General features: G+C 43.5%; 46 protein-coding genes and 5 tRNA genes (2 of these 51 only partly in view). 24 read left to right on the top strand and 27 right to left on the bottom strand.

Features of this window, described 5'->3' with window-relative positions; all coding sequences use genetic code 11:
* A protein-coding gene (locus CDG62_RS17760; protein WP_087527064.1) for an IclR family transcriptional regulator crosses the window boundary here: on the bottom strand, window positions 1-197 show its 5' portion. The gene continues 574 nt to the left of window position 1, outside the view; only the first 197 of its 771 coding nucleotides appear in the window; it begins with the start codon at window positions 195-197; its stop codon lies off the left edge, out of view.
* 445 nt (window positions 198-642) lie between these two features.
* Between CDG62_RS17760 and CDG62_RS17755 the strand changes: the two genes are divergently transcribed.
* Genes CDG62_RS17755 through CDG62_RS17745 form a run of 3 tightly spaced genes read left to right on the top strand, consistent with a single transcriptional unit; the run spans window position 643 to window position 3,978 of the window.
* Window positions 643-2,724, top strand: coding sequence for an FUSC family protein (locus CDG62_RS17755; RefSeq protein ID WP_087527063.1), 2,082 nt, complete (start codon window positions 643-645; stop codon window positions 2,722-2,724).
* Between the two features lie 2 nt (window positions 2,725-2,726).
* Entirely contained in the window at window positions 2,727-2,933 is a 207-nt protein-coding gene (locus tag CDG62_RS17750) for a DUF1656 domain-containing protein (protein WP_086209705.1), read from the top strand.
* Between the two features lie 37 nt (window positions 2,934-2,970).
* Window positions 2,971-3,978 (top strand): HlyD family secretion protein, encoded by a 1,008-nt coding sequence (locus CDG62_RS17745; protein ID WP_087527073.1) that lies wholly within the window; start codon window positions 2,971-2,973, stop codon window positions 3,976-3,978.
* Between the two features lie 83 nt (window positions 3,979-4,061).
* Here CDG62_RS17745 and ruvX read toward each other — a convergent pair whose 3' ends face one another.
* From ruvX to recN, 3 genes are all read right to left on the bottom strand, one after another.
* Window positions 4,062-4,505, bottom strand: coding sequence for a Holliday junction resolvase RuvX (gene ruvX / locus CDG62_RS17740; protein WP_087527062.1), 444 nt, complete (start codon window positions 4,503-4,505; stop codon window positions 4,062-4,064).
* Complete coding sequence (locus tag CDG62_RS17735; RefSeq protein ID WP_087527061.1) at window positions 4,498-5,052, bottom strand: YqgE/AlgH family protein; 555 nt, start codon at window positions 5,050-5,052, stop codon at window positions 4,498-4,500. Before CDG62_RS17735 ends, ruvX begins: the two co-directional genes overlap by 8 nt.
* Window positions 5,053-5,164: 112 nt before the next feature.
* On the bottom strand, window positions 5,165-6,826 hold the full coding sequence (recN, locus tag CDG62_RS17730; protein ID WP_087527060.1) for a DNA repair protein RecN: 1,662 nt from the start codon (window positions 6,824-6,826) through the stop codon (window positions 5,165-5,167).
* A gap of 390 nt (window positions 6,827-7,216) precedes the next feature.
* On the opposite strand from recN, the gene CDG62_RS17725 reads away from it, so the two are divergent.
* The 3 genes from CDG62_RS17725 to CDG62_RS17715 all read left to right on the top strand — a co-directional run bounded on the left by CDG62_RS17725 (window position 7,217) and on the right by CDG62_RS17715 (window position 9,382).
* A complete protein-coding gene (locus tag CDG62_RS17725) occupies window positions 7,217-7,540 on the top strand; it encodes a pyrimidine/purine nucleoside phosphorylase (protein WP_087527059.1) in 324 nt (107 codons plus the stop codon).
* Between the two features lie 142 nt (window positions 7,541-7,682).
* A complete protein-coding gene (gene rlmB, locus CDG62_RS17720) occupies window positions 7,683-8,432 on the top strand; it encodes a 23S rRNA (guanosine(2251)-2'-O)-methyltransferase RlmB (RefSeq protein ID WP_087527058.1) in 750 nt (249 codons plus the stop codon).
* Between the two features lie 32 nt (window positions 8,433-8,464).
* Window positions 8,465-9,382 (top strand): DMT family transporter, encoded by a 918-nt coding sequence (locus CDG62_RS17715; protein ID WP_162904047.1) that lies wholly within the window; start codon window positions 8,465-8,467, stop codon window positions 9,380-9,382.
* A gap of 13 nt (window positions 9,383-9,395) precedes the next feature.
* Here CDG62_RS17715 and coaE read toward each other — a convergent pair whose 3' ends face one another.
* The 4 genes from coaE to pilB are packed head-to-tail and all read right to left on the bottom strand — an operon-like array spanning window position 9,396 to window position 13,831.
* On the bottom strand, window positions 9,396-9,995 hold the full coding sequence (gene coaE / locus CDG62_RS17710; RefSeq protein WP_087527057.1) for a dephospho-CoA kinase: 600 nt from the start codon (window positions 9,993-9,995) through the stop codon (window positions 9,396-9,398).
* 6 nt (window positions 9,996-10,001) lie between these two features.
* Window positions 10,002-10,862 (bottom strand): prepilin peptidase, encoded by an 861-nt coding sequence (locus CDG62_RS17705; protein ID WP_087527056.1) that lies wholly within the window; start codon window positions 10,860-10,862, stop codon window positions 10,002-10,004.
* Complete coding sequence (locus tag CDG62_RS17700; protein WP_087527055.1) at window positions 10,862-12,088, bottom strand: type II secretion system F family protein; 1,227 nt, start codon at window positions 12,086-12,088, stop codon at window positions 10,862-10,864. The genes CDG62_RS17705 and CDG62_RS17700 overlap by 1 nt, the downstream gene beginning before the upstream one ends.
* 30 nt (window positions 12,089-12,118) lie before the next feature.
* Window positions 12,119-13,831, bottom strand: coding sequence for a type IV-A pilus assembly ATPase PilB (pilB, locus tag CDG62_RS17695; protein WP_087527054.1), 1,713 nt, complete (start codon window positions 13,829-13,831; stop codon window positions 12,119-12,121).
* Between the two features lie 279 nt (window positions 13,832-14,110).
* Here pilB and tpiA point away from each other — a divergent pair, with 279 nt between their 5' ends.
* The 11 genes from tpiA to CDG62_RS17640 all read left to right on the top strand — a co-directional run bounded on the left by tpiA (window position 14,111) and on the right by CDG62_RS17640 (window position 21,360).
* Window positions 14,111-14,902 carry a triose-phosphate isomerase gene (gene tpiA / locus CDG62_RS17690; protein ID WP_087527053.1) on the top strand — a complete coding sequence of 264 codons (792 nt, stop codon included), beginning with the start codon at window positions 14,111-14,113 and terminating at the stop codon, window positions 14,900-14,902.
* 13 nt (window positions 14,903-14,915) lie between these two features.
* Window positions 14,916-15,245, top strand: a complete 330-nt coding sequence (gene secG, locus CDG62_RS17685; RefSeq protein ID WP_004692710.1) for a preprotein translocase subunit SecG — start codon at window positions 14,916-14,918, stop codon at window positions 15,243-15,245.
* Window positions 15,246-15,298: 53 nt separating this feature from the next.
* Window positions 15,299-15,383, top strand: a tRNA-Leu gene (locus tag CDG62_RS17680).
* A gap of 49 nt (window positions 15,384-15,432) precedes the next feature.
* Window positions 15,433-15,509, top strand: a tRNA-Met gene (locus CDG62_RS17675).
* 73 nt (window positions 15,510-15,582) lie between these two features.
* Window positions 15,583-15,659: transfer RNA gene (locus tag CDG62_RS17670), tRNA-Met, on the top strand.
* Window positions 15,660-15,727: 68 nt separating this feature from the next.
* Window positions 15,728-15,804 (top strand) — tRNA-Met (locus CDG62_RS17665).
* An 89-nt stretch (window positions 15,805-15,893) separates the two neighbouring features.
* Window positions 15,894-15,970, top strand: a tRNA-Met gene (locus CDG62_RS17660).
* Window positions 15,971-16,198: 228 nt separating this feature from the next.
* Window positions 16,199-16,723, top strand: a complete 525-nt coding sequence (rimP, locus tag CDG62_RS17655) for a ribosome maturation factor RimP (protein ID WP_004692708.1) — start codon at window positions 16,199-16,201, stop codon at window positions 16,721-16,723.
* Between the two features lie 39 nt (window positions 16,724-16,762).
* Entirely contained in the window at window positions 16,763-18,247 is a 1,485-nt protein-coding gene (gene nusA / locus CDG62_RS17650; protein ID WP_087527052.1) for a transcription termination factor NusA, read from the top strand.
* Between the two features lie 9 nt (window positions 18,248-18,256).
* Window positions 18,257-20,956, top strand: a complete 2,700-nt coding sequence (gene infB / locus CDG62_RS17645; protein ID WP_087527051.1) for a translation initiation factor IF-2 — start codon at window positions 18,257-18,259, stop codon at window positions 20,954-20,956.
* Complete coding sequence (locus CDG62_RS17640) at window positions 20,956-21,360, top strand: ribosome-binding factor A (protein WP_087527050.1); 405 nt, start codon at window positions 20,956-20,958, stop codon at window positions 21,358-21,360. Before infB ends, CDG62_RS17640 begins: the two co-directional genes overlap by 1 nt.
* A gap of 375 nt (window positions 21,361-21,735) precedes the next feature.
* Here CDG62_RS17640 and CDG62_RS17635 read toward each other — a convergent pair whose 3' ends face one another.
* The 15 genes from CDG62_RS17635 to CDG62_RS17560 all read right to left on the bottom strand — a co-directional run bounded on the left by CDG62_RS17635 (window position 21,736) and on the right by CDG62_RS17560 (window position 39,140).
* The gene (locus tag CDG62_RS17635) at window positions 21,736-22,134 is read right to left on the bottom strand and encodes a Na+/H+ antiporter subunit G (RefSeq protein WP_004692702.1); all 399 of its coding nucleotides are present in this window, start codon (window positions 22,132-22,134) and stop codon (window positions 21,736-21,738) included.
* An 11-nt stretch (window positions 22,135-22,145) separates the two neighbouring features.
* Window positions 22,146-22,421, bottom strand: a complete 276-nt coding sequence (locus CDG62_RS17630) for a monovalent cation/H+ antiporter subunit F (RefSeq protein ID WP_087527049.1) — start codon at window positions 22,419-22,421, stop codon at window positions 22,146-22,148.
* Window positions 22,418-22,939: a Na+/H+ antiporter subunit E gene (locus tag CDG62_RS17625; RefSeq protein WP_087527048.1), complete on the bottom strand. Its 522-nt coding sequence runs from the start codon at window positions 22,937-22,939 to the stop codon at window positions 22,418-22,420. Before CDG62_RS17625 ends, CDG62_RS17630 begins: the two co-directional genes overlap by 4 nt.
* 2 nt (window positions 22,940-22,941) lie before the next feature.
* Window positions 22,942-24,750, bottom strand: coding sequence for a monovalent cation/H+ antiporter subunit D (locus CDG62_RS17620; protein WP_087527047.1), 1,809 nt, complete (start codon window positions 24,748-24,750; stop codon window positions 22,942-22,944).
* On the bottom strand, window positions 24,750-25,115 hold the full coding sequence (locus tag CDG62_RS17615; RefSeq protein WP_004692695.1) for a Na+/H+ antiporter subunit C: 366 nt from the start codon (window positions 25,113-25,115) through the stop codon (window positions 24,750-24,752). The genes CDG62_RS17620 and CDG62_RS17615 overlap by 1 nt, the downstream gene beginning before the upstream one ends.
* Before the next feature lies 1 nt (window position 25,116).
* Complete coding sequence (locus CDG62_RS17610) at window positions 25,117-27,957, bottom strand: monovalent cation/H+ antiporter subunit A (protein WP_087527046.1); 2,841 nt, start codon at window positions 27,955-27,957, stop codon at window positions 25,117-25,119.
* 361 nt (window positions 27,958-28,318) lie between these two features.
* Window positions 28,319-29,683 carry an ATP-binding protein gene (locus tag CDG62_RS17605; protein WP_087527045.1) on the bottom strand — a complete coding sequence of 455 codons (1,365 nt, stop codon included), beginning with the start codon at window positions 29,681-29,683 and terminating at the stop codon, window positions 28,319-28,321.
* Window positions 29,684-29,721: 38 nt separating this feature from the next.
* Complete coding sequence (locus CDG62_RS17600; protein WP_087527044.1) at window positions 29,722-31,224, bottom strand: AAA family ATPase; 1,503 nt, start codon at window positions 31,222-31,224, stop codon at window positions 29,722-29,724.
* A gap of 11 nt (window positions 31,225-31,235) precedes the next feature.
* Window positions 31,236-32,018, bottom strand: a complete 783-nt coding sequence (hisIE, locus tag CDG62_RS17595) for a bifunctional phosphoribosyl-AMP cyclohydrolase/phosphoribosyl-ATP diphosphatase HisIE (RefSeq protein WP_087527043.1) — start codon at window positions 32,016-32,018, stop codon at window positions 31,236-31,238.
* 189 nt (window positions 32,019-32,207) lie between these two features.
* Window positions 32,208-33,494 carry an FAD-dependent oxidoreductase gene (locus tag CDG62_RS17590; RefSeq protein WP_087527042.1) on the bottom strand — a complete coding sequence of 429 codons (1,287 nt, stop codon included), beginning with the start codon at window positions 33,492-33,494 and terminating at the stop codon, window positions 32,208-32,210.
* A gap of 261 nt (window positions 33,495-33,755) precedes the next feature.
* A complete protein-coding gene (locus CDG62_RS17580; protein ID WP_087527041.1) occupies window positions 33,756-34,832 on the bottom strand; it encodes a patatin-like phospholipase family protein in 1,077 nt (358 codons plus the stop codon).
* A gap of 164 nt (window positions 34,833-34,996) precedes the next feature.
* Entirely contained in the window at window positions 34,997-36,616 is a 1,620-nt protein-coding gene (locus tag CDG62_RS17575; RefSeq protein ID WP_087527040.1) for an ABC1 kinase family protein, read from the bottom strand.
* Window positions 36,617-36,628: 12 nt separating this feature from the next.
* Window positions 36,629-37,300 (bottom strand): ubiquinone biosynthesis accessory factor UbiJ, encoded by a 672-nt coding sequence (locus tag CDG62_RS17570; protein WP_087527039.1) that lies wholly within the window; start codon window positions 37,298-37,300, stop codon window positions 36,629-36,631.
* Window positions 37,301-37,323: 23 nt separating this feature from the next.
* Window positions 37,324-38,268 (bottom strand): bifunctional demethylmenaquinone methyltransferase/2-methoxy-6-polyprenyl-1,4-benzoquinol methylase UbiE, encoded by a 945-nt coding sequence (ubiE, locus tag CDG62_RS17565; RefSeq protein WP_058868807.1) that lies wholly within the window; start codon window positions 38,266-38,268, stop codon window positions 37,324-37,326.
* A 167-nt stretch (window positions 38,269-38,435) separates the two neighbouring features.
* Window positions 38,436-39,140: an FFLEELY motif protein gene (locus CDG62_RS17560; protein ID WP_087527038.1), complete on the bottom strand. Its 705-nt coding sequence runs from the start codon at window positions 39,138-39,140 to the stop codon at window positions 38,436-38,438.
* 195 nt (window positions 39,141-39,335) lie between these two features.
* On the opposite strand from CDG62_RS17560, the gene CDG62_RS17555 reads away from it, so the two are divergent.
* Complete coding sequence (locus tag CDG62_RS17555) at window positions 39,336-40,763, top strand: phosphate--AMP phosphotransferase (RefSeq protein WP_087527037.1); 1,428 nt, start codon at window positions 39,336-39,338, stop codon at window positions 40,761-40,763.
* A 55-nt stretch (window positions 40,764-40,818) separates the two neighbouring features.
* Here the strand turns inward: CDG62_RS17555 and CDG62_RS17550 are convergent, their stop codons facing one another.
* Window positions 40,819-41,361 (bottom strand): hypothetical protein, encoded by a 543-nt coding sequence (locus CDG62_RS17550; protein ID WP_087527036.1) that lies wholly within the window; start codon window positions 41,359-41,361, stop codon window positions 40,819-40,821.
* Window positions 41,362-41,539: 178 nt separating this feature from the next.
* On the opposite strand from CDG62_RS17550, the gene CDG62_RS17545 reads away from it, so the two are divergent.
* The 3 genes from CDG62_RS17545 to recD are packed head-to-tail and all read left to right on the top strand — an operon-like array spanning window position 41,540 to window position 50,800.
* The gene (locus CDG62_RS17545; RefSeq protein ID WP_087527035.1) at window positions 41,540-45,220 is read left to right on the top strand and encodes an exodeoxyribonuclease V subunit gamma; all 3,681 of its coding nucleotides are present in this window, start codon (window positions 41,540-41,542) and stop codon (window positions 45,218-45,220) included.
* A 3-nt stretch (window positions 45,221-45,223) separates the two neighbouring features.
* Window positions 45,224-48,976 carry a UvrD-helicase domain-containing protein gene (locus CDG62_RS17540; protein ID WP_087527034.1) on the top strand — a complete coding sequence of 1,251 codons (3,753 nt, stop codon included), beginning with the start codon at window positions 45,224-45,226 and terminating at the stop codon, window positions 48,974-48,976.
* A 39-nt stretch (window positions 48,977-49,015) separates the two neighbouring features.
* Window positions 49,016-50,800: an exodeoxyribonuclease V subunit alpha gene (gene recD / locus CDG62_RS17535; protein ID WP_087527033.1), complete on the top strand. Its 1,785-nt coding sequence runs from the start codon at window positions 49,016-49,018 to the stop codon at window positions 50,798-50,800.
* A gap of 701 nt (window positions 50,801-51,501) precedes the next feature.
* Here recD and CDG62_RS17530 read toward each other — a convergent pair.
* Complete coding sequence (locus CDG62_RS17530; RefSeq protein ID WP_087527032.1) at window positions 51,502-52,800, bottom strand: serine hydrolase domain-containing protein; 1,299 nt, start codon at window positions 52,798-52,800, stop codon at window positions 51,502-51,504.
* A gap of 251 nt (window positions 52,801-53,051) precedes the next feature.
* Here CDG62_RS17530 and rpsO point away from each other — a divergent pair, with 251 nt between their 5' ends.
* From rpsO to CDG62_RS17515, 3 genes are all read left to right on the top strand, one after another.
* Window positions 53,052-53,321: a 30S ribosomal protein S15 gene (gene rpsO / locus CDG62_RS17525; RefSeq protein WP_004692669.1), complete on the top strand. Its 270-nt coding sequence runs from the start codon at window positions 53,052-53,054 to the stop codon at window positions 53,319-53,321.
* Window positions 53,322-53,594: 273 nt separating this feature from the next.
* Window positions 53,595-55,682: a polyribonucleotide nucleotidyltransferase gene (gene pnp, locus CDG62_RS17520; RefSeq protein WP_171405763.1), complete on the top strand. Its 2,088-nt coding sequence runs from the start codon at window positions 53,595-53,597 to the stop codon at window positions 55,680-55,682.
* 140 nt (window positions 55,683-55,822) lie between these two features.
* Window positions 55,823-57,058 carry a magnesium transporter CorA family protein gene (locus tag CDG62_RS17515; protein ID WP_087527030.1) on the top strand — a complete coding sequence of 412 codons (1,236 nt, stop codon included), beginning with the start codon at window positions 55,823-55,825 and terminating at the stop codon, window positions 57,056-57,058.
* Window positions 57,059-57,177: 119 nt separating this feature from the next.
* On the opposite strand, the gene CDG62_RS17510 is transcribed toward CDG62_RS17515, so the two are convergent.
* Both CDG62_RS17510 and CDG62_RS17505 read right to left on the bottom strand, forming a co-directional pair.
* Window positions 57,178-57,438 carry a YdcH family protein gene (locus tag CDG62_RS17510; RefSeq protein ID WP_004692664.1) on the bottom strand — a complete coding sequence of 87 codons (261 nt, stop codon included), beginning with the start codon at window positions 57,436-57,438 and terminating at the stop codon, window positions 57,178-57,180.
* A 73-nt stretch (window positions 57,439-57,511) separates the two neighbouring features.
* Window positions 57,512-57,671, bottom strand: partial view of a chaperone modulator CbpM gene (locus CDG62_RS17505; RefSeq protein WP_004978810.1) — the 3' end only. Its footprint extends 197 nt past the window's final position; 160 of the gene's 357 nt are visible here — the last part of the coding sequence; the start codon falls outside the window, past its right edge; its stop codon occupies window positions 57,512-57,514.

Here is a 57,671-nt window from a genome sequence, read left to right as displayed (position 1 = left end):
GAACCCAAAGTATAGTCGCCGCTAGTTCCACTTAAGCGCTGTAAAAGTCCTGCGGACACCAATTCTTTTAAGTAGCGATAACTTGTAGGTTGTGAAAGCCCCAGTTCGGCACTGATAGTATCGACATTGATAATCGGGCGTGACACAGAAAAGAGGCCTAAGACAGTGAGAATTTTACCAAAACTTGAAAGTGCCATAACAACCTACTGAGTCAAAAATTATCTATCTGAGCAATAGTGACTATATAACAAAAAACACATAACTTTGACATGGTTTTCTGTTTACGCAGAAGGCTTGAGAAACTTTTAATATGCAGAATTGATCTGAAAAACAAGCGATAAAACACAGATAAAAAAATATTGTATTATCACATAGAGATATTTTGATTGACAAAAATAATTAATTTTGGAAAAATGTATATAGAAATGTCTTTTAATGAATAATGTTTCATTATTTTTTTGAGCGTTTTCTTTCCTGTCACATGGTGCTGTCTTTGCCCATGTCTGTAAAAGACTTCATTTATTGGAATTATTTTTGATTCGTTTTCGCTTCTGGTGAGGATGAAGTGTTGCTGTTTGCTTGAGCAATACTGCGTTGAAGAATCCTGTAGATGTTGTCATTTAGCGCATTTAGAGATGATTTATGTTCCTGACCAAACAGTTAATCGCATTTCGTCCAAATAAATTGGATTGGATTTTTGCGAGCAAAACTTTTTTGGCAGGCATGCTCTCACTGTATGTGGCATTTTCCTTAGATCTGGCTTATCCCATTTGGGCTATAGGCACGGTCTTCGTGATTGCCAATCCTTATACTGGAATGGCCGCTTCAAAGAGCGTATATCGTGTTTTGGGAACGCTGTTGGGCGCTATAGTTTCACTTGCGGTTACCCCAAATCTGATTAATACCCCTGAACTATTCACCTTGTTTTTGGCGACGTGGGTCGGATTTTGCCTATATTTTTCATTATTGGATCGGACGCCGCGTAGCTATATTTTTATGTTGGCGGGCTATACCACAGTCATTATTTGCTACAACATTATTTATAACATTGAAATCACCTCCATGTTTGATATGGCGATTGGGCGCTTTATCGAAATCACGGTGGGAGTACTGTGTAGTGCCGTGGTGAATGCGGTACTGTTTCCGATGCATATCGGTCCCGTAGTCAAAGCCCGTGTTTCACAGACTTTTCAAGACACCCGAGCGGTTTTTGATCAAATCCTGACAGATGATGTTAAGGCCATTAATTACAGCACGACGCTCAGTCATATCACGCGGGATATTGCCGATATTCATGTGATGGCTGTGTACTTGAGCTATGAAAAATCAGCATTACAAGGCATGACCAAACCCTTACAAGAAATGTTGCATCAACTGAGTATGTTGGTGACCAATCTTGTGGCGATGGCAGAGCGGATTCAGCAGCTAGACCACATTGATGTTGCGTACCGTCCTGCTTTAGAAAAAGTGCATGTGCAGATCGTCGAGTTTTTGCAAAGCGATCAAGCCATTTTAGAACAAGAACTAAACCATTTGCCTGAACAATTTGAGTCGAGTTTCCAAGACGTGTTTGACAGTGCCTTGCCACAGCAGCAAGTCATATTGGCCAGTCTAAAAATGGATGTGCGTCATTTTATTCAAAATATACGTGCCATTAAGTTGATTTGGCAACGTATTCAACAAGGCGATGACAGTTTACCTGCGACAGTGATCCCGATGAGTACGACTTATCCTAACTTACATCGCGATCATGGTGTTGCAGTACGTGGTGGCGTTTCTGCTTTTATCGTGGTGATTGTGGCGACTGGATTTTGGATCGTTAGTGGCTGGAAAGCAGGTTTTATGATGGCGGAAATGGCGGCTATTTGTGCTTGCATTCTCACCAGTATGGATAATCCCGTTCCTGCCTTAAAAATTTTTATCCGTGCCAGTTTGTATGCGGCGATTATTGTCTTTATTTATGCTTATGGCATCTTCCCGCAAGTCAGCGCTTTTTGGATGTTAGCGATAGTATTGGCCCCTTTTTGTATGTACTGCCTGATGCTGTTTTTACATCCGCCACTTACAGGTTTGGCGTTGCCTTTATTGATGGGCGTGGTCATGGGCTTAAACCTGCAAAACCGTTATCACCTAGATCAAGTAACGTTTTTTGATGCCTCGATTGGTACAGTCCTTGGTCCGATCATTTCTGTCTATGTGATTCATTTGGTTCGTGCGATGTCGCCGGACATTACAGCCAAACGAATCCTGTCTTTACACTATAAAGCGATACGACAAGCGCTATATTTGCCTTATGGGGTCGAGTTTAGAGTGCATTTGCGTAGTATGTTGGATCGGATAGGTGTGTTGAATACCAAGTTGGTACAGTCCGATGTACTGAAGCAAAAAATCAATTTGGCATTGATTGAGTCCAGTGCAGTGATTGATTTGACCCGAGTACAAGAATTAATGGATCAGTTATCAGGCTATACAACCCTTACTAGACATTTACAAAAATTACAAAGCCAAATAGATGTATTTTTTCAGGCCAAGGAGAGACATACGGCTGACTCAAAGTGTAGGCAAGACATTTTAGATAAAATTCAGGATATTCAAGCCGAATTGGTACAGATTGATGATTTGAGCATTGCACGTCGTTTGCAGGTTTCTCTAAATAATATTCAAAGTAGTTTGTGTCATGCGACATGGGATGAAATGCCCCAAGTCGGTTTGTTGGGAGCATAACGATGGGTGAACTCAATATCTATGGCGTATATGTCCCTGTTTTGGTCGTTCAGGCACTTTTGGCCTACATCGGTTTAAGGCTACTCATGCGGGTGACTGACCCTTGGGTTGATAAAGGTTGGATTTTTTTACCCAGTATTTTTTATTTATGTCTATATATCACGCTGCTAGGCATAGTCCATTGGGGTTTTATCGTGCGCTTTTCTTAAGCACACATTTGATTGAAATGAATGAGGTAAAATGAACATGGCATCCTTTGATTGGCGTAAAGTCAGCCGACCCTTAACTTTAGTTGTCATCGTGGTTGTTGCGATTTTGGTAATCGTTCATCTTTGGCACTACTACAATGCTGAGCCGTGGACACGTGATGGGCGGATTCGAGGTGATGTGATTCAAGTCTCTTCAGATGTTTCAGGTTTAGTCACTGAGGTTTTGGTACGTGACAATCAAACGGTAAGAAAAGGGCAAGTGCTGTTTAAAATTGACGTAGCACGTCAAGCATTGGATGTCGAACAAGCCAAATCAGACTTGGCTAAAGCCAAAGCCAGTTTGGCTGCCGCCGAAGCAGAGCTGTTCCAAAGCAAAGCCAACTGGGTCAAGTCACAGGCCAATAGCCTTTTGGCTGATAAAAATGCAGATCGCTATGCTAATTTAATGGAGGGTGCAATTTCAAAACAAGAACAAGATCAGATGTTTGCTGTAAGAGATCAATCACATGCCGAACAGGAGCAAATGCAAGCTGCAATTCAGCAAGCCAAAGCTAATATTGCCCAGCAGCAGGCACTCATTGACGTTTCGACCACTAATTTACATTTGGCGGAATTAAACTTGAACCGTTCCGAAGTGGTAGCACCTGCCGATGGCACATTGTCTAACTTTGAGATGAAAGCAGGCAACTATGTCAAAGTGGGGCAAGCGGTAGCGGCGTTGTTGGATCGTTCACAACTTTATGTGGTGGGCTATTTTGAAGAAACCAAGTTAAATAAAATTTATCTCGGTGCTCCCGCAACCATTCAGTTGATGGGTGATTCGGGAAGTTTAAAAGGTCATGTGCAGGGCATTGCCTCCGGCATTGAAGATCGTGAACGAACATCCAGTACAGGTCTACTGGCAAATGTAAATCCAACTTTTAGTTGGGTGCGTTTAGCGCAACGCGTTCCTGTAAAAATTGCATTAGATGAAATTCCAAAGAATGAATTGGCATTTGTTGCGGGGCGAACTGTGACCGTACATATTATCGATAAGAGCCACTGAATTGGTCTTTCTTCATCTCTTAAAAAAGCATCCTTATTGGATGCTTTTTTAAGATGATTCGCTATGTTTCGATAGACTTTGAACTAAGGAGTAAGTCCTTTGGGTTCACGATACCAACTTTCAATAAATAATGCAGCGGCAAGGCTATCTGCAGAGAGATTTTTCCCTCTCCCTTGTGTTTGGTAATGACTTAACTCATCACGGGCAGAGCGAGTACTTAAACGCTCATCCACCATCCACGTTTCAATATTGGTCTGATGACGTAAACGACGCGCAAATTTACGCGCGCGGGCCGAGAGTTCTGATTCACTATCATCCATATTCAGCGGCAAACCGACTAAAAATAGATTGGGTTGATATTGCTTGATAATTTTATGTAAATCATCCCAATTGGGAATGCCATCTTTCATGGGAAACAAAGCCAAAGGTGTTGCACTTTCAATCAGTGCTTGACCGACGGCTATACCCATTTTTTGTGTACCGAAGTCAAATGCCATAATCATTTGGGGTGTGTTTAAATCAGGCATGTCCAATCTCAGAAGACAACCAGGTTCGGTCTAGCCCGAGCTTTTTATAGGCAGCATCCCAACGGTCGTCATAAGGAATATTAAAAATCAAATCCATATCAGCATCACAGACTAACCAATCACCACGAGACAATTCATCTTCCAGTTGATTTTTGGTCCAGCTGGCATAACCCAAAGCAATTTGATAGCGGCCTACACCTTCATTATGCGCAATCGCATCTAAAATATCTTTAGACGTGGTGATACAGATATTTTCGCCCACTGCAATCGAAGAGTGCCATGTCGGCTGGCCCGTATGTAAGACAAAGCCAGCTTCTGGACGCAAAGGCCCACCTTGGAGAACATCGTGTGGTCGGACGTGATCGGCTTCAATTTCAAGATCATTGAGCAGTTCTTTGACTGAAAGCCCTGAAGGGCGGTTGATGATGATGCCTTGAGCACCTTCTTCATCGTGTCGGGCCAAATAAATCACGGTATGGGCAAAGACTTCATCTGCCATATCGGGTGGGGCAATGAGACAGCGATGCGTCAGATATTGTTTGCTCACCTAAAGGCTTCTCCTTGAAATTAAAATGCTTCTAGTCAAATGTTGTTATTTACCACGTTACTAGACTAATGCTCTTTCTCCAAATCTTTTTTTGTGATCTAGTCTACATAAATCAGGCAGATTGAAACTTCAACTGACGTAACTGCTTGGCATGTTGGAGCGTGGTGTCATTAATTTCAACGCCGCCTGTCATACGTGCGAGTTCATCAATGCGCTCATCTTCTTCTAAGTTTAAAATGGTGCTACTGGCAGGGTCGGTCTGACGTTTTTTCACCAACAAGTGCTGGTCAGACTGTGCTGCAACTTGAGCTTGGTGGGTAATACACAGAATTTGCACATGCGAACCCAAGTCGGCCAAGAGACGACCAACAATTTCGGCTGTGCCACCACTAATGCCGACGTCAATTTCATCGAAGACTAAAACTTCTGCTTCAGTTTTTTCAGCATTCATCACTTGCATCACCAATGCGATACGTGACAACTCTCCCCCTGAGGCAACTTTGGCCAAAGGTTGCGGTGGAATGCCTTTGTTGGCGGTGAACAGTAATTGGATAAAGCTCAAGCCTTCACTAGAGACCTGCTCCATCGGCTCAAATTTGAACTCAAAGTGTGCTTCAGGTAGGGCCAATTGTTTGACCTGTTCGGTTAAATGTTTCGCCAATGGTGCGGCTGCATCGCGACGAATTTGGTCAAGGTGTTGGGCTTTATTTAACAGGTCTTGATGCGAGACTTCAACTTGCTCAGCAAGGGTTTCTGGATCTTCTAATAAATGGAGTTTTGCTAGTTCAGATTGCCATTGTTCATGTTCTTGTTTTAAGTGTTCTGGTTGCGTACGGTACTTACGGGCAAGACGGTGGAACATCTCAAGCTGGGTGTTCAACTCTTCCATGCGTTCTGGGTCATAGCTTTGACGGTCAATAAACTGACGTAGGTTGGCTGTGGCATCTTCAAGCTCACTTTGTGCATTCAGCAAAGAAGTATGAATCTCGGCCAACTGTTCACTGCGTCCTGCATGTGATTCTAAGCGGCGAATAATACTGGAAATTTCTTGATTAATATTTTGTTCAGCATCATCTAAGGCCGTAACAGCATAACTACAGTCCTGCATGATGTTTTCATGATGGGATAAGCGATCGAACTCTTGTTCAATCTCTTGATAGTCGATTTGCACCACATCTTCGAGTTCCTCTAATTGTAAACTCAAGGTATCCATACGCTGTTTACGCGTGGCTTGAGCATCCAATGCTGCTTGGTGCTGACGAATGTCTTTTTGCCATGTGCTATAGGCTTCACGCACAGCATGCGCTTCTGGGTAGAAGTTATGATAGAGGTCTAACCAGCGTCTTGGATAAGGTGGCTCTAATAGTTGTTGTTGACTGTGTTGACTATACAGCTGTACAAGCAAACGCCCGATTTCTTTCAATTCAGCTAAGCTGCTCGGACGACCATTAATCCATGCTTTACTGCGGCCAGTGGCAAAAATAACCCGTCTTAAATGAATTTCGCCTGACTCATCATCTAATTCATGTGCCTTTAACCAAGTGGCTTCAGGGCTGTGCTCTTGATAGCTGAAAATAGCTGTGACATCAGCTTTGTCTGAACCGAAACGAACATAGTTGGTATCGGTACGTTCACCCAGACAGGCAGACAGTGCATCTAGCAATAATGATTTGCCTGCACCTGTTTCCCCAGTCAGGACATTAAAACCTTGATCGATATCAAGGGCTAAGTGATCGGCTAAAGCAAAATTAATTAAAGTTAAATGTGTCAGCATAAACGCATCCGAGCTGCGAAAAGTTTTAGTTTAAGATAGTGAAGTTTTATTCAGCCGACAAGACGGCAATGCTATTCGTTTTCTGTAAAGTCGGCTTATTTTAACGTGAATCTTAAAGTCGACCTAGCAGATTTTTTAAAACAGCGTGTTATAGCAAACGAGGCACAAACGGATTGATATGCGACATATACAGAAAAAGTACGACCCAGCGAATCGACGTATTGGCAAAAAACACGCCAAAATAGGTTGGAAATTGAGGCAATTGTACGATGGTCTGACTTTAACAAAATATTGATTGAGAGGAATAAAACATCGATTGATTAGTTAATCGCACATCTTTAAACTAGCGAATCAATACGAATATAAATGCGCATTATCTGGAGTGTACGCATGTCAACTCAGTTCGATCATGTCTCTGTCATTAAAAAATCCAATGTTTATTTTGGCGGTTTATGCATCAGCCATACTGTGCAATTTGAAGATGGTACCAAAAAAACGTTAGGGGTCATTCTTCCGACAGAGCAAGCTTTGACGTTTGAAACACATGTAGCAGAGCGTATGGAAATTATTTCAGGCGAATGTCGTGTACAAATTGCAGACAACGAAGAGAGCGAATTGTTCCGCGCAGGTCAGTCTTTTTATGTGCCCGGTAATAGCCGTTTTAAAATTGAAACCGACGACGTATTGGACTACGTGTGCCATTTAGAAGGCTAAACCTTCAACTGATACTCGCCAAGTAATTTCAAGCGAAATCGGTTAAACTATCTGTTGCATAGCAATCCTGTAAAGTCAGCTTTACAGGATTTTTATTTTGGCGCATCGTGTCGATGGTCATTTATTTTTTTAGAGGTCCTACATGGCTAAACCTGAATATTTCTATGGCGTTCATTCGGTGGAGTCATTGTTGGAACTTGAGCCTGAACGCGTACTGACGCTTTTTACCTTAAAAGGGCGTGATGACCAGCGTTTAAAGCGTGTGCTTGAGTTGGCTGAACCGTTTGGTATTAGCGTACAACAAACGGGTCGTGATCGATTAGAAAAAATGGCTGGCTTACCGTTCCACCAAGGCGTTGTGGCTGCGGTCCGTCCTAATCCAGTTTTCAATGAAAAAGATCTAGAAGCTTTACTTAAACAGTCGCCAAATTGTTTATTGCTGGGTTTAGACCAAGTCACCGATCCGCATAACCTCGGCGCATGTATCCGTACTGCTGCTGCAATGGGCGTTGAAGCTGTGATTGTGCCTCGTGATCGTTCTGCAAGTTTGACCCCGACTGCGCGCAAAGTTGCGGCAGGTGGTGCTGAAAAAGTTAAATTTATTCAAGTGACTAATCTAGCTCGGACGTTAGCGCAAATTAAGGAAGAATTTAATGTGCGTGTGGTTGGTACCATGTTGGATGAAAAAGCCTTGCCGTTACAACAGTTCGATTTTACGGGTACTGCTGTATGTGTGGTGATGGGTGCTGAAGATACAGGCCTGCGCCCAATTACCCAGTCTCAATGTGATCAAACAGTATATATCCCGATGGCAGGCAACTTGCAAAGTCTGAATGTCAGTGTAGCAACGGGTATGGCTTTGTATGAAGCATGTCGTCAACGTAATGTCTAAAATTTTTTAATTTCCGATTCAATTTAAATCCAATGATGACCCCTCAAAAACAAGGCTATGTATTTATTGCCATCACCATGTGTATTTGGGGGGGATTTACCTTAACGGCTCGGCTCAGTGCCAATTGGGGTATTGGTGCGTGGGATATTACCGCCTTACGTTTCCTGTTGGCGTTTTGTATCTTAATGCCAATCTTGATCTATAAAAAAGATACAGCCTTTTTGTGGAGGAAAGAGCCTTTCATTTTAGCGATGATTGGTGGGGTGTGTTACTGCATCACCGCTTACAGCGCTTTTCATTATGTGCCTGCGGCACATGCTGCGATCTTTCTGAATGGCTGCATTCCATTTTGTACGGCTGTTGCAGCTTATCTGTTATTTCGACAACCATTTGACCGGCATACTTGGCTCAGCCTTAGTATTATGTTGCTCGCACTGATGGCCATGAGTGGGCTGATGTATCAAGAAACAGGTGTTGCCTTTAGTTTAGGCGATGGCTTATTTTTCCTCAGTGCTGTGCTGTGGGGAACATTTACCGTTTTATTGAGACAATGGAAACTGTCGGCATGGCACTCCATGGCAGGTGTTGCGATTTGGGCTGCGATAGTTTTTGTACCGATTTATGTTTTATTTTTACCCAAAACTATCGCACATGTGCAACCTGTGCAATTGATTGCTCAGGTGGTATTTCATGGTGTGTTTGTGGTCATCGTGGCGACTCTTACTTATGTAGAAGCTATTAAGCGTTTAGGGGCATTTAAAACAGGCAGTATTGTGACTTTGGCACCTTTTATTGCGGCGATTATTGCAGTTCCTTTACTCAATGAACCTTTGAGTGTTGCCATTTTATGTGGTCTTGTGGGAATGGGAGTCGGAGCCTTACAACCGTGGCGTTGGATACGACAGGACAGTCTGAAAGCCCAACTCGCACAACAAAAAAAGCAGTCATAATCGACTGCTTTTTTTAGACTTCTGAATGGGCTAAATATTTTAAATGCAATGGTCTGAGCTGCGCGTACAAGTGCTCCAAGTGCCCATCATTTATCACAATATCATCGGCTAATGCTTGTTTTTGCTCACGAGACATTTGCGTTTCTATGATGGTTTGAATTTGCTCAATGGTTTGATGATCGCGCTGCGAAGCACGGCGAATCTGGATATCAATTGAAGCATCGATCAGGAGTGTATGCTGTGTCAGTTCATGCTGATTGGTTTCAAAAAGTAGCGGTGAAACCAAAATCGCATAAGGGCTAGTTGCAGCTTGTAATTGTTGCATGATGGACTGACGAATTGCAGGGTGGGTGATCTTTTCCAATTGCTTGCGGGCAGACGGGTCTTGAAAGATGTGTTCACGTAAAGCGCGTCGATTCAGTTCGCCATTGTCCAGTAAGACCCAATTGCCGAAGCTGCTTTGAATTTGCTGAAGTGCGGGTTGCCCTACAGCAACAATCTCTCGAGCAACGACATCAGCATCGACTACTTGAATACCTTGCTGTTCAAACCAATGACTTGCCGCAGATTTTCCACTGCCAATCCCGCCTGTCAGACCTAAAATAAATGACATATTATTTTAATTGCCTAAATATATTTTCATAATTTGCTCACCCCACAAGAAGGCAATCCATCCAGCAATGGCAATATATGGGCCAAAAGCAAAAGGCTGATTTTCTTTACGAACTTTGAGCAGGATGATGCCGATAATGGCACCTACGAAAGAGGAAAGTAGCACAATCAGTGGCAGCAACAAAGGGCCCATCCATGCGCCTAAAGCAGCAAGTAACTTAAAGTCGCCATAACCCATACCTTCCTTGCCTGTGATGAGTTTAAACAGGTAGTAGACAATCCATAAGCATAAAAAGCCAATGATGTAACCCCAAATGGCTGCTGTCGGTGTGGTGTAAATCGCATAACTATTGACCCCTAAACCCAGAGCCGCAAGGGTGAGGGTATAGCGATCAGGTAAAAGCTGAGTGTCAAAATCAATAAAGGTTAAGGCGATTAAAATATACGTGAGTACGAGACCGAACAGCATTTGAATCGTTGGGCCAAAGACTGTAACTACGACCAATGCACAAATGGCAGTCAGAAGTTCAATTGCAGGATAGCGAATGCTGATCGGGTTATGGCAAGTGCCACACTTTCCTCGTAGCAGGAACCAACTCACTACAGGGATATTTTGATACCAGTGTATGGCACTTTTGCATTTTGGACAGGTTGAGGCAGGCTTACTCAACGTGAGTTTCGTTTCATCAATAATCGGCTGCTCAGGATGAAGCAGAAGTTGGCAGTCGGTACGCCATTCTTGTTCCATCATTTTTGGCGTGCGATAGATCACCACATTCAGAAAACTACCGATGCACAAACTAAAAACTCCAACGGCGAAATACAGCGCCATTGGAGTATTGATAAGATAGGAAATTATTTCTTGCATTAAACCACAGAACCCATTTGGAAGATTGGTAGATACATGGCAATCACTAGGCCACCCACAAGTACACCCAAGACCGCCATGATGAGAGGCTCCATCATTGCTGTTAAGCCATCCACCGCATTATCGACTTCGTTTTCATAGTGAGTTGCAACTTTATCCAGCATGGCATCTAGTGCACCAGATTCTTCACCAATCGCTACCATTTGTACGGCCATGGAAGGGAATTTATTGGTAGCACGCATTGCGAATTGAAGTTGTTGCCCTGTTGCGACATCTTCACGGATTTTCATCACGGCTTCTTCATAGACTACGTTATTAGTGGCACCTGCTGTAGACTCGAGAGCATCAATTAAGGGTACACCCGCAGCAAAGGTTGTGGACAGCGTACGACTATAGCGCGCGATAATCGCTTTATAGACTAAATCACCGAAAATCGGGGCTTTCAACGCGGCTTTATCTAGCATGTCACGAAACTTTTTACTACGTTTTTTGGTTTCGAGTAAAGCCGTAATCACCACACCGACCAAAATAATTAAAATGAACCAGTATTTCTGCATCCACTCAGACATATTCACCACCATTTGGGTGAATGCAGGTAAGTCTGCACCAAATGAGCTAAATAAATCTTGGAAAACAGGTACAACTTTGACCATCAAAATAATGGTTACGATCACGGCAACTACAACCACGGTTGCTGGATACTTCATAGCTTTCTTAATTTTTTGTTTGAGTAATTCACTTTTTTCTTTATAAACCGCGACACGATCCAGCATGGTCTCAAGTGCACCAGATTGTTCGCCAGATTCAACAAGTGAACAAAATAAGTTGTCGAAATATTGCGGATATTTTCTGAGTGCTCCAGCAAAGGTATTACCACCTTCCACTTCGCCTTTGATGCCGAGGACAACTTCACGCATAGACGGGTTTTCCAAACCTTCAGCCACAATTTCGAAACCTTGTACCAGTGGTACACCCGCTTTCATCATGGTTGCGAGCTGTCGGGTGAAAATTGTGATGTCCAGTGTCGTCACTTTTTTCTTGATAATGCCTTCAAGAATATTCTTTTTCTTTTCTCGAATACTCTTGATGGTAATCCCTTGTTTGCGCAAAGTAACTTTGGCGAGGGCAAGATTACGTGCAGGCAATTCCCCTTTAATTTTTGCCCCTTTACGATCAATCCCTTCATAATTGAAGGTTGGCATCATCTGTGCTTTTTTGACAGCCATGCATTTATCCTTATTCTTTCAATATTTCAACTATTCGCTGGTTACACGATTCACTTCTTGTAAGGAAGTGACCCCCTGCATAACCTTGAGTAAACCTGAACGACGTAAATTGTTAAATCCTAACTTTGCAGATGCTTCAGCAATCTGTAAGGCATTGCCATCTTCCATAATAATTTTTGAAATTTCTGGCGTGACTTTCATGACTTCATAAATACCAACACGTCCTTTATAGCCTTCACGACACTCAGCACATCCCACGGGTTGATAAACTTTGAAGTCTGGATCTTGGATATCTGTTGAAGTAAAGCCCATTTCGAGCAAGCTTTGTTCGGGAATGTCGACAGTGGCTTTACATTGATTACATAAGCGACGTGCTAAACGTTGTGCAATTACCAAATTGACCGATGTCGCAATGTTGAAAGATGGAACCCCCATGTTGCGTAAGCGTGTCAGGGTTTCAGGTGCACTATTGGTGTGGAGTGTCGACATGACCATGTGACCTGTCTGTGCGGCTTTAATCGCGATTTCAGCTGTTTCAAGGTCACGAATCTCACCGACCATCACAATATCAGGATCCTGACGTAAGAAGGACTTTAGTGCAGCAGAGAAGGTGAGGCCGACTTTATTGTTCACATTAACCTGATTAATGCCTTCTAAGTTAATCTCAACGGGGTCTTCTGCAGTTGAGATATTGGTGTCTTCTTTATTTAGAATATTCAGACCTGTATATAGCGATACCGTTTTACCTGAACCTGTCGGACCAGTAATTAACAACATGCCTTGTGGTTTGTCCAAAGCTTGCATAAACAGGTCTTTTTGATCTGGTTCATAACCTAAAGCATCAATCCCCAACATAGCACTAGATGGGTCGAGAATACGCAGAACCAATTTTTCACCAAACAAGGTTGGAAGAGAGTTGACACGAAAGTCGATGGCTTTACTTTTCGACAGCTTTAATTTAATTCGGCCATCTTGTGGAACGCGTTTTTCAGAGATGTCCATTTGTGACATAACTTTCAAGCGAGAGGCAAGACGAGTCGCCAGTTGTAGTGGTGGGCTGGCAATATGACGCAGAACCCCATCTACACGATAACGGACACGGTAAGATTTTTCATAAGGCTCAAAGTGTAAGTCTGATGCGCCCATACGAATCGCATCGATCAGTAATTTATTGATGTATTTGACGATCGGAGCTTCATCGCCTTGAGGTGAGTCATCTTCTTCGTCATTTGAGTTCTGAGGGTCTTGTTCTAAGTCTAAATCAATATCTTCATCAGAAAATTCAAAGCTATCGGCTTGTGCAAAATTTTGTTCGATCAGTTTTTCAAGCTGAGGATGTTCAACAATAATTGCTTCAATATTCATTTTAGAATTGAAGCGAATCGCATCCATCGCATCCATGTTGGTTGGATTGCTGGTGGCGATATAGAGGATATTGCCACGACGGTAAATCGGCAACACCCGATGCTTGGTGATGAGTTTGTCTTCGACCAGATCCCGTAGAATTTGTACAGAATCATAGACACTTAAGTCAAAAACAGGCTCTCCGAACTCCAAAGAAATCGTCTCAGCGATCATTTGTGGAGAGAGTTTGTGGTTTTCAATTAGATAAGGGACGATGTCTTGCTGAGCCTTTTTTGCAGAGAGCATTGCCTGTTGCATATTTTCAGCAGTCATGCGTCCGTCTTCGACTAAGCGTCGAATGAAGCCTGTGAATTTAGGCAAACCATTTGATACTGACATTCCCCAGATCCTTAACTTCTCAATTGTTTATAATTGGTATCGTAAAATTATACTTTTGTTGCACAAAAATACCATATCTGAAAGTGTTGTCACCACCTTAATATCGATTAAAAGCATGAACTGGTCGTGATAGCAGGCTGTTTTTTTACAAAAAGATGTCTTTATTTTCATTCGTATTATTTTGATTGCCGAAGAAATTCTAGAAGAAAACTATCTTTGAAAAATAAATACCGTGTAGAATGAGGCCGTTTTAATGAACTGTTTTGAATAGGGTGCTGTATGTCGGGTTCGACGATTAAGCCATGGGTTGTCGGCAATTGGAAGATGAACCCAATGCAGGCAGATGCCAAGCAATTGCTTCAAGAATTTAAACAGCTCTTGCAAGAGAATGAAATAGCAGAAGAAAAATGTAATATTGGGCTTGCGCCTGTGACGCTGGCTTTGACTTCAATGCAGGCTGAATTGGCGAATGCTGTACGTTCAGTTTTTACTGTGGCGCAAGATGTTTCGCGTTTTGGCAACATGGGTGCATATACGGGTGAGGTGAGCGCAGAGCTGCTCAAAGATAGTCAAATTGAATATGTTTTGATTGGTCACTCAGAACGTCGAGAATATTTTGCTGAAAGCGCAGCAATTTTAAATGCGAAAGCTCAAAATGCCTTAAATGCGGGTTTAAAAGTCATTTACTGTGTCGGTGAAAGCTTAGAACAGCGTGAATCTGGTCAGGCAGAAGTAGTCGTTTTACAACAAATTTGCGACTTGGCCAGTGTGGTAACGGCAGAGCAGTGGCCTCATATTGTGATTGCCTACGAGCCAATTTGGGCCATTGGTACAGGAAAAACTGCTTCACCAGAAGATGCGCAAACCATGCATGCTAAAATCCGTGAAGGCCTCACGCAAATTACCAGTCATGGCGCGAAAATGGCCATTTTATATGGTGGTAGTGTAAAAGCTGAAAATGCAGTAGAGTTAGCGACCTGTCCAGATATCAATGGTGCACTCGTCGGTGGGGCATCTTTAAATGCAACGTCGTTTTATAAAATTGTCGAAGCATTTGCAAATACAAAATAATTAGGAGTTCAGCATGCAAACTTTTGTGCTGGTAGTACATATTATCTTAGCTGTGTTGATGATCGTGCTGATTTTGGTCCAGCATGGTAAAGGTGCAGATGCTGGTGCTTCGTTTGGTGGTGGCGGTGCTGCAACTGTATTTGGTGCATCAGGTTCAGGTAATTTCTTGACCCGATTGACTGCGGTCTTGACGGCCTTGTTTTTTATCACCAGTTTGTCGTTGGCTGTGTTTGCCAAAAAGCAAACCACAGATGCCTATAGCTTAAAGTCAGTGCAAACGACAAGTTCTGCACCTGCACAATCGACTGAAACTTCGCCAGCTGCACCTAAAACAAGCGAATAATTGGAATTAGTCCTTTCTTTTTTGTGGCGATGCTACTAGAATGCGTCACAGCTGCGGTGGTGGTGGAATTGGTAGACACGCTACCTTGAGGTGGTAGTGCTTTCGGGCGTGGGGGTTCAAGTCCCCCCTTCCGCACCAACTTATGAATCCAGAAGATTAAGTTGGTGTATGCAGCAAATTCTGTTGATGCGGGATGGAGCAGTCTGGTAGCTCGTCGGGCTCATAACCCGAAGGTCGTTGGTTCAAATCCAGCTCCCGCTACCAATCAATCTTATTTTAGAAGCAAACTAAAGTGAGTAACTTAAGTGATTAAGTTAAGAATGTTTTTGCGTTTTGATGCGGGATGGAGCAGTCTGGTAGCTCGTCGGGCTCATAACCCGAAGGTCGTTGGTTCAAATCCAGCTCCCGCTACCAATCTTATTTTAGATGCAAACTAAAATAAGCAGTTTAAGTGATTAAATTGAATAATTTTTGCGTTTTGTTGCGGGATGGAGCAGTCTGGTAGCTCGTCGGGCTCATAACCCGAAGGTCGTTGGTTCAAATCCAGCTCCCGCTACCAATTTGATTTAGGTGCAACTAAATCAGAGCAAGTACGAAGTATTTAGATTGAAAAATAGTTCATATTTGTATATAATTTTTGCACGTTGATGCGGGATGGAGCAGTCTGGTAGCTCGTCGGGCTCATAACCCGAAGGTCGTTGGTTCAAATCCAGCTCCCGCTACCAAGTTTCTAAAAAGAGGCTCACAACAAGGTGGGCCTTTTTGCACAGTGGATATTAATTTTCTGTGCAATAATTGGGGCGATTACGCCCTTTTTTATTGGCTATCGTGTAGTGTCGATGTGAGCCGGATACGGTGAAAGTCAAAGTGTCATGTTCCACTACTACTATAGTTTGTATTGGCTTGTAGTGGTCTGTTTCGGCCATTGAATCGCACAAAAATGACGAGAGTAAATGAAGCTATCAAATAAAACTCAAGCACTCCAAGACTTAATTGCTCCTGCAGTGCAAGCCTGTGGTGTTGATCTTTGGGGAATTGAATTCCTTCCTCAAGGAAAACGTTCTTTATTGCGCATTTATATCGACAAAGCTGTCGACGAAAATGCAGAACCTATCATCAATGAAGATGGTGAAGAAGAGCAGGGGCGTGGCATCGGCGTACAAGACTGTGTACGCGTGACTCAGCAAGTCGGCGCAATGATGGATGTCCATGATCCAATTTCAGGTGAATATGCACTTGAAGTGTCATCTCCGGGTTGGGATCGTCCATTTTTCCAACTTGAACAATTACCTGCATATATTGGTCAACAGATCGCTTTTCGTTTGATCAGTGCGGTCGATAACCGTCGTAAATTCCAAGCTAAATTGGTTGCTGTAGATCTTGAAGCTGAAATGATTCAAGTCGAAGTGGAAAAGCAACAGGTGCTTGAAATCGATAGTAATAATATTGATAAAGCTAATTTGGTCTATCAAGATTAATTCATTTAATAAATAAGAATCTGAACGAATAGGTGGCTTATGGCACGTGAAATTCTTACCGTAGTTGAAACGGTTAGTAATGAAAAAGGTGTACCTCGTGAAGCGATTTTCGAAGCCTTAGAACAAGCGCTTGTTGCTGCGACTAAAAAGAAATTTTACGAAGGAACAAACTCTGAAGAAGCTCAGCTTCGTGTAGAGATTGATCGTAAAACGGGCGAATACAGCACTTTCCGCCAATGGGAAGTGGTTGCAGATGAAGATCATGAAATGCCAGCATGTCAAGATGCGATTTCTGATGTTGATCCTGCACAATGGTCGATTGGTGATATTCGTGAGCTTGAAGTGCCTTCAATTGACTTCGGTCGTATTGCGGCGCAAATTGCAAAACAAGTCATTGTTCAAAAGATTCGCGAAGCTGAACGTGCGCTGATTGCAGATGCCTACGAGTCTAAAGTGGGTGAGTTGATCTACGGTGAAGTGAAAAAGCAAACCAAAGATGGCTTTATCATTGACTTAGGTGACAATGCTGAAGCATATCTTGCACGTGAAGAAATGATTGCAAAAGAAATTTTGCGTCCGAAACAACGTGTAAATGCGATTTTGTTTAATGTGAACCGTGAAGGTCGTGGTGCACAATTACAATTGTCACGTGCCAAGCCTGAAATGCTCATCGCTTTGATGAAGAAAGAAATTCCTGAAATTTCTGAAGAAATTATTGAGATTAAAGCGGCAGCGCGTCAACCTGGTGTTCGTGCTAAAATTGCTGTGAAAACCAATGATCATCGTATTGATCCAGTGGGTGCATGTATTGGTATGCGTGGTACACGTATCCAAGCAGTTCAGCAAGAATTGAACGGTGAGCGTATTGATGTTGTTGTATGGTCTGATGATCCTGCGCAGTACATTGCGAGTGCTTTAGAGCCGGCAGATGTATCGGGTATTGTGATTGATGAAGAAGAGCGTACAGCGGACATTATTTTCGCAACTAGCGATCAATTAGCGCGTGCGATTGGTTCACAAGGTCAAAACGTACGTTTAGCTTCTGAACTTACAGGCTACAAACTCAACATGATGCTTGAAGATGAGTATCATGCTCGTCAGCAAAATGAAGCACAACAATACTTAGACCTATTTGTATCGCGTCTAGATATTGAAGAAGATTTGGCAATGGCATTGGTTGAAATGGGCTTTACTTCTTTAGAAGAGATTGCTTATGTTCCAGCTGAAACATTTGACGAAATCGAGCTAGATGCTGAAGTTGTTGAATTACTTCAAAGTCGTGCCAAAGAAGTTACATTGGCTGATGCATTACAGCAGCAAGAAAACATCCAAGATCCAAGCGCGGAACTCGTTGCAATGGAAGGGATGACACAAGAGATTGCATATGCACTCGCAGCACGTGGTGTTATCACAGTTGATGACTTGGCTGACCAAGCGACTGACGATATTGCTGATATTGAAGGTCTGGGTACAGAGAAAGCGGGTCAACTTATTATGAAAGCGCGCGAATCATGGTTTAACTAGGAGATCTACATGACGGATAAGACGATACAAGAGTTAGCTCTCAGTGTGAACCGCCCTGTTGAGAAGCTCCTAGAGCAGGTTCGTGATGCTGGTTTACCACAGCGTAAATCGGACGATATAATCTCTACTGAACAACAAGATGCCCTCGTGCACCATTTGAAGAAAATTCATGGTCAAGACGATGGTCAGGCAGGAAAAATCACGTTGAAACGTAAAACGACCAGTACCGCTAAAGTGGCGAGTACATCAGGTAAGGCAAAAACGATTAATGTAGAAGTTCGCAAGAAACATACATTTACCAAGCCAGATCCAGAACAAATTAAAGCGGAAGCTTTGGCAAAAGCGCAAGCGGAGCAACAAGCTCGTGCGAACGTTCAAGCTATGGTTGAACCTAAAGCTGAAGCTCCAGTAGTAAATAAAGCGGCTGCAAACTTTGAAGCGATGCGCGCTGCTGCAAAGCAAGAAACGACGAAGCAAGAAGTAGCAAAAGCTGCGGTAGTTGTGAAGCGTAAATCAAACAATAAGCCTGTGGTTAAAGCACAAGTTAAAGTTGTTGAAACACCTGAACAGAAAAAAGCACGTGAAGCCCAAGCTGCTCAACTCAAAGCGACTGAAGAAGCAGCACGTCGTAAGGCAGCTGAAGAAGCACAGCAACGTACACTTGAACAAATGCGTCAAATGGCATCTAAGTATTCAAACGAAGATGCAACTGCGACCATTCGAGTAGTGGATGATTCTCCACTTGCTGCGGGTCTGGTTGGCCAAGCATATGAAGACTCATTTGCAAAAGAAGACCGCGATATCAAACGTGGTACCAATACGCCAGCTACACGTGCACCGAAGAAAGGTGGTCGTCGTGGTGAAGAGCAATCTTTCCGTGATAACTCGCATAAACGTGGTTTGAAAACAAGCTCTGCAAACAAGCATGGTTTTGAAAAACCTGTTAAAAAGCAAGTGTATGATGTTGAAATTGGTTCAACCATCGTGGTTGCTGACTTGGCTGCGAAAATGGCAGTTAAGGTACGTGAAGTAATTAAGTCACTCATGAAAATGGGTGAGCTTGTAACTCAGAACCAAGCGATTGATCAAGAAATTGCGGCATTAATCGTAGAAGAAATGGGCCATAACCCAGTTCTTGTATCGGATACACAAGCAGAAGATAACTTACTCGAAGCAGCAGAAGAAGCACGTGGCGCTCAAACGACTCGTCCTCCTGTTGTGACCATCATGGGTCACGTTGACCATGGTAAGACATCGTTACTTGACCGCATTCGTCGTTCAAAAGTGGCAGCTGGTGAAGCGGGTGGTATCACTCAGCACATCGGTGCGTACCATGTTACGACGGATAAAGGCATTATCACATTCTTAGATACTCCGGGACACGCAGCATTTACTGCAATGCGTTCACGTGGTGCGAAATCGACAGACATCGTGGTATTGGTTGTTGCAGCGGATGATGGTGTAATGCCACAAACAGCTGAAGCAATTGATCACGCACGTGCTGCAGGTACGCCAATTATTGTTGCAATCAACAAGATGGATAAAGAGTCTGCTGATCCAGACCGTGTATTGAATGAATTGACTGTGAAAGAAATCGTGCCTGAACAATGGGGCGGTGATGTTCCAGTTGCAATGGTTTCAGCACATACAGGTCAAGGCATTGATGAGCTTCTCGATATTATTTCAATCCAAGCTGAATTGCTTGAGTTGAAAGCATCTGAAGAAGGTGCTGCTCAAGGTGTCGTGATTGAAGCACGTGTAGACAATAGCCGTGGTGCGGTAACGTCTATCCTTGTTCAAAACGGTACATTGAAAGTAGGTGACCTGGTTCTTGCGGGTGCATCTTATGGTCGCGTACGTGCGATGACCGATGAAAATGGTAAACGTATCCAATCTGCAGGCCCTTCAATTCCAGTTGAAATTTTAGGTTTACCTGAAGCGCCAATGGCGGGTGATGAAGTTCTGGTTGTGAATGACGAGAAAAAAGCACGTGAAGTTGCCGATGCACGTATGGATCGTGAACGTCAAAAACGTCTTGAGCGTCAAAGCGCAATGCGTCTTGAAAATATCATGGCGTCTATGGGCAAGAAAGATGTGCCTATCGTCAATGTGGTATTGAAAACTGATGTACGTGGTACATTGGAAGCATTACACGTTGCTCTTGCTGACCTTGCAACAGACGAAGTTAAAGTCCGTGTTATTGGCTCAGGTGTTGGTGCGATCACTGAATCTGACGTAACACTAGCTGAATCTTCTGAAGCAGTACTTCTTGGCTTTAACGTACGTGCGGATAACGCAGCTCGTCAAAAAGCGGATGCTGACGGCATCGACATTCGTTACTACTCAATTATCTATCAATTGATTGATGATGTGAAAGCAGCGATGAGCGGTAAACTTGCACCAGAACACCGTGAAACAATTCTGGGTGTAGCTGAAGTACGTGAAGTGTTCCACTCAAGTAAGTTTGGTGCTGCAGCAGGCTGTATGGTACTTGAAGGTGTATTACACCGTAATAAACCAATTCGTGTCCTTCGTGATGACGTGGTTGTGTTCCAAGGTGAGCTTGAGTCACTTCGTCGCTATAAAGAAGTGGTTGAAGAAGTTCGCGCAGGTATGGAATGTGGTCTTGCGGTGAAAGGTTATAAAGACATCAAAGAAAAAGACAAGATCGAAGTCTATGATGTTCAATTGATCAAACGGAGTCTTTAATGGCGGGTAGTCAACGTCTTAAACGCATGGCGGATACAGTGCAACGTGAGTTGTCTGAACTGATTCGTCAAGAGTTGAAAGATCCACGCTTAGGTGGTCTCGTGACCATCTCTGCGGTGAAGGTTAGTCCAGACTTAGGTTATGCTGAAGTATATGTGACTGTGATGGGCCGTGAGCTTGGCGATGAGCAAAGTGAAACAGCCAATAAAGAAACGCTAGATGTGCTGAACAAAGCATCTGGTTTCTTGCGTCACGAACTCGGCCGTCGTATTAAGACACGTATTACACCGCGTTTGCGTTTCCATTACGATAAAACCAATGCATATGGTAACTATATGTTTGGCCTGATTGCTGAAGCAGTGAAGGATTTGCCTGCTGACGAAGCAAACAAAGATGATGAATAATTCAGTTTAAGTGAATTAAAAAGCCACCTTCGGGTGGCTTTTTTTATGCGGGGTAATAGTTGGAGCTCAGTCAAAACATGAGAGATATTGAGGATAGAGCGTTGAGCTTTTAGGGGGGGCTTATCAGGTTGTTGTGGATTGATATGGGCAATGATTTACTAGGGGAGACTTTATCTTTTGGTTTTTGTTTGACTCTAGTATTAAGCAGATTGATCAGTCCAACTGTTGGCCAAGATAATCGAGGGGACACTATTTGATACGTTTGAACATTATCATCGGTACAATATACAGATGCATGAATTAGCGCAACAACACCATGTCAGTGCTGAAGCGCTAGAAATGTATTTATTTTTATATCCTTAAGGGCACAAGCGTTTAAAGACGATGTTCAGTGTCTTCATGCTTATTGCTAAAAGCTCTGCGGCGGGTACGTTGCCAAGGCAGTGGTCGGTTGAGTGCTTCTGGAACGTCACCACTCAGTGAGCGTAAGCGTAAATGTAGCGCCGCTTGTGCCATCAAATTTGCCGATACAGGTGCGGTTAAAAAGGCAAACAGCGTTAATAACAGTTCGGCAAAACCAAAGCGTCCTTGAAATGCAGAATAGATCATTGCCGCGATCAAGAAGCTCCCTAAGCCTAAGGTGCTTGATTTGGTTGGGGCATGCAGACGCATGAATAAATCGGGCAGGCGCACCATTCCAATCCCTCCGACCAGCATGAAGAAAGTGCCGATCATGAGAAAAATTGAGACTAAAATTTCCATCGTAAGTTGCATCGATCTCGCTCCTAGTCAATCACATGACCTGAGGTGAAGTAACGTGCTAAAGCGGCTGTAGAGACAAAGCCGAGCATCGCAACCAAAAGAGCACCTTCAAATAATGAAGTGCTGGCCCAGTAAATGCCTAAAATAATAATGAGGCAGATTGCATTTAAAAAGAGTGTATCGAGTGCTAAGAGGCGGTCCACAATTGACGGACCGATGATTAAGCGAATTAAGCACAGCAACATTGAAATGGTGATGGCAATTAAACAAATCCCGAGGGCATAAGGCAAAATGGTCATGCTTTGTCTCCTGCTTCGACACCAAAAATTTGCATCAACGGTTTTTCATAACGCGCTTTGATATTTTCAATCTCGGCATTTTCATCATCGGTGCTGAGGGCGTGAACTAAAATATCCCCACGATCTTGATCGATGCCTGCGGAAACTGTGCCTGGTGTGGTGGTAATAATCATCGCCAATAAGGTGTTTACTTCCTCATGTTGTGTTTCCAGTGGAACGCGAAACCACTTGGGTTGTAGACGATCAATTGGGCCAAGGACCAATTTAGCGACTTGAATATTCGACACCACAATGTCGTATAACACCACAAAAAATAGTTTTACCGCTGCTTTCCATTCAATATTTGGGGTGTAAGCAATGAATGGTCTGATCAGACGCGGAATAAAAATGGCCAGTAAAAATGCCATCACTAAGCTGGCTGCCTCGACACTATGTGCCAACATCACCCAGCTCAGCGCAACAATCACCGAGACAAAAGGGTGGGGTAACCAACGTTCCAAAAACGGAGTTTTTTTCATGTTTAAGGCTCCACCATCGGTTGTAGGCTTTCAGCATCGGGATTTACTTCAGCCTGTTGTTGCTGTTGCATCTGGCGTTTTTTGTATTCAGAAATATGCTCGCCTTCCAGTGTTTCTTCTGAAATTAAATATGGAATCAAATGTGCATTCGGATCTACGCGTTCGCCACCATATTTGGTTTCAGGTAAATTTTCACTGTCGAAAGGTTGTACGCTAATGGTTTTTCCATGCTCATCAGTTTTGAGCAAAGTCTGTTCATAAAGCGCATTATTTTGGATTTGTTCAGCCGTTTGGTATGTGTACTTTTGAATCGGACCTGCAAAGACCATATAAGCCATTAAACCGACCAACAGTAGATAAATGGTTTTGTCATTACGCTTCGGTGCTTGTTCGGGTAAGGCTTGGTACGCGATATAAGCAGCTTCATCAGGATTGTCCTCAGGTTTGGTTGCGCGCCAAAAAATCACGAAACCGACTCGTGTAAACGCAATAATACTCAATAAGCTCACCACTAAAACGGTCACAATAATCAGTAATTGATACGGTGAGTGTGCGGTGGCTTGGAGAATAAATACTTTGCCTAAGAAACCACTAAAGGGTGGTAAACCAGCCATCATTAAAGCAATGGTGAAATAGGTTAAGGCCACCACCTTATGCTGTTTCATTTGCGGCGCAATTTTAAAATGGTCTTTAAACTCACCACGTTGAGAGGTAATCCAACCACTTAAAATATAGAAAGCTGCCGCAATAATGGTGCTGTGTACCAAATAATACAGTGCCGCTGCCCATGCCAAAGTATTGAATAGGGAAATGGCGATTAAAATCGTGCCCACAGAAGACAAAATCATAAAGCCAATAAAACGACGTAAGCGTTCTGCACCCATTGCACCTATTACGCCATAGACTGAGGTAATTAAACCTATCGGTAATAAAATGTATTGCAGAATTTCACGGCTAATTGCATCGTCAAATACAGTACCATTAACACGTAAAATGGCATAAATACCGACTTTGGTCATGATAGTAAACAGAGCCGCCACAGGCGTCGTTGCCACCGCATAGGTTTTGGGTAACCAAAATCCGACAGGTAGCATGGCTGCTTTAATGCCAAAGACTGTAAACAACAATAGCCCACCTGCAACCGCGATACGATGTTGATCGGCTTCTAATACAGGCATCAAACGTGCAACATCCGCCATATTGAGGCTGCCGACGCTACCGTAAATCATGCCAAGCCCAATCAAAAACAGAGCTGACGCCAACAGGTTGATGGTGACATAGTGAATGCCGAGTTGAAAACGCGCTTTGCCTTGACCATGCAGTAACAAGACATAGGAAGCCATCAACAAAATTTCAAAGAATACGAACAGGTTAAATAAGTCGCCTGTCAGGAAGGCACCGGTTAAACCCATCAGGAGGAAATGGCACATGGCATGAAAGTAACGTCCACGCTCATCCCATTCTTTACTGGCAAACCACATTACTGGAACAGCTAAGCCATAGGTTAAAACCAGCATCAGGGCAGACAGTTGGTCGAGGACCAAAACAATACCAAACGGCGCAGCCCATTCGCTGAGGTTGTAAACACTGATTTGCCCTGAACTGGCAAAGATCAGATAGTTAACTGCAGTAAATAAGCCCAACAGGCCAGAGGTATAACTGATGCCTCGACGCCAAGGTTGTCGCCAGTCTTGTGCTAAAGAGCCTGATCCCGGATTACCCAATAACACCAAAATAAAGGCGGTAATGGCAGGAATTAAAATACTAAAAATTGGGGTATGTTCGGTCCAAAATTGGATGAAGTCATTCATTATGGCTCATCCTCACGTGGGTCAATTTGTGGTATTTCTTCTTTAGAGTCAACGTGGTCGGTTCCTGTTTCATAACGACTGCGTAAAGCCAGTTGTACAATAAAAGCCGTGGTAGCAAAGCCAATCACAATCGCAGTTAACACCAAGGCTTGTGGTAAGGGATCAGTGGCTTTGCTGGCTTCAGTGAGTACTGCGGGTGCATTCAGTTGAAGTCGCCCCATGGCAAATAAAAATAAATTGACGGCATAACCAATCATGGCCAAGCCAAGTACCACAGGGAAGGTACGGGCACGCAAAATCAGATAGATGCCTGTGGCAGTCAACAAACCAATAGCGGAGGCAAGTAACAGTTCTAAACTAATCATATTAATCCCCCTTTGGTACTGGACCAGACATACTAGAGTGACGTGAGTCCCCGAGTACTGAAATAAGTAGCATGGTCGCACCTACGACTGTGATATAGACCCCAACATCGAACAGTGCTGCGGTTGCAAGATGCATTTCGCCTAAGATTGGTGGCGACACATAAAAATGTGCACTGGTGAGGAAGGGGCGTCCCCAGAACCATGCACCTAAGCCTGTTAAGCCTGCAATGACCAGACCAGTTCCAATCCAAATTTCATACAAACGACCTGACTTGGCTTTGAGCAACTGCTCTGCATGATCTTGACCGAGTGCCATGTACTGAATGATCAAGGCCAAAGCGGTAATTAAACCTGCGATAAAACCGCCCCCAGGCAGATTGTGCCCACGCAGGAAGATATACAGACTGACCACCAAGGCAATGGGTAAAATCCAAGATGCAGTAATACGAAGCATCAATGGCGATGGGTTAAAGCGGTAACTGAGACCTTGGGTCATGGTGGTGCCGTGGGTACGCATACCATCCATTAAGCACAGTGCGCCAATGCCTGCGATACCAAGAACGGTAATTTCACCGAAGGTATCGAAACCACGGAAGTCAACCAAAATCACGTTGACCACGTTGGTACCGCCGCCTAATGGAATCGACTGTTGCATGAAGAACCATGAAATGGAGTTGTGATCACGGGTCAAGATGAGCCATGTGATCCATGCAATACCGAGCCCACCCCCAATTGCAATGAGAGCATCTCGCCAACGACGTGAGACACTTGACTCATAAGGTGTGAGTTGTGGTAAAAGCGATAAACTCATCAATAACAGTACGGTGGTGACCACATCGACGGTGATTTGTGTCAAGGCCAAATCAGGTGCAGAGAAGCAGATGAAGACCATAGTTACGACTAAACCAATCGCACCACTGATCAATACCGCTTTAATCCGTTCGTGGTGGAACCATAGCATCATCCAGCATGAAGAGAATAACAGTAGCCACAGTACGATCGCTAAAACAGGAGCATGGGTAAGTTCACGGCTACCCGTGGTCAGCCCTTGTCCTAAAAATGGAAGTGAGACTATTGCAATACTGAAGATCACAATCCAAAGAATATAGCTTTGTAATTTACCGTTTTCAGTCAGTCGTTTAAATTTACGTGAGTTGAGCAGGAGTGACTTCAGGAATAAGTCAAAGGCAATTCGACCTTGTAGACGACCTAAATATGGATCGAGATCAATTTCTCGAATTTTGCCACCTTTCGCTAGACTAAAATAGAAAATTAGACCACCGGCTAAGGCAATAACACTCATCAACAATGGCATGTTGAAACCATGCCATAGGGCAAGATGTGTGCCTTCAAAATCCATCACTTGAGTGCTGGCGCGTGCTGTGCTGTTGACGATGTTTTCAACCAAGAGAGCAGGAAACAAGCCGACTAAAATACATAGAGTCGCCAGTAAAGTGGCCGGTGCACGCATGCCAAACGGCGGCTCATGCGCATCTTTGTTGGGAACTTGTTTGCCTAATGGGCCATCGAAGAAAACCCCATGTACCAAACGCACAGAGTAAGCGACTGCAAAAATCCCTGCCAGTGTCGCGACAATTGCAGAGCAGATGAGCACAGGGCCAGACAGATTGCTGAGCAACTCAGTAAAGAACATTTCTTTAGATAAGAAACCATTGGTCAAGGGTACGCCAGCCATCGATGCTGCAGTGACCATGGTCAAAGTGGCCGTATAAGGCAACAGTTGCCATATCCCACTAAGCTTACGTAAATCACGTGTGCCCGACTCATGGTCGATAATACCTGCGATCATGAATAGCGCTGCTTTAAAGGTGGCATGGTTAATAATATGGAAAATAGCCGCAGCCACAGCCAAAGGTGATCCGATCCCCAAGAGACACATGATCAAGCCGAGATGGCTGATGGTTGAATAGGCCAATAAGCCTTTCAGGTCTTCTTTAAAGATGGCAAAAAATGCAGCCATACACAGGGTAAACAGGCCAATAAAGGTGACCAAATTGTGGAACAGTGCCGCACCTGCAAAAATGGGTAACAGTCTCGCCACCAAGAAAATGCCCGCTTTTACCATGGTTGCTGAGTGCAAATAAGCAGACACGGGGGTCGGGGCTGCCATCGCGTTGGGCAACCAAAAATGGAATGGAAATTGCGCACTTTTGGTAAAAGCACCGAGTAAAATCAGCAGTAACGTAGGAACAAATAAAGCATGACTTTGAATCTGTGCTGTCATCGTCAAGATTTGATCAATCTCGTAGGTACCTGTGATTTGGCCGAGCAAGATGAAACCACCCAGCATGGCTAATCCGCCCATACCCGTAATGGTCAATGCCATTCGTGAGCCACGTTGTGCTGCGTCGTAATTGCTCCAATAACCGACCAATAGGAAAGAGGAGATACTGGTCAACTCCCAAAAAACGAGGAGTAAAATTAAATTATTGGAGAGTGAAATTCCGAGCATGGCTGCCATGAACAACATGAGCAGTAGATAGAGCTTATTGAGAGAGTTTTTTGGGCCTAAATAAAAGTAGGCATAAATATAAATGAGTGTTCCGATGCCACTAATCAGTAAGGCAAAGAGAAGGCCTAAGGCGTCTAGACGGAAGCTGAAGTCAATTCCAAGCTGTGGCAACCATGACCACGACTGCGTAATGACAGCGCCATTAAACACCTCTCGTGCTTGGGTCAGTAATAAGCCTAAACTTGTCATACTGACCCCAACAGCTACGAAGGCGGTTAGCCTACGTGAGCTCTGCTTCAGTAATGAGACAAGGGTTGTGCCAAGTATTAACGGTAACAATATAATAATCGGTAGCACACTCGTTTCCATTGTCGTGAATAGGTCAAAACCTATTGGTGAATCTCATCTTTCAAGGATTACAGGACTGCAAAGAGCAGCCCAAGAGTCTCAATCTTGAAAGCCAATGTGAAATTTAAAAATAATGAAGTTGTGTTGCGCAACTCATGAAGCGTTATAGCAAAATCCGATTTCAGTTAGAAATTTGCAAGTAAAACCGATCATATAACATGACTAAAACAACATCAATCTTTTTTGCGCTGACGCAAAACATTATACGCGTGATGGTTGTTCCTTGGTGGGTGGCAGGTACTTTCTCGGTGCAAGAAATGTAAAAAAGCGACCATTGGTCGCCTTTTTTTGAGGGTTGAAATAGTGATGCCGATGAAGCAGGCTAAGCTAATGGATTTGCCGATGAGGCATCATCCTCAGCATTGAGTAAAGCAACCAAATGCTGTTGCTGTTCGGGAGAGAGTTGCTGTTGAATCTGTGTGAATAATTCAGCCACATTTAAATCTTGAGGTTCAGCCGCAATCGGTTCGGTGCTTCCACTCATCGCTTCATGATTGGCGAGGTTTTGGTAAATCATATCGAACTGATGTTGTAGTGGTTCGAGTTGGATCGGACTTAATTGCTTATTTTCCAGTTTGAGACACTGAAACTCGCTGGCTTGTTCCAGCAACTCAATTCGGTTGCCTGAGGCGATAATTTGTAGTCGAGGAAAAGCCTGATTTAAACGTTTTAAAATGACTTGCGCCATATTTTGATCCAATTGATGATCAATCGCATCAATCAACAGTACGCCGTCACCTTCTAAACAGGGGAATAGGCTTTCAGGATTGAGTAGGCATAAACGTCGCACAATATCGCCAACGAGCGCCACCCAGTTGCGAATACTATTGGAAAGCTGTTGATAGAGCATACTGTTGCCATGGTAGCGCACCATCAGTTGTAATTTGGGATGATATTGCAGATAAAGATCTTCTATTTCGGGCAGAACGGTTGCTAACGCTTGCTTGAGCGCTTGTAGGCTGGGTGACTGGATGTGTGCTTGAGTCTGAGCCAGTTTATAGCTTAGCGGAATATCGGGTGGCATGCTTTTGGGCTGATGCAATAACGTGTGTAAAAACTGTGCAGTTTGCGCATTTTCAATATCGCTGATTTCACGAAACCACTCAAAGAAGCGCGCAAAGGTGGTATAGGGAATAGTTGAAATTTCATAGGCATGTGCATGTTGGAAAATCAGGGGATTATTCTTGCTGAGAATATTCATCTCATTGACAAAACGTTCCGCAGGATAATACGCAATCAACGGTAAACCTTGCAGCGGATCTTGTAACGTTGCCTGTTGATATAAATTCACCAGTTGTTCGAGTTCCAACATTTCAACTCGACTGATGCCAATACCTTGTTGGTTTAAAGTTTTGTAGAGTTGCCATGTATAAGATTCGGTCGCAGTATCGACTGCCCTAGGTTTGAGAGCATGCAACTCAGCGGGCACAGCAACTTGAATATCAATTTTGGATTGTAGGCGGTTCAGCATAATGTCGTGATCTAACATCACTACACCTGCAGAGCGTAAATCTTTATAACGGGCCGCAAACCAAGTCAGAGCCTGATAGCTAAAACGTAAGATTGTGGTCTTGCCTGAGGCTTGATCACCTAAAATTAAAGTGACAGGTTTGTCATGATAAGAAAAATCGACTTTAAGGTCAGCAAAATGCAGGATGTGTTTCAGGTGAATCGATTGAATTTTCATAGAACACCCGCAGCGGTTGTGACTATTTTTACATTCGACTATCCAGCCACTTTACGTAATGAGCTAGGCATTTTTTTTTTCAGCTGTTGCATCAGGTCGTAAATGTGATGAATATTTAGACTTACTTTAGCACGTGTACAAGCCACGTAAAGCAGTCTTAACTCTTCATCACTAATTTTATGGTCTTTATCGTTGACCTTAAATTGGTAATCATCTTCGATGTGAACACGGTTCCACTCTAAGCCTTTGGCTTTGTGAGCGGTGGAAATAATATAATCGGCTTGTTCAATCGGTGTAATCTTCGCGAGGGCTTTTTTGAGTGGGTCGGTGCCATGATCATCCACCAATTTCACTAAAGGCTTGATGTCACTGCCGTCATTGGTTTCGCAGTATTCATGTACATCGTGCCAAGAATTAAACCACGCCAGTTCAGGCACATCGGTGACGCGCTTACCTTGTTTCAGCATCGCTGCGGCATCGACAAAGCGGTTCAGTTTGACATGGTCGGCTTGTAGGCTGACTTTATCGCCATGAACCAATCCTGAGAGTAACAGTTCCATAGCGCGGGCATTGGTGCGACATAAAATCGCATCGCGCATTTTGGTATGGGGTTTGTTGACCACTTTAGAGTTGAGCAGAGGGTTGCCCATGAGCGGTACAGTTTCATTCAGGGCACCTAAAATAGCATTGGCATGTAATGCAATCTCTTCACCAAAACGGAACGAGGTGGTGAGGCGCGATTCAGGCAAAGGCAGTTGTTGCATGGCATTGACTGCGCCACGCCATGCATAAATTTGTTGGTGGGCATCACCGACATAAATCACTTGCGTATTGCGCTGTTTCAGTAAGATGCCCAACATCAGCGGATCGGCATCTTGTGCCTCATCAAACAACACATAGTCACTTGGGATATTGGGTTCAGACAGCGCCCACAGTTTTAAATAAATATCGTGACCAATCCCTGCTTGATGATGAGGATCGATGGATTCTAACCAACGTCGTTCAATGGCAGGGTAAAGGTGCTTTTGTAGTGAGTCGATATCATCGGGATGTAACCAGCTCGGTGCTTGTAAATGTCGCGGCGCTGGGTACTGAGAACTGGTTGAGCAGAAGTGACTCACGGCATTGGCCACAAGGCTGGCCAAGCGTGACGGCATCAACACATATTTTTCATAACGTCCGCCCATCATTCGTCTTAAGGTAATCGGTTCAAGACGGTATTCTTTGGCGATAAAACTCGGACTTAAGCGAGGTAGACGAAGTTTGTCGGTCACTCCACGTGGAACACTGCGAAAAGCAAGCGAGTGGAAGGTTCGACAGTCGACATTGCCATGAAACTTCGTTTGTGCTTCGCTGGCAATGGCTTTGTTGAACGCCAAATACATGCCACGTCTTTGTGGCATGGCATCGCTAATCATTTGCAGGGTAGTGGTTTTACCTGTGCCTGCATAGGCAATCACTTTAAACGATTTGCCCAGACGTGCGTTATCAATGGCAATAGCTTGCTCATAAGTCGCGCTCGGTTTGATGATATTCGACACAGGCAATAAACTTAGTGGTTACGGTTGGCTTTTTCAAGCAAACCAGAAAGCCCTTGACGACGTGCCAATTCATTGAGAACCACTTGAGGGTCTAAGTCGAAATAACCTAAAACCACAATCGTATGGAACCAAAGGTCTGCCACCTCATAGATCAAATCATTTTTATGATCTTCATTCGCTTCAGATTTAAAATCTTTCGCGGCAATAATGGTTTCAACCGCTTCTTCACCGATTTTTTCTAAAATTTTGTTGAGACCTTTGTGGTACAGCTTTGCAACATAAGACGAGTCTGGATCAGCTGCTTTACGCTCAGCCATCATTTGACCGAGGTAGGACAAAACTTCAACTTGCTCAGACTGCGCTGTTGAGGCATTCATTGCCAATGTATGTGGGTTGGTTGATTTTTCACCATAAATCGCGTTCGGGTCTTTGAGCTGTGCATCCACAATTTCCCAGCCATTTGGCGTGAGTTTACGGTAGAAGCATGATTCGCGACCTGTGTGACAGGCAATCCCGCCGTGCTGTTCAATTTGCAGCACGATTACGTCGGCATCGCAGTCGAGACGAATTTCATGTACGGTCTGAAAATGTCCAGATTCTTCGCCTTTATGCCATAACTTGTTGCGTGAACGAGAGAAATACACAGCTTGGTTTTTTTCAGCCGTCAAAGCCAACGCTTCACGGTTCATCCATGCCACCATCAGAACACGACCCGTTTGATGATGCTGTGCAATGGCAGGGACTAAACCTTGTTCGTTAAATTTTACTTCATCGAGCCATTGCAAATTGTTCATAAGATTTCACCAAGCGAATAAATATTGAGAGTGTTACGATGTTAACGTAGCGCGCTATAGTCTACGTGATTTAAACAGAATAGAGGAGAAACTTTCTACAGTTATCTCACAGTGGCTTAATTGATGTATTTTAGAAATTCAACTATCAGTCACCCATCCAAAGCGGATGACGATGATGGTCATCGCATTTTACACAGAATGATTGTTTTGTTTTGCAATATCCTGATAGTTCATTTGACTGAACATGCCTAATTTTAAACCTGAAATCGTCACCGCCATTTCTTTACGAAAATAGGGGATTCGATACATCCAAGCAAAGCTTAAATCACGTAAACCACCTGCCCACCATAGCTCAGACTGGTAAAGGGGGGTGAGTAAACGACTTAAAAATTGATAGAACGCCGTCGAACTTTGACGGTGTTGATGATACGTTTGCCAGAGTTGAACATAATCAAGAGCTGTATTTTTCCTTGCGCTTTGAACCGCTTGGCCCAAAGCCCATGCATCTAAAAGAGCCATATTTGCACCTTGCCCCAGTTGCGGGCTCATGGCATGTGCTGCATCACCCATGACACCAATACGACCCTCACCAAACTTAGACAGCACCACATCACGATAATTTGCAGTCAACCATTGTGATTTTTGTTCAGGCTGGGCAATGACTTGTTCTAACCAATCCGCAGCAGGTTTCCACCGCTTAGACACTTGGCTTAACCAGTCGGAATGCGCTTGTGAATTGTGTAGAAAGCCATTTAGCTGATGGCTGGGAAGACTCCAAAACACACTCGACAGTCTTTGCTTGGGTTCATGTGGCACTGTGCCTGTTGGTAAGATGCCCAGCATCATTTTAGAGCGATCATGAAACTGATGTAAAATTTCTGTATCTAATTCAAGACATTCGGGAACAATCGTCCATTTGGCTCCCCAAGGATAAGCTTGATCAACCTTTACCCATTTTTTGGGTCTTAAAAGGCTACGTGCGCCATTGGCGATGATCACAGCATCAAAAGCTTGGTCAAATGCTTCGCCATCTTTTGTACCCAAAACTTGGATATGATTTGATTTTTCTTCTAATGTTTGAATGTCAGTATTCATTTGCCAAGTAATGAATTCGGAATATTCACGGCATTTATTTTCTAAAACATGACATAACGTGGCTCGATGAATACCGACACCATAAAAATCAGGGTGCGCTTGTTGATAATGGCTATTCACCAGTAAATTGCCACTCGGCAACTGACCTTTGAGCCCAGTGACTTTTGCACCCAGTCTTAAAACCTCATCTAAAAGACCTAAATGCTCAAAAACAGCTAAACCAGAGGGCTGGAGTAACAGTCCTGCACCGACAGGTTCAAGTTTTGAAGCTTTCTCTAAAATACTGACTTGAATATTTTGTCGAGCCAGTAAAATCGCAGTGGCTAATCCTGCGGTTCCTGCACCGATGATGGCGAAGTGGGGGGAGTGATTAGAAATCATAGATCGAATGATTTAACCATTGTCTAAAAATGAATTCATAACGAATATCATCCGATTTTTTTAATTGGTCGATGTTGATTGGAATGCAATCTTCTAACGAGCTTGCAATAACATTCTTTCCCACGATTCGTTTTGTAATTCAATGATTTGAACATATTTTTCTTGTTTACTTAAAATTATTGTTAGCATAGAAATAATGTAATCTCGATTTTTCTTTATTTGGTCAGATTAAACAAGATTACATTAATGCGCAAATTTTGTTTATAAATCTTGTATGACCTGTGCAAAATGCTGTTTTTCCACCATTTCCAAGAACTCATCACCTAAGCGCTGACTTTCAGCGATGCATTGGTTCCACATTTGAATGCGCTGTTTTTGGTCAAGCCCTTTGAGGGTGAAATCTTTACGATCAGGCAAGCGCCCTAAAGGTAAGCTCTGTAAATAGTCTTGGGATGGAGATAGGAGCAGGGTACGGGCTTGATTTTCAGGATTGGCGCGGCGTTTAAACAGTTTATCAAACCAGCCTGGCGTAATGCTGTCCGTAAAGTGCGGATAAAGCACAATGCCTTGACTCTCAAAAGGCAGGTCAATGTGATAGTCAATCAGACCACCATCGCGATAACTGCCTTGGGGTGCATCTGGAATATCGCGAATCGCGGCCATCACGCCTGGAATAGAGGCTGAGGCAATCAGCCAAGGCAGAACGTTTGCAGCGGTGAGACTGTGATAATGAGTGAGGAAATCATCTTCTACTTTAAATTGTTTGCCAATGTTGGGCTGACTAATCACCCGTTGCATAAAGTGGCGGCTATGTTTCCGTGCAACAGCGGTTGTGCCGATGATCCCTGCGACAGAGGCCAAGAGCGGTAGAACTTGGTCACTTTGGAAGATGTGCTGTGCTTTAATCGAGAGGACTGCAAGGTGGTAGTCTGGATGATCTACTAGTTCCTCTTCTTTACCTTGCACCAAGTCGAGCAGCATGCCACGGCAAATATCACTGACTTCTTGGCGTTGCATTTTTTTGTCAAAATACAGGTTGGTATAGAGTTCACCTAAACGTTCAGTACCTGCTTTTGCACCATGCGCCAAGATGCTGGCAAAGCGCCAACTGCCAATAGACGAACCAATCAAAGTCCGTCTTTGTGGTGCACGGGCAAAGAACTCACCAAAAATGGCTTGGTCTAAACCTTGAATCCCGATACCTTTGGGCCCACCTGCGGCACCGGGCACAATATCGACCTGCTCAGCTTGTAAGCCTTCGCTTTGAATGAGTTGACGTGCTAACTTACCTGCACGAATGCTTAAAGCCGGAGGGTGTTTCTGCAGGATTTGCATCATCGTTATCATTCAAAGAGACAATATGTATTGTCATTTTAGTTGGCGAGAGAATGAGTGCATTGGCAAAAGTGATCCAAGAATGACTTGGGAGTCATTTTCTACATACCCGTTAAGTATAAAAAAAGCCTGAGAGACTCAGACTTTTTTTATACAGCAGAAAGTATTTATTTAAACACGCGCCACACCGCCAGTAAGCCAGTGAGCACAATTAAGATCACTGAAATAAACCATGGCGAGATAATCGCAATTGACAGCAAAATGGCCATGAGACTACCAAAAATCCAACTACGCTTTTGCTGATGTTCCATTTGCAAGCGCATACTTTGTAGTTCATTGAGCTGTTTAGCATGCCAAGCCGATTGGTTTTTAAGGCCATTTAAGCTATCGACCAACAGTGTTGGGAAGTCTTGCGCCCCTAAAAGTAAGTCCGGAATTTTTTGTCCCAGCTCTTTTAGGTTCTTCTGTGGATTCATTTGTGCTTTGATCCAATCGGTCAGGATTGGCTTGGCTAAACTCCAAATGTCCAGCTCTGGGTAAAGGTCTGTGCCTAAACCCTCAACATGCACGAGGGTTTTAAGCAGTAGCATCAACTGTGGTGGAATTTCCAAATGGAAACGACGTGCGATATCCATCACTTGAATCAAAATGCCTGCGAAGTCCAATTCATGCATGGGTTTGGACACCATTGGCCCGACCGTGCGACGCATTTCACGTGCTAGTGCATCTTGGTCTGTGCCCGGTGGAATCCAACCCGCTTGATGCACGATTTGAATCAGTTGCATAAAGTCGCTGTTCATGACCGCAAGTAGCATACGTGCCACGGTCATTTGGTCGTGCTTCGACAACTCCCCCATAATGGCACAGTCCAACGCAATATAGCGTGGTTGGCTTGGGTTGAGGGTTTCAACAAAGACATTGCCCGGATGCATGTCGGCATGGAAAAAGTTGTCACGGAAGACTTGGGTAAAGAAAATGGTTAAACCTTTTTCTGCCAGATCTTTACGATCCATGCCCAACTTTTCAAAGGTTTCAATGTCTGAAATAGGAACGCCCGTAATACGTTCAGCCACCATCACGTCTTTGCTGTCCATATAGACTTCAGGCACATACATCATGCTTGAGCCTGTAAAGTAATGGCGCATACGACGGGTGTTGTCGGCTTCTAAGGTCAAATCCAGTTCATTTAAAATGACTTGACGATAGTCCTGAATAATTTCAGATAAGTGCAGGGCACGCGCGGCTTCTAGGCGTTTTTCTAGAAAATCACCTAGCCATTCTAAAATTTCAAAGTCATGTAAAATTTGACTACGAATATCGGGACGGGTGACTTTCACCACCACTTCGCGCCCATCATGTAAAGCCGCCGTATGGACTTGAGCAATCGACGCGGCTGCCAATGGCTGTTCGTCGAAGCGTGCAAACAGCGTATTTACATCGGCTTTCAGTGATTCCTGAATACGCATTTTCGCGACATCAGAACCAAACGGTTTGACACGGTCTTGGAGCAAAACCAGTTGTTGTAGCACTTCAGGTGGAATAAGGTCACGGCGAGTAGACAGGAGTTGCCCCATTTTAATCGCCAGTGGTCCCATTTCTTCTAAAGCCAGTTTCAGCTTCAATGGGTTTTTGCGTTCACGGCTGGACCATGCCGCTGGATGCATGCGAATTAGTCCTAGTGCATGACGTGCTTTTTCAGGCAATTCTTCCGCAGGAAACAACGTGTCGAGTCTATAGTGCGCGGCAATGCGCCAAAGTTCGAGTAAACGTGAAACGTGCGGAATCATATATGCAAATACCTAGTTTTGAGTTGAGTCTTGAGTGTCAATCTGTGCTTGAAGCTGTTGAATTTTGGCTTCGGCACGATCTAAGTTTTGATTAAAAATGCGGGTATCTTGATGCAGATCATCCATTTGCCAACGTGGGGCAAATAGACCACTGTCTTCTTTCAAGGCATCTTCAGCAAAAAACAAATGACTTTGCAAGGTCTGTTTGATGTGCTTCGGTGCCAGTTGAATTTTGGCCAGTTCATGCGCCAAACTTGGACCAAGCCACGGGCTTAGATGCGCAGCCAAGTCTGGCTCAGCTTGTTGCATAATCCGTTGAATATCTTGCAGAAGGTGATAATCGCCTTGGAGCGGGATATTGCCAACATCATCCGCCAGTAAAAGCTTGAGTAGCTCAACCACATTGGCCACTGTTAAAGTTGCGGTTGCTGGGGGGGGAGACTGAGCTTGGTCAAAAGGGCGTTGTTCGAAAATGGACGCTGTTTCACTATGCCCCGTAACGGTAGGTTCTAAGCGTACTTTAGCGTGGTCAAAGAACACATCTACAGACAGTTGCGGGGATGTAATCACCACACGCAACATCTTGCCTTGTAGTTCATTGAGCTGGATGCGAGTGATCGCATCCAAATTAATCACATAATGAATTAATCGTTCAACTGCACCGAGTGCCAGAATCGACCACATAATTTGCCCTTAAACGTTTAATTTTAAAGTTTAAAACCACGGTGTACAGCAACAATACCACCTGTCAGGTTGTGATAGTCGCAGTTTTGGAAGCCTGCATTTTCCATCATACCTTTGAGCGTGCGTTGGTCTGGGTGCATACGAATCGACTCAGCTAAATATTTGTAGCTTTCTGAGTCATTGGCAATGATTTTGCCCATGATCGGCAGTGCGGTGAATGAATATAGGTCGTACAGTTTTGAAAACGGTTCAAATACAGGTTTAGAAAACTCTAATACCAGCAGGCGACCACCTGGTTTAAGCACGCGGTACATCGCTGCAAGTGCTGCATCTTTATCGGTCACATTACGTAGACCAAACGAGATTGTGAGTAGGTCGAAGCTGTTGTCTTCAAACGGCTCTAGGGTTTCAGCATTGGCTAATACGAAGTCAACATTGGTACAGCCGGCATCGATTAAACGATCACGACCCACATTCAACATAGATTCGTTAATGTCTGAAAGTACCACATGACCTGTAGGGCCGACTTCACGACTAAATACTTTAGCCAAGTCGCCTGTCCCGCCAGCAATATCGAGAACGCGTTGACCACGACGTACCCCTGACATATTGATCGCAAAGCGTTTCCATAGACGGTGAATACCGAAAGACATCAAGTCATTCATAATGTCGTATTTGCTGGCAACCGAGTGGAAAACTTCAGCCACTTTTTGAGCTTTGTCTTCACTGCTAACCGTTTGGTAACCAAAGTGTGTGGTACTACCGACGTTACCTGTGTTGGCACCACGAGGAAGATTGTATTTGGGTACAGAACCCGTCACTGGGGTATCAGTCAACTGTTGTTGTAATGATTTTTGCTGACCTTGTGCTGTGCCTTGGGGCAATGGTTCAGTTAAAAATGGACTCACTTTGTCTGTGTTTTGTGCCGACTCTTGAGTAGCGGTAGGCGTTTGATTTTCATTCGACATGGGAGTCACTCCTAACATAGCAATAGGGTAAATGTTGCAGTGCATGCATGATGACAGATTCTAGGACGTTGTACAGTAATCATCATGCAATTGTGCTGAATAATATACAGAAAAACAGCAGAGCAAAGCTGCTGCTGGCTTATTTTTATCACGTCATTCGTTGAAATTTACTGAAAAGGATACAAATGTCCTGCATGGACTTTATCAATAATTTGACGTTCCACCGCAGTAAAGTCTTTCACAAATTTCTCTGCCGACTTTAGCGGTTTCATGGCCAAAAAGCCATCTTGCATAAAATCATACATGACATTGAAGTTGTATTTATTGGCCGTTCCTTTACACATCTTAAATGCGGTATAGACCATAAATGAGCGCATGTATTTATCGAGGTTTTTACCCAATTGATCGAGTAAATATAGCTGTTTCAAGCGTTCTTCGCCTTGTTCTAGTTTTAAATAGGCTTGGCGCATTAAGTCGTCGGTTAAAGGCTCGCTAGGATGATGTTCCTTGAGGAGCTGTATCGCCACTTGCTCGTCCAGTCGCACTGCCAAAATCGCCAACTCAACCCCAGAGGTACCGGTTCTAATGGCATTTTCTGGAATTAATTTCTCCGCTTTGTGCGCATATTTGCTCAAGCGTGCAATTTGTCCTGCCAAAGCGTCAAAATCTGGGCCACCATATAGACGGTTGATAAAATACTCGGCCATTAATAGATTTTGCTTTTCTGCGAACGCACGGTTATGCGTGCGTTGCATCCGTTGCTTTTGCCAGACTTGCACATCTTGTAAACGTTGGAAGAGCACCGAATCTTGATGATAATGCAATTGGTAATATTGTTCTAAAAGCTCATCGAGGGCGGCGAGTTTGGACATGTGCTGTCTCAGTTCTATTTAAAGATAGCTAAATCTTAGTGCGTGATGATGGAACTCGCTATGACAAAGTGACAAAAAAACTATTTATTTGTGGTCAGTTTGATGTAGAAGTAGTCAAAAGATACATATGAAAATCATTTAGACCATCATTTTTTAGGATCTAGTGATCTGATTAAATACAAGAAAGGCGGGGTTATGAACACAGAAATAACAGTCAATACAGAGCTGAATGAAGAACAGCTTTCACTGGATTTAATTGAAGCGCAATATGCGTTGATGAACACCCGTGATCAGAGCAATGCAAAAAGTTTGGTGATTTTAGTTAGTGGAATTGAGCTTGCAGGCAAGGGCGAAGCAGTGAAGCAACTACGTGAATGGGTCGATCCACGTTTTTTATATGTCAAAGCAGATACTCCACATTTGTTTAATCTGAAACAACCGTTTTGGCAGCCTTATACCCGATTTGTACCTGCTGAGGGACAAATTATGGTGTGGTTTGGTAATTGGTATGGGGACTTGTTAGCTACAGCCATGCATGCTTCAAAGCCTTTAGATGACACCTTGTTTGACGAATACATCAGCAATATGCGGGCTTTTGAACAGGACTTAAAAAACAACAACGTAGATGTCTTAAAAGTCTGGTTCGATTTGTCGTGGAAGTCTCTGCAAAAACGTCTGGATGATATGGATCCGAGCGAAGTGCATTGGCATAAATTGCATGGGCTAGACTGGCGTAATAAAAAACAATACGACACTTTGCAAAAACTACGTACGCGTTTCACCGACGACTGGAAAATCATTGATGGTGAGGATGAAGATGTGCGTAATCACAATTTTGCACAAGCCATTTTAACGGCACTGCTTCACTGTCCAGAACACGAGAAAAAGGCGGCATTAAAGTGGCAGCAAGCCGCTGTACCGGAAAGTTTGACGCAGTTTGCCCCTGTGACCGCGGAGGCGGACAGCTATAAAGCAGAATTGAAAAAACTCACCAAACAAGTGGCTGATGCCATCCGCTGTGATGACCGTAAAGTGGTAATTGCTTTTGAAGGGATGGATGCTGCGGGTAAAGGTGGGGCGATTAAGCGTATTGTGAAAAAGTTCGACCCGCGAGAATATGAAATTCATACCATTGCTGCACCTGAAAAATATGAGTTACGCCGTCCTTATCTATGGCGTTTTTGGAGCAAATTGCAGTCGGATGACATCACTATTTTTGATCGGACATGGTATGGACGCGTTTTGGTAGAGCGGGTGGAAGGCTTCGCAACTGAGGTAGAGTGGCAACGCGCTTATGCGGAAATCAATCGTTTTGAAAAAAATTTGGTGAATAGTCAAACGGTACTGATAAAGTTCTGGCTAGCGATTGATAAAGATGAACAAGCGGCGCGGTTTAAAGCTCGTGAAAGCACTCCACATAAACGCTTTAAAATTACTGAAGAAGATTGGCGCAATCGCGACAAATGGGATGATTATTTAAAGGCAGCCGCGGATATGTTTGCACATACCGATATGAGTTATGCACCTTGGTATATTATTTCCACCAATGATAAACAACAGGCCCGAATTGAAGTCTTAAGGGCAATTTTAAAACAGCTCAAAGCGGATCGCGACATAGATTAAAAACGTAAAAAAAACGGTCATTTGACCGTTTTTTTATAGAGGTAGATTTAGTTCTTTAACTTAAGGGAATTTGGGTCACTGGTGCTGCAACAGGCACACCTTGTTCAGCGGCTTGTTTCAGTTGAATGCCTTTGGCGAGCTTATACGACTCTTCCACATGGGTTTCTGCAATTTTTTTCATCACAATATAACCCAAGCTGGCTGCAATCATTTGTCCACCTAAGGGGATGAATTTAGTGACTTGTTTGGTGATGTATTTGGCTGCCATGTTATTGAGGGATTTCTTCACGGCGGTACGTGCCACCACCAGTCCAGAGAACTCCACACCACGTTTACGTAGTTCTGACCAATGTATTTGCTTGGTTTCTGGGTCGTAGACACTGACTTGCTCAGGGGTTAAACCAAAGCGGGCGTTAATTTCGGGAATCAACTGTGACAATATACCCACATCAATCACCACATCAAGGAAAGGGACTGGAATAACCGCTGCACCTGCGGAAAAATAGGCGCGCTTTTTGACTAAATCCAAACATTCTTCGCGGATTTGTTCTAAATTCAAAGAGGGGTCAATTTTTTCTGGAATGTGCTCTAATTTCATTTTCTAAACCCTAAAATATCTTGATTCACATTGATTCTAGTTTTGCTTAAAGTGTCTATTTTAAAGCAAATTTTAAATAGAAATATGTCATCAAAGTGACATAGACAGAACCAGAAGTATAGTCAATAATCTGTGTGCTTTTGTAGATTTTTCATAAGACGGTTATTTGAGGGGAAACATGGCAATACACGTAATACAAAGTCAGCGTATTGATGTTCTGTTGCAAGCCATGCAAAAAACCGTCTTTAAACCAGCCAAAAATGCCTTTCAAGTATTGCAAGCACAGCACTTTATTGTCCCTTCACCTGCGGTTGAGGCGTGGCTAACACAAAAGTTGGCGGAACAGCAGGGCATCAGTGCCAACACACAGTTTCATCATCGTATACGTGGCTTTCAGTGGTCTGCTTATCAGTGGGTTTTGGTCAATCAAAAAGACGAAGTTCGTAAAGCCAATATTCCGCGATTGATTATTAAATGGCGCGTCTTTCAAGCCTTAAAAGAATTTATACAAGCCGAGCTGAACCCTTTAGAGGTTGCTCATCCGTTGTATCCGATCATTCAGCGTATCTATGCCAGTGCTGACCGTTTGCAACAAGGCATTGATAAACAGCTGAAAAAACAAAGCATGCTGTATTGGGTGGCGGAGCAGGTTTCACGGCTGTTTAGTTTTTATATGGATTATCGGGGGCATTGCACCAAAGGTTGTCCACCGCAAAGCTGCCGTTGTCAGACCAATTGGTTACAAGCGTGGGGCAAAAACCAGCCACTCGATTTGGAGCAGATGTTCTTTAAAACCCATCAGGAACTCAGTGCTTTTCAACTCAATCAAGCGCATGAATTGGAAGCATGGCAGCGCTGGCTCTGGCAGGTGGTGTTCCATGCCGACTTTGAACAAATTCAGCGTATTGATACTGCATTTTGGGACTTACTCGATCAAGCAGAGACCCGAGATGCTGCGCTTAGAAAGTTGCCTGCGCAGTTGGTGGTGTTTACTGTTCTAGATTTACCGCCAAAGCAGTTGGAGTTTTTGCATCGCTTGGGGCAATACCTCGATATCTTTATTTTTCACTATAACCCATCGCAAGAATACTGGGCGGACAGTGTCGATCCTAACTGGAAAGCGCGTTATGACGCGCGGGTGAAGCAGCGTTTTATTGAAAAAAATCCAAAGGCCAATGATGCAGAGATTCAGCAGTTTTTTGATGAGTTTACCCTCAATTTTAATGCAGAAACCCGAGAGTCTCGTCATCCTTTACTGACCCGATTTGGTAAACAGGCACGCGACCATTTCTCTTTACTTTCCAGTCTTTCTTCAGGTGAGGATGGGGTGTGGGCCGATGTCTTTGTGGATGAATACCCAGAAACTTTACTTGGTAAAATTCAGTCTGATGTCCTGTATTTGGTAGAACCTGAACAGCATCAGTATGTCTTGACTGAACAAGATGACTCGATACAGATTCATGTTTGTCATTCTAGCCTTAGACAGCTTGAAGTCCTCAAAGATCAACTGACGCATTGGTTGGCTCAGGGTATGGCTGATGCACCGCGACGTCCAAGTGATATTTTGGTGTTGACACCCAGTTTGACTGAGCTAGAGCCGTTTATTCGCAGTGTTTTTGCGCCGCCACCGCATGAGCGTGAGGCTTTGCAAAAGGGCCATCAACTGAGTAAAGACAGTATTTATTTGCCCATTAAGCTGGCCGGTGTGACTCAACTCGATGCTTTAAATGCATGGCGAGCTGTGTTGGGACGGATGGTTTTGGTGCGGGGGCGTTTCAGTATTGAGGACTTTGCCGATTGGCTCAGTTTAAATGCAACGCAGCAACGCTATGGCTTAGACATGAATATGATTGAGCGGATGACGGAGCTGTTGATCAACGCAGGCTTTAAACGCGGATTGGATGCTGAACATTTAAAACGCAGTCTGGCCGAAGGGGATGAGGACTATCGTTATAGTCTGAAGTTTGCTTTAGATCGTTTGGCTTTAGGCATCGCTGTACCAGAACATGTGCTGTTTCATGAGACCTTGAGCTATGCCCAAGTACAGTCGAGTGATTTTGAGCTGATTGGTGTTTTGATTGAAATTTATCAGGATTTTAAACACCGTGCCGAGTGGATGATCGCGCATGAAACAGGGCAACGGACGACGGCGGAAACTTGGCTGAATCGTTTGATGGAGGATATCCGCGAGTTTGAAGCCGCGGGTGTTGAGTCTTTGACCGCAGTGTATAAGATCGTCAAAAAACAAGAACGTATGCTGACTTTGGCAAGTTTCTATGACGAACATGATCATCATGCACTGCGCAGTTTAAGTTTACCTTTGCCTTATGTATTAGAAGAAATCCAAAAGACCTTAGAAGCGCAATTGGACTATGCAGAACCCACAGGGCAGATCACATTTAGTCAAATTGGCCAGATTCGACCTGTGCCGTATAAGCTGATTGTGATGTTGGGCTTGGACAGTGGCAAGTTTCCTAACCGTAGTGCGCATTTGCCTTTTGACTTGATGGATTTACTGAAGCCACAACTGGGGGATCGTTCCCGTTTGGAAGACGATCAAGGGGCTTTTCTAGATGCGTTGTTGTTGGCACAAGAGAACGTATGGTTATTTTATAATGGCTTTGATATCAACGATGGTGAAGTCCGTGATCCGTCTACGGTATTGCAAGAACTGATTCAGCATATGGCCTTTATTGTGCAGCCTGACACACAGACCAAGAGTGTCAATGCAACGGTTGATCAGCATGGCGTCGCTGTCCCTGCACAGTTAGCATCGCTATATCATGTTCATCCTTTATTGCCTTTTGATCCACGTGGTTTTGAGTCTGAGCACAGTATTCGTTTTCAAGATCAATGGTTTCAGGTCGCGAAACAATTGCAACATGCATCGGGGCAACGCAGCAGTTGGGTCAACACGCCGTATCCAAAATTAGAGCAAGACGTTCAAGTTCTTGACAGTCAGCAGTGGATTCAAGACATCACTTTTCCTGCACGGCTGTACCTTAAGATTTTAGGCGTGGAAAACTTAAAACCAGAAGAGATTCCTGCAACGCAAGAGCCGTTACTACTTGATGGTTTAGGACGTTATGCCATTCGTCATTTTTTACAACAACATGAAGCAGAAGCAGATGCCAATCTTCTGATGGATCAACTCCCGATTGGTAAAGTGCAAGATGGGGTCTGGCAAATGAGCGTGCTTGAGCAGCAGCGCTTGCTGACACGTTTACAACGCTATGCACCTGAGACCACAGCCACGACCCAACAAGTCTGGAAGGTGAATGAACATTTACAGATCAATATTACCCTAGCCAAATACAGTGCTGAAAAATGGGTCAGTCTGGAAGCGTCTAGTGCAAGAGCAAAGCGCCGTGCCAAAGTTTGGTTGGAGTATTTATTGTGGTTGGCTTATGTGAACTTAGGTGAGGGCGGACAGCAATATCAACGCATCGTGGTGTTTAGTGACCGAACCATTTTATGTACTGGTGTGAGTTCAAATCAGGCACGTGAATGGCTCAAGCCTTGGTTGAAAGCATGGGAGTATGCACAAACTCAGCCCTTAGTTTTACCTGCGGCCTTGCTGTTGAAAATTGCAGAAAAAGATAAAACGCATGAATGGCAACTGAATGATCAGGAACAGATGGTGATTGCTGATATGGATGTCATTTATAAAGTTTGGGAAGAAGATGGTCGCTTTAGTGGTTTTTCAATGACTGAAAATGAAGCCAATAAAGCACACCGCGACTGGCAGTTTATTTTACAAGAGCAGGATGCCAAAGCATTACTTGCCCATGCCTGTGAGCAGTTTTCTTATGAGCTATATCATCCGATTTTTTTGCATCAGCAAAGCCTTGAGGACTAAGTCATGACAGCCCAGTCTCAGGTCACTCCATCGAACATGTCTTATCAACCCATTGCCGATATGAGCTTTCAGGGCTTGCATTGGATTGAAGCTTCAGCAGGCACAGGCAAGACTTTTACTTTATCCAGTTTAATGGTACGCATTTTTCTCGGGGCCTATTTGCCGAATCAGGTGATTGCAACCACTTTCACCCGTGCTGCCGCTGCGGAGCTGAAAAGTCGTGTTCGGGCACGCTTGATTGAAACCTTACGTTATTTTGAAGGTTGTCAAAGTCTAACCGAGCGAGAAATACAGGCCAAAATTTCCGCAGAGCAAGATCCGCTTTTTATCAAAGTACTCACAGACTATGCCCAACGGGTTGGTTTCGCTCAAGAGCGTTTGAAGTTAGTGATTGACCAGTTAGATGAGTTATTTGTCGGGACATTGGACAGTTTTAGTCAAAAGCTACTGCGTGAGTTTTCTTTTGAAAGTGGCAAGATTGAGCGTGCAGATATCACTGATGATGCGCAGAGTTATACTCAACAGCTCATTCATGACGTGTTGCGCGAGTGGATTCAGGCACAGTCGCAGCCTGTGGTGAATTATTTACTGTTAAAACAAAAATTAAAAACCGAACAGGCTTATGTGCCGATTGTCGAAAATAGTTTGAACTTTGCATCAGCACAGTTTCAACAGGTGGAAAAACCTGCACTTGATTTGACACAATTTGAACAGGCCATTGATCAATTTACTGCGCTGGATGTGACGCAAATTGAAAGCTTGAAGGACTATTATGCCCCTGAGGGGCAGTACCACGCGGTGTTAGGGAAAAAGTGGCGCACTGATGCTTTGATGGAGCGTATTTTATGTCAGGACTTACCTGCTTTTTTGACTGCACTGAAAGAGCAACGGGCTTATGCTTTATTTGCGCCACATTTTGAAAAAACCTTAAAGCACTTGACCGACCTCGCGACGAAAAAAGTCTTAAACAAATGTGCCGTGGATGTATTGGAACAGTTTGAACAGCATCCAGTGTGGCGACAGGTGCGCAGTTTCCTAGAGGCGTTGGCAGAGCTAGAGCTTAATTTGGATGTGCTGGATGCGTATTTAAAATATCACTTAAGCTCCGAGGTGAAAAAGCGTTTACCGCAAGTGTTGCAGCAAAAGAGTGAAACGACCTTTGCCCAACAAATTCGGACCTTGTCAGAAGCTTTACAGGGCGAGCAGGGCAGGCGCTTTGCCCAGTTTGTACAGGCACGCTATCCACTCATTTTAGTGGATGAGTTTCAAGACACCAACCAAGACCAAGATGACATGCTAGCGCGGATTTGGCGTGATGCACAGCGCTATCCTCAAGGCTGTATGATTATGGTCGGTGATCCGAAACAAGCTATTTATGGCTTTCGTGGGGGGGACATGCTGACCTATAACAAAGCGCGTTTAGATGTTTTGGCAAAGCAAGGTCGGCAGTATAGTTTGAAATATAATCATCGCTCTGTGCAAAAACTGGTACAGGTGGTGGATGCTTTATTCCAACGCCAACAGGACTTTGGTGAGCAGGTCTATTATCAGCCTGTAGAAGCAGGGACTCGACCCCATCCCGCTTTGGTCGATGCACAGGGTGAAAACCATGTTCCGCTGCGTTGGCTGTTACTTGAAGATAAAAAGAATGAAGCTCAACAAGTGGCATGGAAAATTCGTGATTTAATCAACCAAGGCATTCAACAGCAACTGTATGTGGCAGATGATCCGCCACAGTTTATGGGGGCAAATGATATCGCGGTGTTGTCGAAAAACCATGATGGCTTGGACAAAGTTCAGTTTGAACTAGAGCGTTTGGGAATTTTGGTCAACCGTCCGTCTAAACGCAGTGTATTTGAAAGTCAGGTCGCAAAAGATGTCGGTGCGCTATTGACCGCAATGATGCATCCTTTTGATGAAGCCAAAGTTCGCCGTGCGCTTTTGAGCAGGCTATTGGCAATTGATTTAAAACAGTTACTGGAACTGGAAAAGCAAGCCAACGGTCTGAGCCAGTTTATGGCGGATTTTGATGACATCCGCGACATGTGGATCAATAAAGGCTTTTTAAGTGCATGGCAGTACGCTTTAAACCTGTTTAAAGTGTGGAAAAACTTGGTGGCTTACCAAAGCCGAGATAACGAACGGACTGTGGTCAATCTACGGCATTTGACTGAGTTATTGAGTCAGCATAGTGAGCAGTTTCAAGGCGCGCAGAAACTGTATCATTGGTATCTCAAACAGTTACATTTACCTGCGGAACGTGAGTGGGAGCTGGAGCGTAAACTCTCCAATGCCACAGGTGTACAGTTGATGACCATTCATCAGTCCAAAGGTCTAGAGTTTAAAATCGTGTTCTTGCTGGGTGCCGACAAAGACTTTAAGGAAATGAATAAAACCTTAAACTTTTCAACGCTGGAACAGATCAATCCGAATACAGGTCAGAGCGAGTTACAGCGCATTGTTGCGGTAAATGATGCCAATCTGTTAGATCCCGCCGCGATTGCTCAACACAATGAACGAGCTGAAGCAGAACAGCATCGCTTATGGTACGTCGCATTGACCCGTGCCAGCCATCGCGTATATGCCTTAATGCAAGATCAGGAATTAAAATCAAATACGGCATTGGCATTTTGGCGGGGCCAAGCAGGTAATCTGTTTGAGCATCCTGCCAGTGGTGATGAGATGTTGCTGATTGAAAAGCCGATCCGTTTACAGCCAGCGGAGCAGCAAGAGGTGATTCAGTTGCAAGCTTTGGCCTTTCCTGAACAGCGTTTTTATCCACGTTCCAAAACCAGTTTTAGCGCGTTGGCACAGCATTTGAGTCGTAAAGAGGCAATGGATGCCTTGGCGGTTTTGAGCGAGAAAGTGGGCAGTGCGGATGATGAGATCAATCATCCTGTACTTGAGAATGTGGAGCTGAGTCAGCCTTTGGCGTGGATTAAACGGCAGTTTCCAATGGGGACGACTGCGGGAACTTTCCTGCACGAAATTTTCGAGCATATTGACTTTCAGGACTCACGTGACTGGGGACTGGAAATTCATCGTCGTTTTAAAAATGATAGCCCCTTATTGTGGCAAGAGTTATTGGGCAAATATCAACTCGAATTTGGGCAGGATGATGAAACTCAATTGGTGCTGTGGATGCAAGAGTGGTTAGCAGATGTGCTCGAAACGCCTTTGCATGCAGGTTTTCAGTTGAAGCAACTCAAAGCCGATGAACACTTGGCTGAATTTCCTTTTTATTTGTCCTTGTCCGATCATGTGTTGGCGATTAAACGCATACAGGCATTGTTTCAAGAATACGGCATTGAGCTACTCGACTTAAATGAAGCCAATTCTGCTCGTTATCTGACCGGTTCGATTGATTTGGTTTATTTTGATGGTCAGCGTTATCACATTGCCGATTATAAAAGTAATTTCTTAGGGGCAGATCAGCAGAGCTATAGTTATGACGCAATCCAATTGAATATGTCACATGCCAGTTATTGGTTACAGGCGGGCTTGTATTTGGTGGCTTTGCATCGTTATTTATCAGTGAATTTGCTGGACTATGACATTGAAGAACATCTGGGGCAGGCGAGTTATCTCTATTTGAGAGGAATGAATGGGCAGCCTAATCAAGGGGTTTTAAGTTGGTGTGCCAGCCCAGAGTTTATTTTAAGACTAGATGCCATTTTGGGTTGTTTTGCTGAGGATACTTCTACTGAAAATCATGTAGGCAAAACTGCTGAATTAAGTGAAATTAGTCACCTATAAACAAACAATTAAGCTGTGGATAACTTTGAGGATAACCGTGTGGAAAATGTGTGTAAAGCCACTATTGATCAGGCTGTCGAGATAGATACATGGTTAACGCGTTGGAGTCAGTTTATTCAGCAGTCACCGCTAAGTAAAACAGGCCCCACCGAAGCCCGAAGTGAAGTGATTCAACAGGTCCTTGAAGCCATGCTACGCGGTGAGAGTTGTATTTCGGTTTCAGCTGAAGCTACCACTGTCTTAAATGATCTGATGATAGATGAACAGCAGGCACAGCAACAAAAAGCACCGTTTGTCTATGATCAGGGACAATTATATTTGTATCGCTATTGGGCTTTAGAGCAGTCGTTGGCCGAGCAAGTAGCACGGTTAAAACTGCAAAATTTAACGCAAGTTGATCTTTCAGCTTATGCCGATTTACTTGAAGATCCCTATCAAAAACAGGCTTTGGCTATGGTGGCTGAGCAGGCACTTGCGATCATTACAGGGGGGCCGGGCACAGGGAAAACCTATACCTTGGCGCGGATTATTGCGGTGCTCAAGCAAAGTTTACCTGATATTCGTATTGCGATGGCTGCACCGACAGGTAAGGCGGCACAGCGGATGAAAGAAGCCCTTCAGAACTCTTTTCAGGATGAAAAGTTACAAGACTTCATCACCCCAGATTTGAAAAATTTAAACCCTGTGACATTGCATCGACTCTTGGGCCTAGGAAACACGCAGCAACCGCGTTTTCATAGCAGACAACCTTTACCTTATGATGTGATTGTCGTTGATGAAGCTTCCATGTTGGATTTAAATTTGGCACAGATGCTCTTTGCTGCTATGCCGAATCAAGCCCGTTTGATTTTATTGGGAGATGCCGATCAGTTGGCTTCGGTCGATGTCGGTTCTGTGCTCGCCGATTTACAACAGGTTCCAGCTTTGGCTGAAAATAGAGTCAATTTGGTCAATAGTCGTCGTTTCAAATCAGATGCACGGATTGGAAAGTTAGCACAATTTATTCAACAGCAATCGTGTTTTGACTTAATGACGCATCCTGCCGAAAAACAGACCGTATTGCATAATTTTCAACAGCAAGTGGTACATGCCACGACCTTGAAAGCGGTTGAATTGGATCAGGTCGAGGTTGATTATCTACAACTTGAATTATTGCCGGAGCAGGCTTTATCTGCAGAGCAGTTACAACATTATTATGATCTGTTGATGCTCGGCTTTCAGGGCTATATCGAAGCTTTAAAGCAATATCAGCAAAATCCTAATGAGTCTCTCGTATCCAAAGTAGTTCAATGTTTTGATGATTATCGAATTCTTGCTGCGATACGTCATGGGCATTTCGGCTTAAAACAGCTGAATTTGCAAATTGAGCAACGTTTATTGGAACAATCAAAACAAATTAAACAAGGTGAATGGTACTTGGGACGTCCAGTGATGATGACCTATAACGACTATCAACTGGGCTTGTCGAACGGAGACATTGGCCTGTGCTTAGAGCGTATTCAACAAGGCAAGTTGCAATTTGAGGTGTATTTCCCCAGCTTGGATAAATGGGTAGCTGCAACACGATTACCCAAAAATATTGAAACAGCTTTTGCGCTGACCATTCACAAATCGCAAGGCTCTGAGTTCACCCATACTGCGGTGGTGTTAGATCGGCAGGCTGAAAAATTACTCAGTAAAGAGTTGATTTATACTGCAATTACGCGGGCGAAAAAAGTCGTCAGTTTACTGGTCGATGCCGATGCATTCGTACATGCTATGGTCACGCGCACTACCCGAGAAAGTGGTCTTTCAAGAAAAATTAACCAACAAATTCAATTATGAAGTTTTAATAAACAAATAAGGGTTTTGTACGAAATAGCTTACAGGGATTCAGGCGATTTGCGCATAGAGCTTTGCTGAGGATTTTGAGAAGATGGCTTCACATAAAGAGCTCAACACGGAATGTTGAGTATAATCGCAAAAAGATAATAATAACGTCAGTAGACAGCGAACTTACAGTGAAGTAGGTGAAAGAGGAAACTTACAGCCGCTAAGCCTTGTAGTTTTGGGAGAGACTACAAGGCTTTTTTATATCTGATAAATTGTCATAATGTGACAAAAAATAACCATTTATTCGTCGAAGCAAAAAATACAGTCATAGATTGAATCTTGAAGAGATACCGTCACAAGATTACACAGGTTATGATTCTTTAGATTAAGTATAAATATTTTTAAGTTTTTGTTTTTTATTTGATTAAAAATTTTACTATGAAGTGTTTAAAATAATTTTAGCTTCAATAATGGAGGAAATGAGAATTTTATGTAAGCAATCGCTTACATGAAGATGCGTGAAATACGACTTTTTTCCTCTGTGTAATGTGGCAAAATGTGTCACATAAGGATGTAAATAATTAAACATGGAATGTTTAATACAAGACGCGGAAAAGCGCAATTATTATAATGATAACCAAAACAACAAGAACAAAAACAAAAGAAAACTACAGCGCAAAAAAGCCCAAGTTTACTTGGGCTTTTTTTTATGCTCAGACTAAATCTGTTTCGGTGCGATCCGTTGCAAATAAGGAGCGACGTTGGTGCTTTAAGATTTTGGGACAATGTTTTGAGATTTGATAAAGTGTTTTCGCTAAAGCGGGTAAATGGGTCCCAACGACGGATTTTCCTGTGGTTAACAGTGATACACTAATATCTCGTTCTGGATCGGCCCAGCAGAGAATATTGGAAAACCCGAGATGTCCAAAGGCTTGCCCAGTCATGGGTCCAAATAACCCAATAGGGTTACTCCCTAACATTGGGCCTAAGGCATAACGCATTGGGACTAATAATGTCCGATCTAAACTGACGCCTGACGTAGCCAATGTCGAGCGAAATACTGTTTGAGCACTCATGATTTGTTTGCCTTGGTATTCGCCGCCACTCAAGAGCATTTCAAAGAAACGTCCAGCTTGTTCGGCACTGGTATAAATGTTGCCCGCTGGGCAAATTGTGTCCATAAAGCGCGCATCATTGGTTACATCGACCGCCAACTGTAAACCACCACCCAGTACCCGATTGAGATAATGGTCTGTACCTAAACGTGGATGTAAACCTGTGGCATAGTTTAAAGCGACATCTGCTCGATACTCGGGTTTTAAACCATAGTTAAAATAATCTAAGCCCATGGGGTTTTCGACATTTTCAGCAAGAAATTCGCGGGCCGTTTGACCTGTGACCCGCTTAATAATTTCCCCTAAAATATAACCTGACGTCACGGCGTGATACGCCAGATGTGTACCCGAAGCTGAAACGGGTTGTGCAGCATAAAGGCGTTCTAAAATTTGATCTTCATTAAACAACAGTTCAGGTGTGACTTTGCTATCAATACGCGGAATGCCACCACGATGAGCGAGCAAATGGAAAATGGTGGCACGACGTTTTCCGTTTACGCCATATTCGGGAATATAATGGCTAATTGGATCGAGTAAATTCAGATCACCGCGTTCATCCAACATATGAATCAGCATGGCTGTAACGATTTTAGAGGCGGAAAATAAGCAAACTGGGGTATCGGGTGTGCCAATTTTCGCATTTGGCGCTAAACCATCGGGTGAGTTGCCTTGCGCATAACCAATGCTGCGATTTAACAATATTTGTCCCTGACGACGTAAACAGAGGCTGATGAAAGGGTAGTTTCCTGTTTTATATAGGGCCTCTACACTGGCCCAAATACTCTGAATTTGTGCGTCATTCATGCCACCCAGGGTAGCGGAGACCTCATCCTTAGAACGAATCACGTGGTTAAGGTCATGGGGGATATAACAGGTATTGGCAGATAAAATTTTCACAAATTTCTCTCTATTCTTCGTTTTTATTAGATTTGAGTCTGATATTGAAAATCAGAATTGTCATTATTGTGCATGATTTGTGCAAAGCCGTCAGTTGCTGAATTGACTGCGAACATAAAACATTTTTGCAATATAGCGCTAGATCCCTTAAAATAATGCCTTGCTGTAGTGATGCACGGCAGTCAACTTGGTTTTGAAGAATCAATTTGATTTGTATCAAATGTAACTTATAAGCATCTCGGAGAAATCGAATGGCTTTAACAAACGCAGATCGCGCAGAGATCATTGCTAAATTTGCTCGCGCTGAAAACGACACTGGTTCACCAGAGGTTCAAGTAGCTCTTTTAACTGCTCAAATCAATGACTTACAAGGTCACTTCAAAGAGCACAAACACGACCACCATAGCCGTCGCGGTTTAATCCGTATGGTTAACCAACGTCGTAAGCTTCTTGACTACCTTAAAGGTAAAGACGCTACTCGTTACAGCGACTTGATTGCTGCTTTAGGTTTACGTCGTTAATTCGATTAAACTTTTATTTTCGGGCTATCGCATCTTGAATGCTTTATCGCTGAAAAAAAAGTCTACCTCGCTTTCGCGAGGTAATGGGGAAGGGGCGAATGTTTCGCTCCTTCTTTGTGTCTTAAAATCATGTTTTTAATTTCTGGTGAGGTCGGCTTCTAAGCTTTGTCATTTCCACCGTTACTTGAAAAAAGTAATGTGAATGCCAAACCTTAGGGGTCTCCACTAGATAAATAACTGTTCAAAAGAACTAGGAAAAAACAATACATGTCTATGTTTAATATTATTCGTAAAGAATTCCAATATGGTCAACACACGGTTGTTTTAGAAACTGGTCGTGTTGCTCGTCAAGCAAACACTGTAGTGATCACGATGGGTGGTGTACAGGTTCTTGTTGCAATCGTTGCTCAACCAAAAGCAAAAGCAGGTCAAGACTTCTTCCCATTGACTGTTAACTACCAAGAAAAACAATATGCTGCAGGTCGTATCCCAGGTGGTTATGGAAAGCGTGAAGGTCGTCAGTCTGAAGCTGAAACTTTAATTTCACGTCTTATTGACCGTCCAATCCGTCCATTGTTCCCAGAAGGTTTCTACAACGAAATCCAAGTAACAGCGACTGTTATTTCTTCTGACAAAACCATGGAAGGCGATATCGCTGCAATGTTGGGTGCTTCTGCTGCAATGTCAATTGCTGGTGTTCCATTTGCAGGCCCAATCGCTGGTGCACGTGTTGGTTTAATCAACGGTGAATACATCCTTAACCCAACTTTAGAACAGCTTAAAGAATCTGATCTTGACCTTGTGGTTGCAGGTACTGAAGCTGCTGTATTGATGGTTGAATCTGAAGCGAAAGAACTTTCTGAAGACCAAATGTTAGGCGCTGTACTTTTCGGTCATGACGAAATGCAAATTGCAATTCAAGCAATTAAAGAGTTTGCAGCAGCTGCGGGCGCAGTTGAATCTACTTGGGTTGCGCCAGTTAAAAACGAAGAACTTCTTGGTAAATTGAAAGAAGCATTCGAAGCGAAAATCTCTGAAGCATACACAATTGCTGTTAAGCAAGACCGTTATGCAGCATTAGATGCGCTTCACGCTGAAGCTGTTGCTCAGTTTGTTCCTGAAGAAGATGAAACTGGTCTTGCTGCTGAAGTTGACGAATTATTTGAAGACTTAAAATACCGTACAGTACGTGACAACATCTTGTCTGGTAAGCCACGTATTGATGGTCGTGACACGAAAACTGTACGTGCAATTGACGTCCAAGTTGGCGTGTTAGATCGTGCTCACGGTTCTGCATTGTTCACACGTGGTGAAACTCAGGCATTGGTCACCACGACTTTAGGTAATACACGTGATGCGTTGATGGTTGATACCCTTGCAGGTACGAAAACTGACAACTTCATGTTGCACTACAACTTCCCTGCATACTCTGTCGGTGAAACTGGTCGTGAATCTGGTCCTAAGCGTCGTGAAATTGGTCACGGTCGTTTGGCGCGTCGTGGTGTTCAAGCTGTTCTTCCTGCGGCTGACCGCTTCCCGTACGTGATTCGTATCGTATCGGATATTACTGAATCAAACGGTTCATCTTCAATGGCTTCTGTATGTGGTGCTTCATTATCACTTATGGATGCAGGTGTTCCATTGAAAGCGCCAGTTGCAGGTATTGCAATGGGTCTAGTGAAAGAAGGCGAGCGTTTCGCAGTTCTTTCTGACATCTTAGGTGACGAAGATCACTTAGGTGACATGGACTTTAAAGTTGCAGGTTCTGCGAACGGTATTACTGCACTTCAAATGGATATCAAGATTGAAGGTATCACTGAAGAAATCATGGAAGCTGCATTGAACCAAGCATATGCAGGCCGTATGCATATCTTGAACGAAATGAACCAAGTGATTTCACGTGCGCGTCCTGAAATTTCAATGCATGCACCGACATTCCAAGTGATCAACATCAACCCAGACAAGATTCGTGATGTGATTGGTAAAGGTGGTGCGACCATTCGTGCTATTACTGAAGAAACCAAAGCTGCAATTGATATTGAAGACAATGGTACCGTTCGTGTATTTGGTGAAACGAAAGCTGCTGCGGCAGCTGCGGTTGCAAAAATCCAAGCACTGACTGCTGAAATTGAGCCAGGTACAATTTACGTTGGTAAAGTCATTCGTATCGTTGAATTCGGTGCGTTTGTTAACATTCTTCCAGGTACTGATGGCTTACTTCATATTTCACAAATCTCAAACGAGCGTATTGCAAACGTGGCAGACGTGTTGAAAGAAGGTCAAGAAATTAAGGTACAAGTTGCGGATGTAGACAACCGCGGTCGTATCAAATTGACAATGAAAGACATCGAACAAGTTTAATCTCTTGCCAATTCACATGGTGTTTCCCATGTGAATTGAGTTGTCTTAAAAGCCCTGAGCTTGGCCAAGGTAAACTTTGGCTTACTCAGGGCTTTTTTTATGGCATCATGCTGGCTAAGACAGACAATAATAAATGAGATATGCAAAGCTATTATTTCTATCAACATCCCACCGCACAGCATACCTATGTGCAGAAACAGCCAATTGCAGAGCAGGAAGCCGAGTTTATTTGGGTGGAGTGTAGCCGTGATGATGTGGTTAATCGGGCAGAACATTGGCAGCAGGACATTTATGCGGCCACGGGACTGTGGATGAATGAATATCATCTGCGTGACATTCTAAATTTAGAACATCCTTGTGCCTTTGACACTTTGGAAGATTATGACTTACTGATCTTTCGTAAGCTGATCACACCTGATGATCAAATCAAGCTTGATATTCAAGCGGCTGAAAAACATGAACGGGTTTTTGGTCTGGCGACGACCCCGATTAGCTTTATGCTCACGCCGCAAGTCTTGATTACGGTTAGAGAGCAGGGCAATAAAGAAGTTGAAAGCTATATTCAGCGGATGGAAACGGTGTTGAGCCGTCCGATTGAAGAACATAATAAGCCAAGAAAATTACCCGCAACGCCTTTAGATTTGGCCTTGAGACTACTCAATAACATGGTAGATGGTTATCTTGATTTACGTGTGCCACTGACACGTCGAGTAGAGTTTTGGCAGCAAGAGCTTTTACAAGGGCATCGCCGTTTTACCAAGTGGCATCAACTGTTGCAGGAGAATATGGCTTTCCAACAAGTGGAAAATTTGTGCGAAGAACAAATCGAAACTTTGCAAGAATTACGTGATGAAATTGTCGATAATTATTCGCACTTGAAAGGAAAAAAGCGTAGTGAAAAACAAGACATCATGCTGGTACGTGTCGATGATTTAACCAGTCATATTGAACGAATTCAGAAGCATACCATTCGCTTGAGAAATGCAGTTCAAGCAGCAATCGATCTACATTTTTCTGCCATAGCCAATCAAACCAATGAAAATATGCGGATTTTAGCCATTATTACTGCGATTTTTGCACCACTGACCTTACTGACAGGGGTGTATGGTATGAACTTTGAGTTTATTCCGGGGCTGAAGTCTCCAACAGGATTTTGGATCATGTTGGGTATTATGTTAATGACGACATTGATTTTACTGTATTATTTTTATCGACGCCATTTGGTTGGGCGTGGCGAAAAAAGTGTCATTGATATGTTGGCACAGCAGCATGCAGATCAACATATGAATTTGTTTTGGTTTATCGATTATGAACCAATCAAGCAAACCGTGAAGGGCACGATTAAAGATTTAGAGAAAATCACCAAATTAAAATAATTTGGTGATTTTCTACATAAACCACTAAAGCAAATGGGCTTTATGGTATTTCTTTACATGCTGACGCTATCCTTGTTCAATTTATTATTCGGATATGTAGGCGTCGCAGGGAGATTAATTTAAGAGGTTTTTAACTGGGCTCCTTTTAAAATCCGATAAAGCTGATCTTTAATGAACAACTTTTTGCGTTTGAGGGGCTCAATCTCTCCACGATGAATCCTGACAGGGTCTTGTTCGAGTAAACAAATTTCCTGATCGAGAGCTTCATGGTCGTCAAACATTTTAGAAAAATGTGGATTGTCTTCTCTAAGCTGTTGAATCATGTCTCGGTATTCAGGAAACATGAGCTTAGTCTTTTTATTACAAACTTTGAGTTTCATGGTTGCCGTCTAATCCTCTTATTCAAAAATAAAAAAAAGAAAGAAAGGCATGCGCCAATCTTTCTTTATAGAACTAGTGTTGAGTTGTTTGAACTGGGTCAGTGAGATGTAAATGTTTTACTTCACGACGAAGTTTTTGAACTTCCTCAATCAAATCCAGCATCATTGCGACTGCAGTAAAGCTGGCATCAAAGTCACGTTGTAAGCGATAGGCTCGCCGTGCACGTGAGACA

Source organism: Acinetobacter sp. WCHA55, from assembly GCF_002165305.2.
In the GTDB taxonomy this organism is placed as follows: domain Bacteria; phylum Pseudomonadota; class Gammaproteobacteria; order Pseudomonadales; family Moraxellaceae; genus Acinetobacter.
This window is presented reverse-complemented; position numbering and strand designations above follow the sequence as displayed.

Excerpts from the sequence above, each read along its gene's own strand:
- CDG62_RS17755 (WP_087527063.1), top strand. The coding sequence starts at position 643 with ATGTTCCTGACCAAACAGTTAATCGCATTTCGTCCAAATAAATTGGAT.
- CDG62_RS17625 (WP_087527048.1), bottom strand. The coding sequence starts at position 22,939 with ATGAAAAAAACTCCGTTTTTGGAACGTTGGTTACCCCACCCTTTTGTC.
- ubiE (WP_058868807.1), bottom strand. The coding sequence starts at position 38,268 with ATGTCGAATGAAAATCAAACGCCTACCGCTACTCAAGAGTCGGCACAA.
- CDG62_RS17550 (WP_087527036.1), bottom strand. The coding sequence starts at position 41,361 with ATGAAATTAGAGCACATTCCAGAAAAAATTGACCCCTCTTTGAATTTA.
- nusA (WP_087527052.1), top strand. The coding sequence starts at position 16,763 with ATGGCACGTGAAATTCTTACCGTAGTTGAAACGGTTAGTAATGAAAAA.
- rimP (WP_004692708.1), top strand. The coding sequence starts at position 16,199 with ATGAAGCTATCAAATAAAACTCAAGCACTCCAAGACTTAATTGCTCCT.
- CDG62_RS17590 (WP_087527042.1), bottom strand. The coding sequence starts at position 33,494 with ATGATTTCTAATCACTCCCCCCACTTCGCCATCATCGGTGCAGGAACC.
- CDG62_RS17640 (WP_087527050.1), top strand. The coding sequence starts at position 20,956 with ATGGCGGGTAGTCAACGTCTTAAACGCATGGCGGATACAGTGCAACGT.
- CDG62_RS17580 (WP_087527041.1), bottom strand. The coding sequence starts at position 34,832 with ATGATGCAAATCCTGCAGAAACACCCTCCGGCTTTAAGCATTCGTGCA.
- CDG62_RS17615 (WP_004692695.1), bottom strand. The coding sequence starts at position 25,115 with ATGATTAGTTTAGAACTGTTACTTGCCTCCGCTATTGGTTTGTTGACT.
- CDG62_RS17630 (WP_087527049.1), bottom strand. The coding sequence starts at position 22,421 with ATGACCATTTTGCCTTATGCCCTCGGGATTTGTTTAATTGCCATCACC.
- CDG62_RS17750 (WP_086209705.1), top strand. The coding sequence starts at position 2,727 with ATGGGTGAACTCAATATCTATGGCGTATATGTCCCTGTTTTGGTCGTT.
- CDG62_RS17700 (WP_087527055.1), bottom strand. The coding sequence starts at position 12,088 with ATGGCTGTCAAAAAAGCACAGATGATGCCAACCTTCAATTATGAAGGG.
- recN (WP_087527060.1), bottom strand. The coding sequence starts at position 6,826 with ATGCTGACACATTTAACTTTAATTAATTTTGCTTTAGCCGATCACTTA.
- rpsO (WP_004692669.1), top strand. The coding sequence starts at position 53,052 with ATGGCTTTAACAAACGCAGATCGCGCAGAGATCATTGCTAAATTTGCT.
- CDG62_RS17570 (WP_087527039.1), bottom strand. The coding sequence starts at position 37,300 with ATGTGGTCGATTCTGGCACTCGGTGCAGTTGAACGATTAATTCATTAT.
- CDG62_RS17705 (WP_087527056.1), bottom strand. The coding sequence starts at position 10,862 with ATGCAAGAAATAATTTCCTATCTTATCAATACTCCAATGGCGCTGTAT.
- infB (WP_087527051.1), top strand. The coding sequence starts at position 18,257 with ATGACGGATAAGACGATACAAGAGTTAGCTCTCAGTGTGAACCGCCCT.
- CDG62_RS17575 (WP_087527040.1), bottom strand. The coding sequence starts at position 36,616 with ATGATTCCGCACGTTTCACGTTTACTCGAACTTTGGCGCATTGCCGCG.
- CDG62_RS17715 (WP_162904047.1), top strand. The coding sequence starts at position 8,465 with ATGATGACCCCTCAAAAACAAGGCTATGTATTTATTGCCATCACCATG.
- CDG62_RS17745 (WP_087527073.1), top strand. The coding sequence starts at position 2,971 with ATGGCATCCTTTGATTGGCGTAAAGTCAGCCGACCCTTAACTTTAGTT.
- CDG62_RS17635 (WP_004692702.1), bottom strand. The coding sequence starts at position 22,134 with ATGCAACTTACGATGGAAATTTTAGTCTCAATTTTTCTCATGATCGGC.
- CDG62_RS17540 (WP_087527034.1), top strand. The coding sequence starts at position 45,224 with ATGACAGCCCAGTCTCAGGTCACTCCATCGAACATGTCTTATCAACCC.
- tpiA (WP_087527053.1), top strand. The coding sequence starts at position 14,111 with ATGTCGGGTTCGACGATTAAGCCATGGGTTGTCGGCAATTGGAAGATG.
- CDG62_RS17605 (WP_087527045.1), bottom strand. The coding sequence starts at position 29,683 with ATGAAAATTCAATCGATTCACCTGAAACACATCCTGCATTTTGCTGAC.
- coaE (WP_087527057.1), bottom strand. The coding sequence starts at position 9,995 with ATGTCATTTATTTTAGGTCTGACAGGCGGGATTGGCAGTGGAAAATCT.
- CDG62_RS17560 (WP_087527038.1), bottom strand. The coding sequence starts at position 39,140 with ATGTCCAAACTCGCCGCCCTCGATGAGCTTTTAGAACAATATTACCAA.
- hisIE (WP_087527043.1), bottom strand. The coding sequence starts at position 32,018 with ATGAACAATTTGCAATGGCTCGATGAAGTAAAATTTAACGAACAAGGT.
- rlmB (WP_087527058.1), top strand. The coding sequence starts at position 7,683 with ATGGCTAAACCTGAATATTTCTATGGCGTTCATTCGGTGGAGTCATTG.
- CDG62_RS17545 (WP_087527035.1), top strand. The coding sequence starts at position 41,540 with ATGGCAATACACGTAATACAAAGTCAGCGTATTGATGTTCTGTTGCAA.
- CDG62_RS17620 (WP_087527047.1), bottom strand. The coding sequence starts at position 24,750 with ATGAATGACTTCATCCAATTTTGGACCGAACATACCCCAATTTTTAGT.
- CDG62_RS17510 (WP_004692664.1), bottom strand. The coding sequence starts at position 57,438 with ATGAAACTCAAAGTTTGTAATAAAAAGACTAAGCTCATGTTTCCTGAA.
- pnp (WP_171405763.1), top strand. The coding sequence starts at position 53,595 with ATGTTTAATATTATTCGTAAAGAATTCCAATATGGTCAACACACGGTT.
- CDG62_RS17515 (WP_087527030.1), top strand. The coding sequence starts at position 55,823 with ATGCAAAGCTATTATTTCTATCAACATCCCACCGCACAGCATACCTAT.
- CDG62_RS17610 (WP_087527046.1), bottom strand. The coding sequence starts at position 27,957 with ATGGAAACGAGTGTGCTACCGATTATTATATTGTTACCGTTAATACTT.
- pilB (WP_087527054.1), bottom strand. The coding sequence starts at position 13,831 with ATGTCAGTATCAAATGGTTTGCCTAAATTCACAGGCTTCATTCGACGC.
- ruvX (WP_087527062.1), bottom strand. The coding sequence starts at position 4,505 with ATGCCTGATTTAAACACACCCCAAATGATTATGGCATTTGACTTCGGT.
- secG (WP_004692710.1), top strand. The coding sequence starts at position 14,916 with ATGCAAACTTTTGTGCTGGTAGTACATATTATCTTAGCTGTGTTGATG.
- CDG62_RS17725 (WP_087527059.1), top strand. The coding sequence starts at position 7,217 with ATGTCAACTCAGTTCGATCATGTCTCTGTCATTAAAAAATCCAATGTT.
- CDG62_RS17555 (WP_087527037.1), top strand. The coding sequence starts at position 39,336 with ATGAACACAGAAATAACAGTCAATACAGAGCTGAATGAAGAACAGCTT.